54 protein-coding genes and 1 tRNA gene (1 of these 55 running past the window's edge) are annotated in these 54959 nt (G+C 68.8%); 29 read left to right on the top strand and 26 right to left on the bottom strand.

The window, feature by feature from the left end; translation table 11 throughout:
- The 4 genes from BMW67_RS05270 to BMW67_RS05285 all read right to left on the bottom strand — a co-directional run.
- On the bottom strand, positions 1-699 hold a 699-nt coding region (locus tag BMW67_RS05270; RefSeq protein WP_125827070.1), incomplete at its 3' end, for a phage portal protein.
- The gene (locus tag BMW67_RS05275; RefSeq protein ID WP_072748509.1) at positions 700-912 is read right to left on the bottom strand and encodes a phage head-tail joining protein; all 213 of its coding nucleotides are present in this window, start codon (positions 910-912) and stop codon (positions 700-702) included.
- A 3-nt stretch (positions 913-915) separates the two neighbouring features.
- Positions 916-2913, bottom strand: a complete 1998-nt coding sequence (locus BMW67_RS05280) for a phage terminase large subunit family protein (protein ID WP_091764155.1) — start codon at positions 2911-2913, stop codon at positions 916-918.
- The gene (locus BMW67_RS05285; protein WP_072748556.1) at positions 2864-3415 is read right to left on the bottom strand and encodes a hypothetical protein; all 552 of its coding nucleotides are present in this window, start codon (positions 3413-3415) and stop codon (positions 2864-2866) included. The genes BMW67_RS05280 and BMW67_RS05285 overlap by 50 nt, the downstream gene beginning before the upstream one ends.
- Positions 3416-3526: 111 nt before the next feature.
- On the opposite strand from BMW67_RS05285, the gene BMW67_RS05290 reads away from it, so the two are divergent.
- From BMW67_RS05290 to BMW67_RS05300, 3 genes are all read left to right on the top strand, one after another.
- The gene (locus tag BMW67_RS05290) at positions 3527-3709 is read left to right on the top strand and encodes a hypothetical protein (protein WP_072748555.1); all 183 of its coding nucleotides are present in this window, start codon (positions 3527-3529) and stop codon (positions 3707-3709) included.
- A gap of 11 nt (positions 3710-3720) precedes the next feature.
- On the top strand, positions 3721-3990 hold the full coding sequence (locus tag BMW67_RS05295; RefSeq protein ID WP_072748554.1) for a hypothetical protein: 270 nt from the start codon (positions 3721-3723) through the stop codon (positions 3988-3990).
- Positions 3991-4085: 95 nt separating this feature from the next.
- On the top strand, positions 4086-4604 hold the full coding sequence (locus BMW67_RS05300) for a DUF3489 domain-containing protein (protein WP_091764157.1): 519 nt from the start codon (positions 4086-4088) through the stop codon (positions 4602-4604).
- A 56-nt stretch (positions 4605-4660) separates the two neighbouring features.
- Here the strand turns inward: BMW67_RS05300 and BMW67_RS05305 are convergent, their stop codons facing one another.
- From BMW67_RS05305 to BMW67_RS05355, 11 genes are all read right to left on the bottom strand, one after another.
- Complete coding sequence (locus BMW67_RS05305; protein ID WP_072746539.1) at positions 4661-5290, bottom strand: class I SAM-dependent methyltransferase; 630 nt, start codon at positions 5288-5290, stop codon at positions 4661-4663.
- A 61-nt stretch (positions 5291-5351) separates the two neighbouring features.
- Positions 5352-5588: a DUF7220 family protein gene (locus tag BMW67_RS05310; RefSeq protein ID WP_072746538.1), complete on the bottom strand. Its 237-nt coding sequence runs from the start codon at positions 5586-5588 to the stop codon at positions 5352-5354.
- 9 nt (positions 5589-5597) lie between these two features.
- Complete coding sequence (locus BMW67_RS05315) at positions 5598-6584, bottom strand: DNA cytosine methyltransferase (RefSeq protein ID WP_072746537.1); 987 nt, start codon at positions 6582-6584, stop codon at positions 5598-5600.
- Between the two features lie 4 nt (positions 6585-6588).
- Positions 6589-7932 (bottom strand): site-specific DNA-methyltransferase, encoded by a 1344-nt coding sequence (locus BMW67_RS05320; protein ID WP_072746536.1) that lies wholly within the window; start codon positions 7930-7932, stop codon positions 6589-6591.
- A 346-nt stretch (positions 7933-8278) separates the two neighbouring features.
- Positions 8279-8719: a DUF6362 family protein gene (locus BMW67_RS05325; protein WP_072746535.1), complete on the bottom strand. Its 441-nt coding sequence runs from the start codon at positions 8717-8719 to the stop codon at positions 8279-8281.
- On the bottom strand, positions 8712-8921 hold the full coding sequence (locus BMW67_RS05330; RefSeq protein ID WP_425433823.1) for a hypothetical protein: 210 nt from the start codon (positions 8919-8921) through the stop codon (positions 8712-8714). Before BMW67_RS05330 ends, BMW67_RS05325 begins: the two co-directional genes overlap by 8 nt.
- Positions 8918-9175, bottom strand: coding sequence for a DUF6378 domain-containing protein (locus tag BMW67_RS05335; protein ID WP_072746534.1), 258 nt, complete (start codon positions 9173-9175; stop codon positions 8918-8920). The genes BMW67_RS05330 and BMW67_RS05335 overlap by 4 nt, the downstream gene beginning before the upstream one ends.
- Positions 9172-9690 (bottom strand): crossover junction endodeoxyribonuclease RuvC, encoded by a 519-nt coding sequence (locus tag BMW67_RS05340; RefSeq protein ID WP_072746533.1) that lies wholly within the window; start codon positions 9688-9690, stop codon positions 9172-9174. Before BMW67_RS05340 ends, BMW67_RS05335 begins: the two co-directional genes overlap by 4 nt.
- A gap of 349 nt (positions 9691-10039) precedes the next feature.
- Positions 10040-12397 (bottom strand): phage/plasmid primase, P4 family, encoded by a 2358-nt coding sequence (locus BMW67_RS05345; RefSeq protein WP_218139755.1) that lies wholly within the window; start codon positions 12395-12397, stop codon positions 10040-10042.
- A gap of 11 nt (positions 12398-12408) precedes the next feature.
- Positions 12409-13155, bottom strand: coding sequence for a PD-(D/E)XK nuclease family protein (locus BMW67_RS05350; protein ID WP_072746531.1), 747 nt, complete (start codon positions 13153-13155; stop codon positions 12409-12411).
- Positions 13155-13361: a DUF6511 domain-containing protein gene (locus BMW67_RS05355; RefSeq protein ID WP_072746530.1), complete on the bottom strand. Its 207-nt coding sequence runs from the start codon at positions 13359-13361 to the stop codon at positions 13155-13157. The genes BMW67_RS05350 and BMW67_RS05355 overlap by 1 nt, the downstream gene beginning before the upstream one ends.
- 234 nt (positions 13362-13595) lie before the next feature.
- On the opposite strand from BMW67_RS05355, the gene BMW67_RS05360 reads away from it, so the two are divergent.
- The 16 genes from BMW67_RS05360 (at position 13596) to BMW67_RS05445 (ending at position 31185) form a co-directional block, all read left to right on the top strand.
- Positions 13596-14795, top strand: a complete 1200-nt coding sequence (locus BMW67_RS05360; protein WP_072746529.1) for a hypothetical protein — start codon at positions 13596-13598, stop codon at positions 14793-14795.
- Positions 14764-15867, top strand: a complete 1104-nt coding sequence (locus BMW67_RS05365; RefSeq protein WP_072746528.1) for a hypothetical protein — start codon at positions 14764-14766, stop codon at positions 15865-15867. Before BMW67_RS05360 ends, BMW67_RS05365 begins: the two co-directional genes overlap by 32 nt.
- Before the next feature lie 161 nt (positions 15868-16028).
- Positions 16029-16634, top strand: a complete 606-nt coding sequence (locus BMW67_RS05370) for a helix-turn-helix domain-containing protein (RefSeq protein WP_072746527.1) — start codon at positions 16029-16031, stop codon at positions 16632-16634.
- Between the two features lie 153 nt (positions 16635-16787).
- Positions 16788-17078 carry a hypothetical protein gene (locus BMW67_RS05375; protein WP_072746526.1) on the top strand — a complete coding sequence of 97 codons (291 nt, stop codon included), beginning with the start codon at positions 16788-16790 and terminating at the stop codon, positions 17076-17078.
- The gene (locus tag BMW67_RS05380) at positions 17075-17971 is read left to right on the top strand and encodes an ATP-binding protein (protein WP_072746525.1); all 897 of its coding nucleotides are present in this window, start codon (positions 17075-17077) and stop codon (positions 17969-17971) included. The genes BMW67_RS05375 and BMW67_RS05380 overlap by 4 nt, the downstream gene beginning before the upstream one ends.
- A 3-nt stretch (positions 17972-17974) precedes the next feature.
- Positions 17975-18571, top strand: a complete 597-nt coding sequence (locus BMW67_RS05385; RefSeq protein WP_072746524.1) for a hypothetical protein — start codon at positions 17975-17977, stop codon at positions 18569-18571.
- Positions 18572-18582: 11 nt separating this feature from the next.
- Positions 18583-20265, top strand: coding sequence for a DEAD/DEAH box helicase (locus BMW67_RS05390; protein ID WP_072746523.1), 1683 nt, complete (start codon positions 18583-18585; stop codon positions 20263-20265).
- Between the two features lie 196 nt (positions 20266-20461).
- The gene (locus tag BMW67_RS05400) at positions 20462-20911 is read left to right on the top strand and encodes a DUF2924 domain-containing protein (RefSeq protein ID WP_072746521.1); all 450 of its coding nucleotides are present in this window, start codon (positions 20462-20464) and stop codon (positions 20909-20911) included.
- A complete protein-coding gene (locus tag BMW67_RS05405) occupies positions 20908-22215 on the top strand; it encodes a recombinase family protein (protein WP_072746520.1) in 1308 nt (435 codons plus the stop codon). Before BMW67_RS05400 ends, BMW67_RS05405 begins: the two co-directional genes overlap by 4 nt.
- Positions 22212-22598, top strand: coding sequence for a hypothetical protein (locus BMW67_RS05410; RefSeq protein WP_072746519.1), 387 nt, complete (start codon positions 22212-22214; stop codon positions 22596-22598). The genes BMW67_RS05405 and BMW67_RS05410 overlap by 4 nt, the downstream gene beginning before the upstream one ends.
- Positions 22599-22748: 150 nt before the next feature.
- Positions 22749-22931, top strand: coding sequence for a type II toxin-antitoxin system Phd/YefM family antitoxin (locus BMW67_RS05415; RefSeq protein ID WP_072746518.1), 183 nt, complete (start codon positions 22749-22751; stop codon positions 22929-22931).
- Positions 22931-24466, top strand: coding sequence for a class I SAM-dependent DNA methyltransferase (locus tag BMW67_RS05420; protein WP_072746517.1), 1536 nt, complete (start codon positions 22931-22933; stop codon positions 24464-24466). Before BMW67_RS05415 ends, BMW67_RS05420 begins: the two co-directional genes overlap by 1 nt.
- Complete coding sequence (locus BMW67_RS05425) at positions 24463-25725, top strand: restriction endonuclease subunit S (protein ID WP_072746516.1); 1263 nt, start codon at positions 24463-24465, stop codon at positions 25723-25725. Before BMW67_RS05420 ends, BMW67_RS05425 begins: the two co-directional genes overlap by 4 nt.
- Positions 25722-26552, top strand: a complete 831-nt coding sequence (locus tag BMW67_RS05430) for a hypothetical protein (protein WP_072746515.1) — start codon at positions 25722-25724, stop codon at positions 26550-26552. Before BMW67_RS05425 ends, BMW67_RS05430 begins: the two co-directional genes overlap by 4 nt.
- Entirely contained in the window at positions 26549-27265 is a 717-nt protein-coding gene (locus BMW67_RS05435) for a DUF3800 domain-containing protein (RefSeq protein WP_072746514.1), read from the top strand. The genes BMW67_RS05430 and BMW67_RS05435 overlap by 4 nt, the downstream gene beginning before the upstream one ends.
- Before the next feature lie 800 nt (positions 27266-28065).
- The gene (locus BMW67_RS05445; RefSeq protein ID WP_072746512.1) at positions 28066-31185 is read left to right on the top strand and encodes a type I restriction endonuclease subunit R; all 3120 of its coding nucleotides are present in this window, start codon (positions 28066-28068) and stop codon (positions 31183-31185) included.
- A gap of 356 nt (positions 31186-31541) precedes the next feature.
- Here the strand turns inward: BMW67_RS05445 and BMW67_RS05450 are convergent.
- Positions 31542-31631 (bottom strand) — tRNA-Ser (locus BMW67_RS05450).
- A 105-nt stretch (positions 31632-31736) separates the two neighbouring features.
- Between BMW67_RS05450 and BMW67_RS05455 the strand changes: the two genes are divergently transcribed.
- The 5 genes from BMW67_RS05455 (at position 31737) to mtnA (ending at position 38854) form a co-directional block, all read left to right on the top strand.
- Complete coding sequence (locus BMW67_RS05455; RefSeq protein ID WP_072746511.1) at positions 31737-32333, top strand: TetR/AcrR family transcriptional regulator; 597 nt, start codon at positions 31737-31739, stop codon at positions 32331-32333.
- Positions 32323-33447, top strand: a complete 1125-nt coding sequence (locus BMW67_RS05460) for an efflux RND transporter periplasmic adaptor subunit (protein WP_083581165.1) — start codon at positions 32323-32325, stop codon at positions 33445-33447. The genes BMW67_RS05455 and BMW67_RS05460 overlap by 11 nt, the downstream gene beginning before the upstream one ends.
- Positions 33444-34595, top strand: coding sequence for an efflux RND transporter periplasmic adaptor subunit (locus BMW67_RS05465; RefSeq protein ID WP_072746510.1), 1152 nt, complete (start codon positions 33444-33446; stop codon positions 34593-34595). The genes BMW67_RS05460 and BMW67_RS05465 overlap by 4 nt, the downstream gene beginning before the upstream one ends.
- A complete protein-coding gene (locus BMW67_RS05470) occupies positions 34592-37642 on the top strand; it encodes an efflux RND transporter permease subunit (RefSeq protein WP_072746509.1) in 3051 nt (1016 codons plus the stop codon). Before BMW67_RS05465 ends, BMW67_RS05470 begins: the two co-directional genes overlap by 4 nt.
- Before the next feature lie 117 nt (positions 37643-37759).
- Positions 37760-38854, top strand: a complete 1095-nt coding sequence (gene mtnA / locus BMW67_RS05475) for an S-methyl-5-thioribose-1-phosphate isomerase (RefSeq protein WP_072746508.1) — start codon at positions 37760-37762, stop codon at positions 38852-38854.
- A gap of 567 nt (positions 38855-39421) precedes the next feature.
- Here the strand turns inward: mtnA and BMW67_RS05480 are convergent.
- Both BMW67_RS05480 and BMW67_RS05485 read right to left on the bottom strand, forming a co-directional pair.
- Positions 39422-40327: a ribose-phosphate diphosphokinase gene (locus tag BMW67_RS05480; protein WP_072746507.1), complete on the bottom strand. Its 906-nt coding sequence runs from the start codon at positions 40325-40327 to the stop codon at positions 39422-39424.
- The gene (locus BMW67_RS05485; RefSeq protein WP_072746506.1) at positions 40324-41847 is read right to left on the bottom strand and encodes a thymidine phosphorylase family protein; all 1524 of its coding nucleotides are present in this window, start codon (positions 41845-41847) and stop codon (positions 40324-40326) included. Before BMW67_RS05485 ends, BMW67_RS05480 begins: the two co-directional genes overlap by 4 nt.
- Before the next feature lie 150 nt (positions 41848-41997).
- Between BMW67_RS05485 and BMW67_RS05490 the strand changes: the two genes are divergently transcribed.
- Positions 41998-42438, top strand: coding sequence for a MerR family transcriptional regulator (locus BMW67_RS05490; RefSeq protein ID WP_072746505.1), 441 nt, complete (start codon positions 41998-42000; stop codon positions 42436-42438).
- 17 nt (positions 42439-42455) lie between these two features.
- On the opposite strand, the gene BMW67_RS05495 is transcribed toward BMW67_RS05490, so the two are convergent.
- Positions 42456-43679 carry an NAD(P)/FAD-dependent oxidoreductase gene (locus BMW67_RS05495; protein ID WP_072746504.1) on the bottom strand — a complete coding sequence of 408 codons (1224 nt, stop codon included), beginning with the start codon at positions 43677-43679 and terminating at the stop codon, positions 42456-42458.
- Positions 43680-43995: 316 nt separating this feature from the next.
- On the opposite strand from BMW67_RS05495, the gene BMW67_RS05500 reads away from it, so the two are divergent.
- Genes BMW67_RS05500 through modC form a run of 4 tightly spaced genes read left to right on the top strand, consistent with a single transcriptional unit; the run spans position 43996 to position 47007 of the window.
- Entirely contained in the window at positions 43996-44394 is a 399-nt protein-coding gene (locus BMW67_RS05500; protein ID WP_072746503.1) for a winged helix-turn-helix domain-containing protein, read from the top strand.
- A 53-nt stretch (positions 44395-44447) separates the two neighbouring features.
- Complete coding sequence (gene modA, locus BMW67_RS05505) at positions 44448-45245, top strand: molybdate ABC transporter substrate-binding protein (RefSeq protein ID WP_072746502.1); 798 nt, start codon at positions 44448-44450, stop codon at positions 45243-45245.
- A 2-nt stretch (positions 45246-45247) separates the two neighbouring features.
- Positions 45248-45916 carry a molybdate ABC transporter permease subunit gene (modB, locus tag BMW67_RS05510; RefSeq protein WP_072746501.1) on the top strand — a complete coding sequence of 223 codons (669 nt, stop codon included), beginning with the start codon at positions 45248-45250 and terminating at the stop codon, positions 45914-45916.
- Entirely contained in the window at positions 45913-47007 is a 1095-nt protein-coding gene (gene modC / locus BMW67_RS05515) for a molybdenum ABC transporter ATP-binding protein (protein WP_072746500.1), read from the top strand. The genes modB and modC overlap by 4 nt, the downstream gene beginning before the upstream one ends.
- Before the next feature lie 352 nt (positions 47008-47359).
- Here modC and BMW67_RS05520 read toward each other — a convergent pair whose 3' ends face one another.
- The 7 genes from BMW67_RS05520 to BMW67_RS05550 all read right to left on the bottom strand — a co-directional run.
- Positions 47360-48310: a cation diffusion facilitator family transporter gene (locus BMW67_RS05520; RefSeq protein WP_072746499.1), complete on the bottom strand. Its 951-nt coding sequence runs from the start codon at positions 48308-48310 to the stop codon at positions 47360-47362.
- 104 nt (positions 48311-48414) lie between these two features.
- Positions 48415-49383 carry a dipeptide ABC transporter ATP-binding protein gene (locus BMW67_RS05525; RefSeq protein WP_072746498.1) on the bottom strand — a complete coding sequence of 323 codons (969 nt, stop codon included), beginning with the start codon at positions 49381-49383 and terminating at the stop codon, positions 48415-48417.
- Complete coding sequence (locus BMW67_RS05530; RefSeq protein WP_072746497.1) at positions 49380-50381, bottom strand: ABC transporter ATP-binding protein; 1002 nt, start codon at positions 50379-50381, stop codon at positions 49380-49382. Before BMW67_RS05530 ends, BMW67_RS05525 begins: the two co-directional genes overlap by 4 nt.
- A gap of 3 nt (positions 50382-50384) precedes the next feature.
- Entirely contained in the window at positions 50385-51287 is a 903-nt protein-coding gene (locus BMW67_RS05535; RefSeq protein WP_072746496.1) for an ABC transporter permease subunit, read from the bottom strand.
- Positions 51287-52294, bottom strand: a complete 1008-nt coding sequence (locus tag BMW67_RS05540; RefSeq protein ID WP_072746495.1) for an ABC transporter permease subunit — start codon at positions 52292-52294, stop codon at positions 51287-51289. Before BMW67_RS05540 ends, BMW67_RS05535 begins: the two co-directional genes overlap by 1 nt.
- Positions 52294-53424, bottom strand: a complete 1131-nt coding sequence (locus BMW67_RS05545; protein ID WP_072746494.1) for a M24 family metallopeptidase — start codon at positions 53422-53424, stop codon at positions 52294-52296. Before BMW67_RS05545 ends, BMW67_RS05540 begins: the two co-directional genes overlap by 1 nt.
- 367 nt (positions 53425-53791) lie before the next feature.
- Positions 53792-54959 carry the 3' portion of an ABC transporter substrate-binding protein gene (locus tag BMW67_RS05550; protein ID WP_072746493.1) on the bottom strand. The gene runs 428 nt beyond the window's last position, so 1168 of the gene's 1596 nt are visible here — the last part of the coding sequence; its start codon lies beyond the right edge, outside the window — the gene reads right to left on this strand; its stop codon occupies positions 53792-53794.

The raw sequence follows: 54959 nt of genomic DNA on the forward strand, positions 1-54959 counted from the left end.
CGGGGCGAAGCGCGACACGCCTCTCAGCTGCCCGGCATCGACCGGATCGACTACGTGGACAATCTCCGAGGCCGGGATGCGCACGGTCTCGCCGGCCAGCCCCGGATCGGTCACATCGCCCGGATGGCGGCGCAGGAAGTGGTAGGCCACGCGGTGGCCGATGGCATCGAACTCGATCCCCTGGCGGATCGCCCCGCCGCCGGGCAAGGGCTCGTTTCGGGTGAGCGGCAGCATCTCCGAGGGGATCATCTGCAATTGCAGCGGCACCGGCAGCCCGTCCTCGGGGCGGCGCGGGCGGAAGCGGAAGAACACCTCGCCCGCGATGAACACCTCGCGTGCGGCACGCCGCTGCAGCCCGTAGAAGTCGGTGAAGCCCTCGGCATCCGCCTCGTCGGTCCAGTCGAGCCAGAGCCTTTGCACCCGTGCCTTCAGATCGGCATCGGCGATGAGCGAGGAGGGCTTGATCCCGGCGCCCACGACGTTGCCGGCCCAGCTTTCCACGGCATTCACCGCATAGCCGTTGTTGCGCGAGAGCCAGCGCGCGCGGGCGGTGATGTCGGCCCCGGCGGCCGCGATCAGCGTGTTGAGATGGGCGCGCGAGGGCTGGAAGTGCCTCAGCCGCCGACCGCCCTGGCCGGCATCGAAGCCGCCGACGAGGGCGCCGATCCGCCGGCGCAGCTGGCCTAGCGCGCGCCGCATTCAGAGCCCCTTGCTGGCGGTGGCCCGCACGATGCGCCGCCGCCTGCCAGCGCTGGCATCGGCGATGCGCCGTTCGATATCGGCCAAGGCCGCGGCCATCTCGGCGTCCGAGGCATAGGTGATGCGCCGTCCCTCCACCTCGACGGTGCGCACGCCGCGATAGCGCGCCTCGAGAAGCGCCTCGCGCCGGGCGATCAGGTCATCGACAAGCATGGCTCACCCCATGTAGCTCGAGCGGAAGACGCGCCGCGCGCGCCGCCCCGGTTTGCGATGGATCCGGCCCGCGGGCGCCTGCCCCTCGGACCGCTCCGGTTCCGTGCCCCTGACGCCCACCTGTTCCTCCAGGTCGGCCCAAGTCGCCTCGCCCCACCGATCGGCGCCGGCGATCCAGGCGGCAGCGCGGGCGTAGACGCGGGCATCGAGCGCCTCGTTGCGTTCCCGCAGCTTCTGCCATTCGAGCCTCGCGAAGCCGCGGCGGTTGCGCACCGTCACCAGCTGCTCGGCGACCAGCTGCTTGAGCCACTCGCTGTCGACCCAGCCGGGCAGATGCACCGTGCCGGGCGGGAACGCAGCACCTTCCTCCAGTTCTTCCACCGTCGGGCGCGCCAGCCGCAGGAAGCGATAGGTCTCGGCCTTGAAGGTCGACACCGCCACGGTCCAGAGCCGCGCGCCCCGGCGCAGGCGCTTGCCCGAGACGGTCGCGTCGACATAGGTCGGCCCCGAGACGGGGCTCGCCCGGTTGAAGCCCTCGACGCCCTTCACCGGCGCCACCTGCGCGAAGCCGACCGAGCGCGCCCAACCATAGACCGCTGCCGTCTCGTAGCCCGTGTCGATGGCGAGCCGCGCGAGGCCGAGTTCGGCGCCACCCACATGCCGCCAGCTGCGGCCGAGCAGCTCCGTCAGCGCGTCCCAGCATTCCGGGTTCGCCGGGCCGCCCTCGATGACGACATGATCGACGAGCCAGCTCTCCAGCCCACGGCCCCAGGCCCAGACATCGACCTCGATCCGGTCCTTCTGCACATCCGCGCCGGCGGTGAGGAACAGGCCCCGCTCCGGCACCGTGCCCGCCGGCCAGTCCTCGCGCCGCTCGGCGATCCGCTGCCAGTCGGGCGCGTCGCCGGTCTCGATCCATGTCTCGCCGAGCACCGTGTTGCGAAACACCCGCTCGGCCTCGTCCGAGCCCGCCGCCGCCTCCTTGTCGCGCGCGATGTCGGCCCAGCTCTTCCACCCCGGCGGCGAATAGAGCGCCGAGAGATGGAACCCCACCGTCCGCGCATCGCGCGCCTCGGCAGTCGGGCGCCATTCGCCAAGCGAGAGCATCGCCGGCTTGTGCTGCTCCTGGATCGGCTCGTCGCAGGCATCGCAATGATACGCCGTCGTCTCCGGTTTGCCTTTCTCCCAGCGCAGCCGTTCGAACCGCAGCCACTGCATCGCGCCGCAATGCGGGCATGGCACGAAGAAGCGCCGCTGGTCGCTCGCCTCGTATTCGCGCTCGATCCGGCTGACGCCACGGATCGTGGGCGTCGAGACCAGGAACACCTTGCGCCGGTGCGCGAAGGTGAGCGAGCGTGCCTCGGCAAGCCCGACCGGGTCGCCTTCCTCGTCAGCCGAGGCCGGATAGGCGTCGACCTCGTCGAGGAAGACGTAACGCGCCGGCATCGAGCGCAGGCCCACAGCGGAGTTGGCGCCGGTCATCACCAGCACGCCGCCGGGGAAATCCTTCGACAGCTGCGTGTTGCCGCTGTCCCGCGCCCGCGCGGGGCGGACGCGCTCCTTCAGCGCCGGGCTTTCCTCGATCAGCGGGTCGATCCGCTGGCGCGAGTTCCGCTTGGCCAGCTCCACCGTCGGCTGGACCGCCAGCATCGGCCCCGGCGCATGGTGGATCACGAAGCCGATCCAGTTGTTGCCGGCTTCCGTCGCCCCGACCTGCGCGGCTTTCTGGAACACCACCCGCTGCGCCGGATGGCCGGGCGATAGCGCGTCCATGATGGCCCGCATGTAGGGCGTGCGGTCCGTCCGGTAGCGACCCGGTTCCGCGCTCGCGCGCGAGCTCAGCCAGCGATGCCTGTCGGCCCATTCCGAGACCGTGAGCCACGGATCGGGCGTGAGCCCGCGCCCCCAGGCCCGCAGCAGCGCCTCCGCCCCGTCGAACTGCGCGACCTCGTCAGAGGGCGATCCGGGGCTGGGCGAGTTCCTCGAGATGGGCGCGGACATGGGCCTCCAGAACCTTCTGCATGGCCGCCGTATCCGCTCCCAGTTCCGCCGCCATCAGCGCGGCCACCCGCGCCGGCCAGTTCACCCATGCGTCGCGTTCCTCGCGCGCGAGCCGGAACACGAGCGTTTCCGCTCGGGCGCGGTCGACGAGCTCGCCCTTGAGCTTCTGCAGCCGGATGCGCCGCTCCTGCGCCTTCAGCACCTCATGCGCCGTCTTCGCCTGCAGGAAGGTGGTTCCACCCCCGGGCGCGGGGGCGGTAAGGCCCTGTTCCCGCAGCGTGTCGCCGACGGCGGAGACGGCCGCCTCGGACACGGGCTTCAGCTTCTGCGCCTTCCTGGTCTTCGACGGGTCGGTTGCCTCTGCCCTGAGCCTGTCGGACGCCTCCGCGTCGATGCTGCCGTCCTCGTGCAGCACCAGCCGGCCAGTGGCCTTCGCCTTCTGGATCGCGCCGCGTGACAGCCCCACACGGGCGGCATACTGGCGCTCGCTCATGCCCTGCATGACGGGCTCCGATTATCATTCAAAGTCAGGCGCTTATCGAGTTGATAAGCCGGGCGCGCGGAGCGAAGGTTCATCACACGACGACGATGCAACTCAGCCACGGAGCCCACCATGACCCTCACCGAACGCTACAACGCCGAAGCCCGCCGCCTTCTGCCGCACATGGCGGATGACCTGGTTGTCGACCCGAAGATCGACCGCGTCACCGAGATCGACGAGATCGTCTTCCGCCGCAGCGAGTATCTGGGCGGCATGGCCTGCGCCATCCTCGCCATGATCGCGCGGAAGAAGTGAGGAGAACACGCATGACCCGCCCGAACCCGCAAACCACCCCCCACCACGAACTCCGCGCCGAGAAGGCACGAAAGAACCAGGAGGCGGCGCTCACCGCCTTCGTCGCCCGCAAGGCCGAGATCGACGAGATTCTCGCCCGCCTGCAGGCGCTCAGCGACGATCACTTCAACGTCGGCCCGGACGAGGTGAACTGGAGCCATGTCGGCAGCCTCGGCCACATCGCCGAGCGGCTCGCCGAGATCACGGCCTTCGCCTTCGGTGAGGACGCGCCCGACGAATGATCCCCGGCGTTGCCGGAACTCCCGCCGCGCCGAGGCGCGGCTCGGGGTCGTGGAAGGGTCGCGACGGTCGCGGCCCCGATCAAGGAGACGACCCCATGACCCAGATCCAGCTTTCCGACGCCCAAGCCGTCATCCTGTCCACCGCCTGCGCGCGCGAGGACGGAGCCATCTTCCCCGTCACTGCCAGCCTCAAGGGCGGCGCCGTCGGCAATGTCTGCAAGAGCCTGCTGAAGCGCGGGCTGATCGAGGAGGTCCCGGCGACCGATCTCGAGACCGTCTGGCGGCACGACGAGGAGCGCGGCCCGATCACGCTGCGCGCCACCCCGCTCGCCTACCGCGCCCTCGGGATCACGGATGCGCCGGACGAGATCCCGCCGACCGAAGCGCCGGTCGCCCCAGTCCAGCGCCGGAAAGGCACAAAGCAGGTGACGCTGATCGAGATGCTCCGCGCCGAAGGCGGCGCGACCATCGACGAGATTGTCGAAGCCACCGGATGGCAGCCGCACACAGTGAGAGGCGCCATGTCCGGCGCGCTCAAGAAGAATCTTGGCTTGAAGATCACCTCCGAGAAGGTCGAGGGGCGCGGGAGGGTTTACCGCATCGCCAGCGATTGACACCCGGTCCGCCAGATTCCTGTAGCCGCCGCCCTAAACGGGCGGCGGTGCTCGTTTCAGCTTTGTTTTGACCTGAATACGGAGAACTGGAAGCTCTGCCGGTTGCCCTTTGGCGTGACATGCAGGTGCCGCTTCGCAAGGATCGGACCGAACCGTCCCGGCGCCAGCCTCTCGATCTCCGTGGCAAGTTCTTCCGGCGCATAGCGGACCACCGGCAATCCCGAGCACCGCTCCGGCCCGTCCTCGGCGAAGGTCGCGATGATCGCGATGCCGCCGGGCCGCAGTGCCTTGGACATTGCGCGCACATAGCCGGCACGATCCTCTTCGTCGGTCAGGAAATGGAAGACTGCGCGATCGTGCCAGAGCGCGTAGTCGCGGTCAGGCTCCCACCTGGTGATATCGGCCTTGATCCAGGTGACTTGGTCAGCCATCGCGCCGAGGCGTTGCCTGCTCACGGCCAATGCGGCGCCCGACAGGTCCAGCACCGCGAGAGGTCCGAAACCTTCTGCGAGAAGAGCGTCGACAAGGCGCGAGGCACCCCCGCCGATATCGATGAACGGCTCGCCCCGGTGCAGATGCGCGCGAACCAGCTCGAGCGATGCCGAGGGCGTTGCCTCGAACCAGGTCAGTTCGTCTTCCGAGCGCAAGCCATAGACCGTGTCCCAGTGCTCCTGTCCGTCCGTCATTGATCCTGGACCCTCCCCGGCAAAAGCCTACCCGATCCTCGCAACGGGTCACAAGCCGATGTCAGTCATGACGCGAACGGAAATTTCGTACGCGAGCCGCCTCAAACAGCCGCCGCAGCAGGTAGCCTCGCAACAGCGAGACGCCGACGAAAGCGAGACCGATGGTCAGATGATCAGCCAGCCCAGTCTCGATCCCGAACCACGGGAACACGACGATCTGCGTGGCGATGGCCAGAACGTAGCCGACGATGACGTTCGCGACCGCCTCGACCATCGACATGGTGCGACTCTGTTTCATACCACGTCCTCATCCGTCGGCCAGCAATTCAGCCGCCAAAGTTCGAAGCGCATGCGCCGCAACCAAGGGGACCACGCCGTTGCCACAGAGCCGAAGCCGGTCCACCCGGTGGGCCAGCCCATCAGCGCCTCGACGAATGCTGGGTTCAAGGTCCGGGGCGTGTCGCAGAAACGCCCGCCAGCCTTCGGCGTCACCAGGACCTGGCGGCCAAGAAGGCCATTCACCGGCGTGTTCGCCAGTGTCGTCGCCCCGTCCTTGTGATCCCGCGCTGTCGGCGTCATCCACATCCGGCTCACACCGGTCAGGTCGGCCGCCTTGCGCTTGCCCGCGCTCGGCTTGTTTCCGTCGCTCGCCATCGGGGTCGGCCAGCGGGCGAGCATCTCGGTCCGGTTCCCACCGCTCGAGCGGGTCCCGGAGCAAGCGCGCGGGGTCGGCCAGTTCGTCTCCCTCGCGGTGGGCGAGGATGAAGAGCCGTTCGCGCTTGTGCGGCGCACCGACTTCCGCCGCCGTGAAGAGGCCCGCCGCAGTTCTGTAGCCCATGCCGACCAGTCCTGTGGCGACTTCGGGGAAACCGAGGCGGAGATGATGGGCGACGTTCTCGAGGAAGACGAAGGGCGGCACGACCTCGCCGATGATGCGGGCGACATGCGGCCAGAGGTGGCGCGGGTCGTCCGAGCCCCGGCGCTTGCCCGCCACGCTGAACGGCTGGCACGGATAGCCCGCAGTGACGATGTCCACAGCATTGCGCCACGGGCGGCCGTCGAAGCTGGCAACGTCGTCCCAGACAACAGCCTGATCCAGGGACGCGTCTTCCATCCGCGCCACGAGAGTGGCTGCGGCGTAGGTTTCCCGCTCGACGTAACCCACAGCGCGATATCCGGGGAGCGCGAGATGCAGCCCGAGCTCGAGCCCGCCGGCGCCGGAGCAGAGCGAGAGGCCGAACAGGTCTCCGGCCCCGGCAGACAGGCCGGGGGAAGGTAGAGCCAGGTCATGCATAGCCTCAGGCTGCGGGCTTGGTCTCGGAATGGGCGGCATCCGCCGTGTCGCCCAGCCGCTCGGCCTTCACCTCTGCGAAGGTCCGGCCGTCACCATCGAGGATTGCGTCGCGGCCGGTCTCGGCCTGCCAGCGCTCCACGGCCACATCGACGTAGGCCGGGCTGATCTCCATGGCATAGACGCGGCGGCCGTTGGCTTCGCCGGCCATGATCTGCGAGCCGGAGCCGGAGAACGGCTCGTAGCAGAGCCCGCCGCGGGACACATGCTGGCGCATCGGAATGCCGAACGCGTCGAGCGGTTTCGGCGTCGGGTGGTCGGGCCGCTCGTCCTTGGCGAAGGACGGCATCTCCCAGGTCGAGGGCAGCGTCTCATCGGAGACCTTCGGCGGGCGGTTCGGGCGGCGCCAGCCCATGAAGCAGGGCTCGTGCTTCCAGAGGTAATGCGACCGGGTCAGAACCCCGCGGTCCTTCACCCAGATGATCTGCTGGTGGACGAAGGCGCCCGCCTTCTCCCAGCAGGCTTCGAGCATGGCCTGCCGTCGCGAGGCGTGCCAGCAGTACCAGGCCGCATCCTCGGTGATGGCTTCCGCCACGGCGGCGGCGATGAAGCCGTCGTAGAGCTCGGCCCCCTGCGAACTGTCGTCCCATGTCGTGCCGTAGGACGCCGACCAATCCTTGTTCCGGGTCGGGTGGTTCGAGCCGTCATAGTCAACGAGATACGGCGGGTCGGTCGCGAACAGGATCGCGCGCTCGCCGTTCATCAGGCGGCGGACGTCGTCGTGGCTGGTGCTGTCCCCGCAGAGCAGCCGGTGATCGCCGAGGATCCACAGATCGCCGGTGCGCGACACCGGGTTGCGCGGCGGCTCCGGGATGGTCACCGGAGGCACGGAGCCTCCAGCGCCACCTTCTTCTTCACCGCCCCCGTCCGGATCAAAGGCCAGCAGCTTGTCGAGTTCGCCATCCGAGAAACCGACCAGCGACAGGTCGTAGTCGTCCGCCAGCAGGTCCTGCAGTTCGGCCGAGAGCAGCGCCTCATCCCAGCTTCCGAGTTCCGTCAGCCTGTTGTCCGCGATGCGGTAAGCGCGCCGCTGCGCCTCGGTCAGGTGGCCGAGGACGATCACCGGCGCTTCGGTCAGCCCGAGCTGCGTTGCGGCCAGAACGCGGCCGTGTCCGGCGATAAGCTCGCCGTCATCGCCGACGAGGCACGGGACGGTCCAACCGAACTCGGCCATGCTGGCGGCGATCTTCGCCACCTGATCGGCCCCGTGGACCTTGGCGTTCTTCGCGTAGGGCTGAAGCCTTGACAGCGGCCAGGTTTCGATCCGCTCGGGGGCGAAGCTCAGCGTCATGGGTGGTGTTCCGTGAGTGGTGGTGGATTCCGGCGAGGCGGAGTCCACCGGCTTGCGGACTGGACTCCGGCATCCACGGGGCATCCACCCCGCGTGTCCGGTCATGTATTTGATGTTACGACGATTTTTCGGCGCCGGAGGTGGATCCGGATTCCGGGTGGCTTCCCAAAAATCCGGCCCTGTCGCTGGCGAAATCCCGCGCCAAGCCCGCCAGCATACGTATTCGGCCCAGAAGGAACCGTGGCCTTGTTTGGGTGGTCTTCCGATACACCGATCGAACTTACCCCTCACATACCGGCAGGATCGCGAAAGTGTCTGGAAAAAATTTCGCTCGGCTTCAGAATGCTCACAGCGCCGGGTCGTCGGCGCGTGCGAGGTCGATGACCTGCTGCATGGAAAGCCGTGGATTGAGGCGGCGGTTGTTCAGCCGGTGCGCGATCAGACACATGGCATAGACCCAATGATGATGGGCGGAGGCGCGCTGAAGTCCGACCGCGCGGCAGACCTCGCGCCAGCGATAGCCGTAAGCGCGAAGCCAGACGATCTTTCCGTCGACGGGGTCGAGACCGACCGTCCACGAAAGCGTCTCCTCCATCCGGCTGATCGCCTGCGGCGAGGGCAGCACGCGCATCCGTTTCGGCTCCTGGCCCACCTTGTCGGCGAAGGAGTGGATGATCTCGGGCCAAGTGCTGAAATACCCCCGAAGTCGTGGCTCGGGGAGCCGCTTTAGCACGAAGGCCGCCTCGGAAAGGCGGGCCTCGACGAGGGAAGGCGTCCATCTATCCATGGCGCTCACCCGCATTGGAGGAACGCGGACCATAAAGTTTCTCGCCGAGTTGCCGCACAAGCTCTCGCTCCGGCCAGGTCAGCCGTTCATCGTCCACGGAGACCGCCAGCAGGCCCTGTTCGCGCCAGCCGTCGCGCTTGACCTGTTCGGGATCGCGGCGGCGCCCGCCATAGCCCGGAGGCGTAAAGCGCATGGTCTTCATCGTCTCGCCTCCGACATCAGCGCCGCGTAGCCAATCACGTTCATGAGACTGTCGCGATGCGCGGGATCGTGCGCGAGCCGCGCCAGCTTGAGGTCGATCATGCAGAGCGCCACCTGTGCGGGGCTGACGGGCACGCCCAGCGTGAGGGACCAGCGCGCCGCGATGGCGCGCAGGGCGTCTGTCGCCGGCCCGTAGATCTCGGCACGGGCTTCGAGCACATGGGCGGCTTCCTCGAGAATTGCCGGGCGCGTCATGCCAGCCCTCCCTTCGTCTCGATGGCCCAGAGCAGCAGCGCGATGGCATCGGCCTCGTTGTCGTCCACGGGGTCGAAGCCTCTGGCCCGAGCCGCCTCGATCATCGCATGCTTGGGGGCGTTTCCCTTGCCGGTCGCATGGCGCTTGATGGTGCCGACGGGCACGCCCTCGCAAGGCACGCCGCGCAGCTCGGCCCATGCGGTCAGCGTGGCCATGAGGCCGCCGTAGACATGGGCCGCGTCGGTGCCCGCATGGCGCCGAACTTCCTCGAACCAGATGGCGGAGATGGGCCCCGACATCCGGTCGATCTCGGTCAGCCAGTTGGTGAAGCGCAGATAGCGCATGCCGCCACCATCGAAGCGCCGAGGTCTGAAGCAGACCGTGCCGCTGGTGATCAGACCGTCATGCCCGCGCAGCGCCCAGCCGGTCGTGGTGCCGAGATCGAGCGCGAGGATGCAGGGCGCTCGATTGACCGGGCCGCTGTCACCCGTTTCAGCGATTACGGCCGAGGACATCGAGCCACCGATTTGCGTACCAATCGTAATCCCGAGGTAGCCTCTCTGCCGCCCAGTGTTGAACTTCTCAAACCCAAGACCCGCGACGCCAAGAGAAAACCGCTTCACGGATCCTGACCGAATGTCGCGCGCTCGTGCCCAGGCCCGCCAGTCACGAAACAGCGTCATGGTCGGCGTGAAGGCTTCAGGGTCACGGATGCATCGATCCGAAAGCCAACGGCGGAGATCATCCGAAAACGCAGTCGTGGCGGATGTGGCGGGACATCCGGATAACACCGTTCGCCTGCGCGCGTGCGCGCGCGTGACGCCTATAAGGGGGATACCCGCCACATCCGCCATTTCCCTTGTTTTACTGGTCATTGTAGTCCCCCTCGAACAGGTCGGTCTTGTTGTCCTTCACGGCGATCCCGCGAAATCCGCGCACCGTGCTGGTCTTGAATTTTTCGAAGCCGCGGGCACTCAGGGTCTCGGAGAACCGCTTCATCGAGCCGGCGTATTCTCCGTTCGCCTCGGCCCAGCTCTTCCAGCTGTTGAAAAGCTCGGTCGATCCGGACTCGTAGGAACGGCTGCCGACATCGCAGCACTCCTCCATCCAGCGACCGAGCGCGTCCTCGGCCTCGAAGTAGTCCTCGGTCGCGGCCATCACGGCCTCGGGCGGGCGCAGTCCGGTCTCCTGCCACTCGAGGCAGCCCCGGAGCGCCCAGGCGAGGATGCCGTCACGCTCGGCCAGAAGCCGGTCGGACAGGCGGCGGTCGCGTCTGGCGGGCGGGATGGTGACCGTGAAGGGCACCATGTGCAGGCGCCGCCGCATCGCCTCGTCCACGTTGCGGATCGACGGCTTGTGGTTGCCGACGATCAGCAGCTTGAACTGCGGTATGAACTCGAAGAAATCCTGCCGCATGAAACGGGCGGTGATCTTGTCGCCGCCGGTAAGCGCCTTGAGCTTGCTCTCGGCCCAACGGCTTCCCTGTTCGGTCTCGATCGAGGTGACGATCCGCGCACCGCGAAGGCCCGCCATGTCGGTCGGATGGCGGTCGCCATGGGTGGCCATGAACATGTCCATGGCCGCGACGGTGGCGTAGTCGCCCATGATCGCGGTCAGCGTGTTGGCAAAGACCGATTTGCCGTTGGCGCCGGTGCCGTAAAGGAAAAAGAGCGCATGCTCGGTGGTCACGCCGGTCAGGCAGTAGCCGGCCATCCGGCGCAGATAGGCCTGAAGTTCTGCGTCACCGCCCGTGACCGTATGAAGGAACGCCTCCCATGTCGGACAGGCGCCCTTCGAGGCCGCACCCGCGATCTTGGTCATGAAGAGCTGTGGATCGTGGGCGGATAGCGCGCCGGTGCGAAGGTCGATCACGCCATCGCCGGTGTTCAGAAGCCAGGGGTCGCGGTCCCAGATCTCGGTCGTGCTGGCGTGCCTGCGATCGCTGCGGGCGAGCCGCTCGACGGCGGCCACCGTCGCCGCCGATGACAGCTTGGTGCGAATGCGCGCAGAGGGCGCGCGCACCGCCGCCTCGCGGCAGACCTGGCGCGCAAGGTCGAAGGCCTGCATCGTGTCCTCGCGCCGCCAGACGGCCCCGGTCCAGGTGAGCCACTGCCCCCATCCGGCCACGTAGCGCCAGCGATCGGCGTGCCGCTCGGCAAAGCGCGCCGCGAGCGCGTCCTCGCTGAAACGCACGGGCGTCGGGCCGTTATTGTCGCCGCCACCGCCATCCGCGCCTTCAGCCAGATCGTCGTCGAAGGCCCCGTTGCGTTCGAGATCGCGCTGCCAGAGCCGCTCGGCTTCCCTTTTCAGCCTGTCCTCCGGCCAGGGCGGATCGATGCGGGCGAGGTTGTAGGCCTTGATCTCGTCCCAGGCCTCGGCGGGCGTGACATGCCCCTCGCGGCACCGACGGATCCAGTAGCCGATGACGCGCGAAAGCGCGTCGAAGCGGGTCGTGCCATCGACCCCGCCTTCGCGAACGGGACGCCCGAACAGTTCCGGAACGGAGCTGCCTCCGCGGCCTGCACCGTTGAAATCGAGTGTGTCATCACCGCCCCCCTCCATCGGCGGCATCGCCAGGATGGCCTCGGTGAGTTCGCCAAGGTCATGGTCGATCTCGGCGTGATCGACGATCTCGACGAGCCGTCGGCTGCCGCCCTTGGCGTGGATGCTGCCCGCGACCCGGATCGGCTGATGGGCGGATTTGAAGGCCGGATCGCCGCCGACCTTGGTGGCGATCGTCTGCCGAAGGCGGCAAACGCGGGCGATGTCCTCGCCTTCCGCTGGCTCGGTCAGGCGCCAGTAGAGGTGCAGCTTGCGCTGCCCTTCACCCGTCACACCGCCCGAGGCGACGACCAGCGTGGGCCGCCCCACATGGCGTTCCAGATGGGTGCGTTTTGCCGCGATGTCGCCATGGTCGAGATCGACCAGCACGACCTGCGTCTGCAGGATGTGCTCGGCGCGGGCATCGCCGGGATTCTCGACCGTGCCCGGCACGACGAAAAGCGCCATGCCCGCGCCCGCCGCCCAGTCCGCCTGGCGCGCGAGCATCTCGGCGAGCGTGTCGTCGGCGGGCAGGAACGGTGTGTGCGGGGGTGCGTCCGCCGCGCCCTTTTCTGCCAGCGCCCGCACCGGCACCAGATGCTCGCAATAGCCGAACACCGCCTGGACGTAGGTCGCGATCATGTCGCGATCGGGAACGGGCGCAGTATCGGCGGTGCTCATTGGCGCGTCCGTCATGCCCAGCACCTCTCTTTCCAGGCGCAGAAGCGGCATTCGAAATGCTCGGGATCCTCCGTGTGCCGGGGCAGCAATTCGCCCGCGTCGCAGGCGCGCAGGATCCGCACCGCCTTGTCGCTCGCGGCCTGCGCGCGTTCGGCGTCGAACGGGACCAGCTCGTGCCAGATCTCGCAGCTGTCCTTGTTGATCGCGGTAAAGAGCGCGGGCGCTTCGGTGAGCCCGAGATAGGCCTGATAGAGCGCGATCTGCGCCGCATAGATCGGCTTCGCCTTGACCACGCCGCGCCTGGCGATGTCGCGCCAGTTCTTCGCGTTGGCCGACTTGCACTCCCAGAGCGCCGGAACCGCCAGTGAGTTCGGCGCCGCCACGATGACGCCATCGGCGTGCCCCTGCAGGCGGCCGCCAGCGGCGGAGAAGCCGAACTGTTCGCCATGGCGGTTGCGGGTTCTGAGATCGAAACCGGCCTTGCGCAGCCAGTCGATGGCGAGATCCTCGAGGACATGACCAAGCGCGAAGATGCGCAAGGAGCGCCCGGTAAAGTCCGCGCCGTCGTCCTTCGGCACCTTGAGGTATTCGTATTGAAGCCGCCGCTGGCAGGCATCGCCCAGCCGGCTGCCCCCGAGATAGTCGCGCGCAGGTCGGCCCGCATTCTCGGCTGTCAGGGCGGCGTCGATGAGGGCATTCACCGTATCCGCGAAATCGGGTTTCTTGTCCCGATGGTTGAAGTCCAGAAGCGCCTCCATCAGAAGGGAATCTCCATGTCGGTCTTCGGCGCCGAGGCGGCCATGGCCTCCTGAAAGCCATCGATGGCGGCTTCGGCGAGCGCACGGGCCTGCTCGGCCGAAAGTTCGTTGAAACGGGTCGCCCAGCCGATCTCGGCCATCAGCTCGCCCATGAATTTCATGGCGGTTTGAAGCGCTTGCCGCTCGCGTGCGTCCGGATCGATCATGAAACGCCTCCCGCGATGCGCGCGATGCGGGTGAGAAATGAGGGGACGGGACCGCGCCGGGCGCGATCGAAAACTGCGATCATGGGGAAAAGCTCCAGCTGCCTTTCCTCACATACCGGCGCGGCTCTCGGCCTGTCGGATCAGGAAGATGGAACTTTTCGCGAACACAATCTTGTGGCGAGCCCCGCGCGTGCCTAGTCTCGCCTCACGAGCAGCCTGGACGGAGCGATTCTGATGCCTTCATTCAATCCAAGAATTTTCACCAACCCCGATCGCCTGAAGCAGATTTCGCCAGAGCGTCTGAAGACGTTCCTTTCCAGGTGGAACACATATTTCAAAGGCCGGGGGCTTGATCTTGCCGCCGCGCCTGTCGACGAGCTGCCGCTCGAGGACATCGCCGCCATCCTCATGAACCCGGACGAAAACGTCCCCGACGAGATGGTCGATGCGCTCTATTACGTGCACGAGACGGCAAGCCACGAGAGCATGGAGGAATTGCTCGAACAGGCCGAGGCGGCAGGGATCGCGATCGATGCCGAGCACGAACCGACCGCAGCCGATGTTTCCGTCCAGATCTGGCTCGCGAACCCGATGCTCCTGCAGCGCCAGCACGCCGAAACAGTGGCCTTCAAGCGCTCGAACTTCATGTATTTCGCGGGCTCGCGCCCGGCGAAGGCAAAGAAGGCCTTGCCAGACATCCCGCCCGAGATGGCAACGGCGATCCAGAACCGGATGGATGACTGGTTCGAGAAGAAGCGCCGGGGTCGCAACAGCCGCATCTTCGTCTTTCCCCGCGACGAAAAGGTCTGGATCCTCGTCCGGCACGGCAGCCCCATGCGGCGTGAGGGCAAGCACGAGGACGAGGGCGAAGGCAGCCATGCCTTCTATCGCCCGCAGCAGCACGATGTGATGATCTACGACAGCGCCACCGACGAGATGGGCGTCAATGCCTCCACCAAGGGAGAGCGCGAACTTTACCTCAAGACCTTCGGTGAGCTCTTGTTCGGCAGCGACGCCTATTTCGACCTGGCAGAGCGCTATACGCTCGCGCCGCTTCTCGAACACGGCCCCGAAGCGCTCGTCCACGACGACATCGACGGCATCGCCGGCGTACGTCTGGTGGAATTCGGCCGCCGGTGGCCGGGCAAGGTCTCGGAACTGGAGATCCGGAAATCCGAGGATCTTTTCAAGGCGTTCGGCGACAACTGGCAAAAGCGCCTCAACGGCGGGCAGTATACGCACGCGACTTTCCGCTTCGCCTTCGAAGGTTCGAAGCGCGAGCGCTCCGTGACCATCCGCCCCGCCAACATCGCCCGCTACGAACGGCAGGAGGACGAACATCTCATCGAAGCCTGGCTGCGGGCGCGCGGCTTCTGGCGGGTTCCCAGCGAGGCGGACGAGGATGCGGATTTCGAGGTTCTGGAAGACGCTTGACGATTTCGCCGACGCCGCCGCCAGCCGATGGGAATGGCAGGCGACGCTCGGCACCGAACTCGCAAGTGCCGAACAACTGCTGAGCAAGGCAGGCCGGGTGCGGGAGCTGCCCTGTCCTTCGCCCGGCGGCGCGGGCTGTCCACGCCGCGTCGTCCGCCATGTCGACGGCACGATCCGCGCGGTCTGCGGCGACCGGCCGAAGGCCTGTGCCGACCTCGACCTCGATGCAGACGACATCGCCATTCTGCGCGTGGATCGCGCCAACTTGGCGAAGCGCATCGCCCGGGCGCTTGGGCTTTCGCCGCATCGGCCGGGTCACACGACGCCCGGCGCAGTCACCCGCATCGGAACCCATGATGTCTACGCCGGCCGCGGGTTTCCGGTGTTCCTCGCATTGCCGGGCCCTTCGGCCGACGCCGACCCTCGCCCTTTCGCCGAAGTGCTCGATACCCCCGGCCCACGGCTGCTTCTCACTCCCACGGTCGCATCGCTGCCCGATGCCTTGATCGCGGCCTTGGACCGGGCGGGAGTCGTGCGCATGGCGCTCGCCGATATCATGATCGTGGAAAATGGAACGCTCACGCTCGCCCGTCCTGCAGCCGACACCTTCGCGGCGTTGCGTGAAGCGGTCACGCGCGATGCGGGAGACTCGGCACAGGGGTTGGCCTGGCCGCTTCCGCCCGACGCACGCTGGGAGGAAATCACCATGCGTTTTGTCGCCGACGATGTTCTGAACGTCACCTTCCGGGGCGAGACACGGCGTTTCGAGCCCGATCAGCTCGGCATGAAGAATGCAAAGAACGGCAAGCCGACGGCAGCTTGGAAATACCTCAAGGCTTTTGCTCGGATGAATGGTCGCTTGCCGGTTCATCATCCCGAGGCGGAAAAGAAATCTGCGCACCAGAAACAGAAGCAGGCCCTGTCCAAGGTTCTGCGCGACAGCTTCGGGATTGCCGACGAGCCCATCCCGACCGACGACGGCGACTACGTCACCCGCTTCGTCGTCAGCGCGGATGATCTCGAACAGGGTCGCCAGGGTCAGCGCCAACGAAATTTCGCGGAACGCCGCTGAAAAAATCTCGAAAAAAATCTGCGCCGTGAAACCGCCGGTGAGCAAGGCTCTTCGGCGGTTTTTCGCTGCAAGAAAGCCGCTCCAATCGCCGTCCCAGCGAAATTTCGCCGGAGCCGGGTACTCGGGCCGCGTGCCCGTCCACCTGGACGAAGGCGAAAACCATGGAGCAGCTTCAACAGCTTGTCGATCCCACCACCCGCATTTCCCGCAACATCCGCATCCGCGCAGCGCGCCTGGCGCGCTCGGGCGCCGTGCCGGGGCTCGATGCCGAGGACATCGAGCAGGAACTGCGCCTCGACCTGATCAGGCGCGCAAAGAACTTCGATCCTGCGAAGTCCTCGTTCGACACCTTCGCGGATCGCGTCGTGGCCAATCGCGTGGCCACGCTTGCGAGCGCGACCGCCGCCATGCGCACCGAACGGGCCATGCTCCGCCTCGACGCGCCGCTCGGCGAAGACGAAGGGGGCCTGACCCTCTCCGACGTCCTGCCCGAAGCCGCGGCGCTCGATCCCGTCGATGAGTTTTCGCTCGCCCACGGTCCCGGCCTGCGCGGCGATGTCGGCAAACTCCTGGCGGCGCTCTGTCCGGCGACGCGGCAGGTCGCGATGGCCGTCAGCCAGCTCAGCATCTCGGAAGCAGCGCGAGTTCTCGGTGTGCATCGCAGCACCATCTACGAGCGGCTGGGCAGGATCCGCGAGATCGCCACGGAGATGGGTCTCGACGGGTATTTCGAGGCGGCCCCGACAGTTGCGGCCCCGCGCCGGTAAGTGAGGGCAAGCACTCAAGCCAATTCATGCCGGGCCTTCGGGGGAATGAAAGACCCTCAGGGAAACACCCCGACCGCGAGCTCCAGGGCGGCGTCGGGCCCGGCAGCAGACACCTTACGGACGATCCCTGGGCAAGACGAAAAGGAGCAGCAGATGTTCAAATCCCCCCTCGAAAAACTCCGCCAGACGACCTGGCTGGCAGCGCTTCCCGATACCATCGCCGTCCCGTCGCTGGCCGAACGCCCGGCGCGCACGCGCCCTCTGGACCGTGCAAGCGTCGACGACATCGCCTTTGCCCTGGTCGCGCTCGAGGAAGAACGCCGCAGCCTCGGCCAGACCATCATGGCGCTGGAGGATGTGCTGCGCATGGCACGGCGTCAGGGCGCGAAGGGCGGCGACAACGCCGTCGCGGCGGCTGTCCGCGACCTGGAGGCGCGCAAATGAGCGCGCCCTTCCAACCCGCCCCGCTGAAGATCATCACCGCCGACAAACGCCTCAAGGAGGTGCGCGGCATCAAGGGTGTGCTGACCGGCATCTCCGGCATCGGCAAGACCAGCCAGCTCTGGACGCTCGATGCCGAGCGCACCCTGTTCGTCAATCTCGAGGCCGGCGAACTCGCCGTGCAGGGCTGGCCCGGCGACGAAATCCGGGTCCGCGACTGGGAGCGCGCCCGCGATCTCGCCTGCTGGATCGGCGGTCCCAACCCGGCGATGCGCGAGGATCAGCCCTACAGCCAGCGCGACTACGACCGCGTCTGCGCCGCCTTCGGCGATCCGTCCCTGCTCGACAAATACGACACGATCTTCGTCGACTCGATCTCTGTCGCTTCGCGCATCTGCATGCAGTGGTGCAAGGGGCAGCCGCAGGCGCAGTCGGACCGCAGCGGCAAGCTCGACCTGCGGGGCGCCTATGGGCTGCTTGGCCAGGAAATGATCGGCTGGCTCACGCATCTGCAGCACACGCCGCGCAAGAACATCTGGCTCGTGGGCCTGCTCGACCGGAAGATCGACGATTTCGGCAAGCCGTATTTCGCGATGCAGATCGAAGGCTCGAAAACCGGCCTGGAGTTGCCCGGCATCGTCGACGAGGTCATCACCCTCGCCGAAATCCGCCCCCAGGAAGGCGAGCCGTTCCGCGCCTTCGTCTGCACCACGATCAACGATTTCGGCTTTCCGGCGAAAGATCGCAGCGGCCGGCTCTCGATGATCGAGCAGGCCCATCTCGGCCGGCTGATGGCGAAGATCCGCGCGGGCTCCGGCGCGCAGGCGAGCGCCGATCTCGACTTCGATCTGCCGCAGGCGCCGGCCCGGCCGAACCCCATGACGAAAGGAGCTTGACCCATGGCGGACAACATGGATTTCAACGGCGCCGAGGCCCAGGACGCCGCATTCGACCTGATCCCGGCAAACACCCTCGTCAAGGTGACGCTGACCATTCGCCCCGGCGGCGCCGGCCCCGAGGGCTGGCTCACCCAGAGCCGCACCAGCAGCGCGCTCTACCTCAACACCGAAACCGTGGTGCTGGAAGGCCCCCATGCACGGCGGCGCATCTACACGCGCATCGGTTTCAAGGGGAAAAGCGTCAACGAGCGCGGCGAGGACACCTATGCCAACCGTGGCCGGGCCCTGATCCGCGGCATTCTGGAATCGGCGCGCGGCATCAAGGCCAGCGATCAGTCCGAAGCGGCACGCGCGGCGCGGATGATCCGCAGCCTCGGCGATCTGAACGGGCTCGATTTCGTGGCCAAGGTCGGCGTCGAGAAAGACCGCAACAACCCCGACGATGCCGGGCGCAACGTGATCAAGGCGGCGATCGGCCCCGAGCACGCGCAATATGCCAGCGTGATGGGGGCGGTGTCGCCCGCGCCGCAGACGCCCCCGGCGCCGTCCGCTCCCGCAGCGCCCTCCGCCAGCGGCGCACCCTTCTGGGCGCGCTGAGGGAGGACGCCATGATCCCACGCGATTATCAGCGGGCGGCGGTCGACGCCGCCCATGACCGCACGGCCGAGCACGGCAATACCATGCTCGTGCTGCCGACCGGAGCCGGCAAGACGGCCATCGCCGGCTTCTATGTCGGCGAACAGGCCGAGCGGGACCGCGAAGCCAGGGTGCTCGTGCTCCAGCACACCGATGAGCTCATCGATCAGAACCGGTCGGCGATCGGCCAGATCTCGGGCCTCGGCACATCGGTGGTGAAGGCAGAGCGGGATTGCTGGGACGGCCAGGTGATCTTCGGCAGCGTGCAGACGCTCGCCCGGGAACACCGCCGCGTCTCCATGCCGAAGCTGAGCCATCTGGTGATCGACGAATGCCACCGCGCGGCCGCCGCGAGCTATCAGGCCATCCTCGCCCATGCGCGCGAGGCCAACCCGGGCCTGAAGCTGCTCGGCCTCTCCGCCACGCCCGGCCGCGGCGATGGCCGCAGCTTGCGCAAGACCTTCAGCAATGTCGGCTATCACCTGCGCATCGGCACGCTCATCGCGCGTGGCCTGCTGGTCCCGCCCCGGACCTTCACCATCGACCTCGGGATCGAGGATGAACTCTCCGGTATCGACAGCACCGCCGGCGATTTCGACATGCGCCAGGCCGGCAAGGTGCTCAATCGCGCCGTGCTCAACGAGGCCGTGGTCGAACACTGGGCCGACAAGGCCGCCGACCGGCGCACGATCTTCTTCTGCGCGACCGTGGACCATGCCCAAGCGGTGGCCGAAGCGTTTCGGGCCGCCGGCGTTTCGGCCGAGGCGATCACGGGAGACATGCCGGCGCGGGCGCGCGCGGACCTCATCGCCCGCTTCGACCGGGGCGAGGTTCAGGTGCTCACCAACTGCATGGTGCTGACGGAAGGCTTCGACAGCCAGCCCGTGGGCTGCATCGGCATCCTGCGCCCCATGCTGCACAAGGGCACCTTCATTCAGGCGGTCGGACGCGGGCTGCGCCGGGTCGATCCCGAACGCTTCCCCGGTATCGTGAAGACCGACTGCATCGTGCTGGATTTCGCGGGCGCGGCGCTTCGCCATGGCACGCTCGAACAGGAGATCGACCTCGACGAGGACGAGACACCGCCCGGCGAGCGCCCGTGGAAGACCTGCCCGTCCTGCGAGGCCGAACTGCCGCTTGGCGCCTCCATCTGCGATCTCTGCGGCCACATCTTCACCCGAGAGATCGGCGAGAAGCGCCTGCTGACCGCTTTCGAGATGACCGAGATCGACCTTCTGGATCGGTCTCCCTTCTTCTGGTGCGATCTGCATGGCGACGGCCAGGCGCTGATGGCCAGCGGCTTCCAGGGCTGGGCCGGCGTGTTCCACGACGGAACATTGTGGCATGCGCTCGGCCGGCCCAGGGGCCAGGCGATCCGCCCCCTTGCGGTCGGCACACGGGTGCAGGCGCTGGCGGCGGCCGACGATTTCCTGCGCATGACCGAGACCTCCAGCGCGGCCGCCAAGAGCAAACGCTGGCTCAACGATCCCGCCAGCATGCGGCAGATCGAACTGCTGCAGCGCGCCGGTTACGAGACCAGCGGCATGGATTTCGGACTGTCGAAATACGCCGCCAACTGCCATCTGAACTTCTGCTGGAACCGAGCCGCGATCCGCGCGGCGGTGCTGCGCGACATGGACCGCGCCGCCGCATGAAACGCCCCAATCCCCTGCCACCCGACCTGCTGTTCCCGGCCGAGCGCCGCGCGGAACTCTGCCGCCTGTTGGCGGCCGGGCTGGTCCGCCTGCGGATGCGGGAGAACGGGCAACATATCGAGAGAGAAGGAGAACTTCCGCTACACAACTCGCTCGACCAGAGCGGTAGTGCGGGTCCAACCGAACGGAGGACCGCATGAACCCGCACGATCCCATCCCCGCGCGGCTGGCCGCGCTCAAGACCATGAAGACGTCGGAATTGAAGGCCAAGTGGCGCGAGCTGTTCGACAGCGAGCCGCCGCCTTTCAACCGCCGCTACCTGGAAAGCCGGCTGGCCTACCGCATCCAGGAGCTCGCCTATGGCGGGTTGAAGCCGGAGACCGTCCGGCGGCTGGAAAAGCTCGGAGAAGACCTCGACGGCGGTGACCGCAAGAAAAGCCGCGTCCGGGCCGATCTCACGCCCATCGCCGGCACGCGGCTGATCCGCGAATGGCAGGGCGTCGAGCATGTCGTCACCGTCACCGCCGACGGCTTCGAGTGGCAGGGCCGGCCCTACAAGTCGCTCTCGGCAATCGCCCGAGCCATCACCGGCACACGCTGGAACGGCTGGGTGTTCTTCGGACTCAAGAACCGGAGGCGCGCATGACGGACATGAAGATCAAGCGCCGCTGCGCCGTCTATACCCGCAAGTCCTCGGAAGAAGGGCTCGAGCAGGAGTTCAACAGCCTCGACGCCCAGCGGGAGGCCTGCGAGGCTTACATCGCCAGCCAGCGCTCCGAGGGATGGGTGCTGGTGCGCGACCGCTATGACGATGGCGGCATCTCCGGCGGCACGCTGGAGCGGCCCGGATTGAAGCGGCTGATCGCCGATATCGAGCAAGGGCTGGTCGATGTGGTGGTGGTCTACAAGATCGACCGCCTCAGCCGCTCGCTCGCCGACTTCGCCAAGCTGGTGGAGGTGTTCGACCGCAACGGCGTGACCTTCGTCTCGGTCACGCAGTCCTTCAACACAACCACGTCGATGGGCCGGCTGACGCTCAACATCCTGCTCTCCTTCGCCCAGTTCGAGCGCGAGGTGACGGCCGAGCGCATCCGCGACAAGGTCGCCGCCTCGCGCAAGAAGGGCATGTGGATGGGCGGGGTGCCGCCATACGGCTACCGCGTCGAAAACCGCAAGCTGGTCATCGACGATGAGCGCGCGGAACATGTGCGCTGGATCTTTGCCCGCTTCCTCGAGATCGGATCGGGCACGGAACTGGCGCGCGAGGTCTCGAAGCGCGGCATTCGCACGCCGCGCGGCAACCGGATCGACAAGAAGTACCTCTACCGGATGCTCAACAACCGCGCCTATATCGGCGAGGCGGTCCACAAGGGGCAGAGCTACCCGGGCGAGCACGACGCCATCATCGACCGCGAGACGTGGGACCGCGTCCACGCCATCCTGCAGGAGAGCCCTCGGAAGCGCGCCGCCCGCACCCGCGCCGAGACGCCGGCGTTCCTGAAGGGGCTGCTCTTCGGGCCGGATGGCGCGGCGTTCTCGCCCACCCATACCCGCAAGGGCGGGCGCCTCTACCGGTACTATGTCAGCCAGACAGTTCTGAAGCACGGTGCCGGATCCTGTCCGATCGGCCGCGTACCCGCCGGTGAAATCGAAGCCGCTGTCATCGACCGGCTCCGTGCCGTGTTCCGCCAGCCCGAGATCGTGGCGGGGACGTGGAAGGCCGCAACGGCGCAGGACGCCAACATCACCGAGGCCGACGCCCGCACCGCCCTGCAGCAACTCGACCCGCTGTGGGACGAGCTCTTCCCCGCCGAGCAGGCGCGCATCGTGGCGCTGCTCGTGGAGCGCATCGACATCGGCACCGAGGGGCTGGATATCCGACTGCGGGTCGACGGCCTGCACGGCCTCGCGCGCGAGATGTTGGCCGGCAGCGGGAAGAAAGCCGCATGACCAGAGCCACGCCCGACACCATAACCCTGCACGTCCCGTTCCGCGTGGTCAAACGCGGCGGGCGCAAGGAGGTGCAGCTTCCCGATGGCGCACCGGTGCAGCGCCGTATCGACAACACCCTGATCAAGGCGCTCGCCCGCGCCTTCCGCTGGAAGCGCATGCTGGAATCAGGCGAATTCAATACCATCGCCGAACTGGCCGAGCGCGAAGGGATCGCCCCCTCCTACATGACCCGCGTCCTGCGCCTCACGCTGCTTGCGCCGGAAATCGTCGAGGCGATCCTGGATGGGAAGCAGGGGCCGGAGATGACGCTGGGGCGACTGTTGGAGGGGTTTCCGGTGGAGTGGGAGGGGCAGCAACCATCTTTTCACAAGGTCGAATAGCAGGCCTTTTGCAAACAGCTTCGCACGCGCCCATCCATAAACTCCATCCTGCTTGCCCGCTCTGCTGGACGTCCGCCAGCGCGGCTACTTTCAATTTCCGATTGATTCCAATGGCCATTTCGGCCACTTCTCGTCATGGGAGGACCACCCATGACCGCACTTTCCGCCCGCGACGCCAAGTACAACTTCGGCCGTCTCATCGACCTCGCCCGCGCCGAGCCGGTGGTGGTCGAGAAACACGGGCGCCCGGTCGTCGTGGTCCTGTCCGTCGAAGAATACGAAAGGCTGACCGGCAACAAGGTCGCCCCATCCAGACTGGAAGGCGAGGAGTGATGGCAACGAACAACAACGCCCCCCTGGGCATCGAGGCAGAGCTGTTCAAGGCCGCCGACAAGCTGCGCGGCAACATGGAGCCGTCGGATTACAAGCACGTCGTCCTCGGCCTGATCTTCCTCAAGCACATCTCCGACAGTTTCGAGACCAAGCACGCCGAGCTGATGGCCGAATACCCCGAAGGCGCCGAGGACCGCGACGAATACCTCGCCGACAACATCTTCTGGGTGCCGAAGGAGGCCCGCTGGTCCCACCTGCAGGCCAACGCCAGACAGCCCACCATCGGCAAGATCATCGACGACGCCATGCTGGCGATCGAGAAGGACAACCCCTCGCTCAAGGGCGTGCTGCCCAAGGACTATGCCCGCCCCGCGCTCTCGGCGATCATGCTGGGCGAGCTGATCGACCTTATCGCCAACATCTCCACCCGCACGGAAAAGGGGCAGGAGCGCGACCTCTTCGGCCGCGTCTACGAATACTTCCTCAAGGAGTTCGCCGGCAGCGAAGGCAAGCGCGGAGGCGAGTTCTACACCCCCCGCTCGGTCGTCAAAACGATGGTCGAGATGCTCCAGCCCTGGAAAGGCCGCGTCTATGACCCCTGCTGCGGCTCGGGCGGCATGTTCGTGCAATCCGAAAGCTTTGTCGAGGCGCATGGCGGCCGCATCGGCGACATCGCCATCTATGGGCAGGAGAGCAACCACACCACCTGGCGGCTGTGCCGGATGAACCTTGCCGTGCGCGGGATCGACGCCGACATCCGCTGGAATTCCGAAGGCTCCTTCCACAAGGACGAATTCCCCAGCCTCAAGGCCGACTTCATCCTCGCCAACCCGCCCTTCAACGTCTCTGACTGGGGCGGCGAGCGCCTGCGCGACGACCCGCGCTGGAAGTATGGCATCCCGCCCAAGGGCAACGCCAACTTCGCCTGGCTTCAGCACATCCTGCACCACCTTTCGCCCACCGGCACGGCGGGGGTGGTGCTGGCCAACGGCTCGATGTCGTCCACGCAATCGGGCGAGGGTGAGATCCGCAAGGCGATGATCGAGGGCGAGGTCATCGACTGCATGATCGCCCTGCCGGGGCAGCTGTTCTATTCAACCCAGATCCCGGTCTGCCTGTGGTTCCTCGCCCGCGACAAGTCGAACGGCATCGCGCGGGACAGGAAACTGCGCGACCGGCGGGGCGAGATCCTGTTCATCGACGCCCGCAAGCTTGGCCACATGGTGGACCGCACGCGGCGCGAGTTCTCGGATGAGGACATCGAGAAGATTGCCGACACCTACCACCGCTGGCGCGAGGGCGAAGGCTACGAGGACATCCCCGGCTTCTGCAAATCGGCGAGCCTCGAAGAGGTGCGGGCCCATGGCCACGTCCTGACCCCGGGCCGCTATGTCGGCGTCGAGGCCGCCGAAGACGACGACACGCCCTTCCCCGAACGCTTCGCCGAATTGCAGGCGGAACTGGAGGAGCAGTTCGCCGAGGCGGAGCGGCTGACCGGTGTCATTCGTGAGAGGCTGGCAGGGGTGACGCTTTGAAGCTCTCGGAAATTGTCGAATTCAACCCGACTACCCCTTTGCGCCGGGGCACTATGGCGCCGTTCGTGGATATGGCATCTCTGCCCACCACGGAGCGTTACTTCCAAGTAACCGAGACCCGCGAATTCAAAGGCTCGGGCTCGAAGTTCCGAGACGGCGACACGTTGTTGGCTCGGATCACCCCGTGCCTTGAGAACGGTAAAGGCGGGTTTGTTCGCGGCCTTGGCCGTGGCGTTGCCGCGCACGGCTCGACGGAATTCATAGTTCTGCGACCGAAAAAGACCTGCGACACCGATTTCGTCTACTATGTCACACGTCATCCTGATTTCCGTTCCTTTGCAATCAAGCAAATGTCCGGCACCTCGGGTCGTCAGCGCGTCGCTTGGCAATCCCTGACGGATTACGACCTTGTTGATCTTACCCCTTCCGAACGAGCCGCGATTGGATCGCTCCTCTCCGCCCTCGACGACAAGATAGCGCTGAACCGGCGGATGAATGCGACGCTGGAGGCCATGGCGCGGGCGATCTTTCGCGACTGGTTCGTGGATTTCGGCCCCACCCGAGCGAAAATGGAAGGCCGCGAGCCCTACCTCGCCCCCGACCTCTGGCCCCTCTTCCCCGCCCGCCTCGACGACCAGGGCAAGCCCGAGGGGTGGGAGATGGGCACGCTGGGGGATTTGATCGAGTTCAACCCCTCCGAGCCTCTGAAGAAGGGAACACCCGCGCCCTACTTGAACATGGCGGCATTACCGACGCAGGGCTCGGTTGCTGACGACTGGCTCGAACGCGACTTCACGTCGGGTATGCGGTTCCGAAATGGCGACGCCTTGCTTGCCAGGATCACGCCTTGCCTGGAGAACGGGAAAGCGGCCTTCATCCAAAGCTTGCCCGAGGGCAGCGTGGGTTGGGGCTCCACTGAGTTCATCGTCATGCGAGCGCGACCGCCCGTTCCGAAACCATTTTCTTATCTCGTTGTTCGCCATCCCGAATTTCGACGCCACGCGATCAAGAGCATGTCCGGCACCTCCGGACGCCAGCGCACCAACAAGGAAGCGGTAGAGGCATTTCCTGTCGTGATCCCCAGCGAGGAAATCTGGGAGGCATTCGGCCGCATTGTTGATCCGGCCTTCGATAAGATCAGGGCAAACGGCGAAGAATCCCGCACCCTCGCCCAGACCCGCGACCTGCTGCTGCCCAGGCTCATGTCCGGCGAGATCCGCGTGGCCGAGGCCGAGAAGATCGTGGAGGGCGGAGGATGAGCAGGCTTTCGGATATCGACAAACGGTATCTGGAAAGCCTGCTCGGCATGGGCGGCGGCTATGTGCTCGATTACACCGACGCCACCTTCGCCGAGTTCTTCCGCCGCCACGGCGTCGATATCCATTCCCGCAAGTATCAGACCTACGGCACCTCGAAGGCCAAGAAGCTGCGTGCCTTCTGGGAGCGGGAGCCCGACGCGTTGGTGGGCAAGGTTCTGGAGGAGCTGCTCGAGGCCTACGTCGCCAGCAGGGAACTGCGAGGCGAAACGCCGGATGAGGCCTTGCTCGATCGCTGCAGGAGCATCGTGGCGCGCCTGACCGGCAAGAAGGCCGCGCGCGCTCCCGACGCCGAGGCGGGATTTCTCGACCGCGAGTTCCAGATCCCGAACATCAAGCGGCTTCCGGTGGATTCGGGGGTTGCACAGATCCTTGAGGCCCGGATCGCCGAGGCAAGAAAAGCTCTGAAGGCCGGCGCGCATCTTTCGGTGATCTTCCTCTGTGGCAGCGTCCTTGAAGGGGCGCTCCTCGGCGCCGCGAAAGCCGATCCGGCCATGTTCAACCGAGCCACTTGTGCGCCGAAGGACAAGACGGGAAAGGTCCGACCCTTCCAGGACTGGACCCTCGCGGCCTTCATTGACGCAGCTTGCGAGGCTGGCCTGCTTAGCCCGGACGTGCGGAAATTTGGCCACGGTTTGCGCGACTTCCGCAATTACATTCACCCACGTCAACAGCTGGTTTCAGGCTTTGCCCCGGATGAGCACACGGCAAGAGTCTGCTTCCAGGTACTGAAAGCGGCGCTCGCTGATCTCGCGGGAGAGAGAGGATGACCTCACTGATCTACAACATCTACTGCGACGAAAGCTGTCACCTGGAGAATGACAATATCCCGGTCATGGTTCTTGGGGGCGTGTACTGCCGCGCCCAAGAGGTGCGGCGCATTTCACGGGCGATTGGTGACCTCAAGCGGCACCACGGCCTGGCTCCTGATTTTGAGGTCAAGTGGACGAAAGTCTCACAAGGGAAAGTCGACTTCTACCAAGACCTGATTGCCATGTTCTTGCGAGATGACGCTCTGCATTTCCGGGGCGTTCTTATTCCGGACAAAGGAGCACTGGATCACGAACGTTTCGGGCAGAACCACGACGAGTGGTACTACAAGATGTACTACACCATGCTGCGGTACGTCTTCGCGGCCCCGAACCGCTATCGCGTCTACCTTGACCTCAAGGATACACGCGGCGGACGCAAGGCGCGCCATTTGCATGAGGTGCTTTGCAACAGCCTGTACGACTTTGGCCACGAGACGGTCGAACGCGTTCAGCAGGTGCGTTCCCATGAGAGTGCGCTCCTGCAACTTACTGATCTTCTGATTGGTGCCATCGCTTACGAGAATCGCGGATTAGCGGGAAGTACGGCCAAAACGGCGCTGATCGCCGATCTGAAGGCAGCACTTGGGCCGGGTGCCCTTTCGCAGACTTCGGCCTTTCAAAACCGGAAATTCAACCTGCTGCGCTGGCGCGCGAACGAGGTGCGCCAATGACGCCGCCTCGACTAATCACGTTGAATGATTTCGGCGGCCTTTGGGAGGCATACGAGGCCGCTCTTTATGAGGTCTTCGAACGCGACATTATTCGGCATGATCTCAGGTTTCGTGGCGTGCCCGTGAGCGCCCGCCGTGTTCCAGAACACAATCGGAAATGGGCCTGCTTCTGGCATCTGATTTCAGAAGGCCGCGTTGAGGATGACCGCATGCCTGACTTGAGGCGGTGCGAAAGACTTCCGCTGATACGCTGGGTCATCGAGAACGCTGATGCAGTTGCGGCTATTGACGTATGGGAACAGAAGCGTGCGCGAGAGCTCAATTGGATCTTGTGGTACCAAGAGGAGTATCTCGTCGTCCTGGCACAACGTGGGGGCTACCTGCTTCTGAAGACGGCTTTCTGTACGGACCGCACCCACCGAGTCCGCAAGTTCAGGAAGGAGAGGGATTCGTACCATGCTGGCCGGCGTTGAAAAAGCTAAGGCCGCGCCGATTTCTCGGAGCGACCTCGAAAACTCCTTCTACACATGGCAGATGAGCTGCCAGAAATATGTGCGCGAAAGGTGCGAATGTCAAGTTAACGAAGCGTCCGCGGCGCTGCCTAGGTGTCGCACCTGCCCTGCGCGCGGGCTGTGTGCCACGACCCTCACATGCCCGCGGGCAAGGAAATCTCAGAAGACCTTGGCTTTCGTCGCGTCCCGGCCCGCTCTAACGGGCACGTATGATCTGCAAGCAATTTCAATGGCGCATGCGATAGTAAGCGCAATCCACAAGCAACCCAATGTTGAACAGAGTTTGTTATGACCTTCCTCAGCGAAGACGACATCGAGAAGGCCCTGATCGCCAGGTTCGGCGAGCTTGGGTATGCGAACGCGCCCGATGCCGTCATCGGCCCGGACGGCACGGCGCCCGAGCGGTCGGCCTATGATGACGTCATCTTGCGCGGGCGGCTGGAAGCGGCGCTCGAACGGCTGAACCCCCACATTCCCGCCGAGGCGCGCGAGGAGGCGATCAAGCAGGTTCTGGGGTCGGAAAGCGCGTCGCTTGTCGAGGAAAACCGCAGGCTTCACCGGCTGATTGTCGAGGGCGTGGATGTGGAGTTCCACGCCGAGGACGGCACCATTCGCGGCGACAAGGTGCGCTTGATTGATTTCGATTACCCAGACGCCAACGACTGGGTGGTCGTCGATCAGATGGTCGTGATCGAGAGCGGCCGCAACCGCCGCCCCGACGTGGTGGTCTTCGTGAATGGCCTGCCGCTGGCGGTGATCGAGCTCAAGAACCCGGGCGCGGAGACGGCAACGCTCACCACCGCCTACAATCAGTTGCAGACCTACAAGGCCGAAATTCCTTCGCTGTTTCGTACCAACGCGGTGCTGGTGACTTCCGACGGCACCTTGGCGAGGGTTGGGTCGCTCACCGCCAACGAGGAGCGATTCATGCCCTGGCGCACCACAGATGGGCGCGAGGTGGCGCCAAAGGGCAGCCCCGAGATGGACGTGCTGATCGAGGGCGTATTCGAGAAGCGGCGTTTCCTGGAGCTCATCCGCGACTTCACGGTGTTCGGCGACACCGGCTCGGGCATCGTCAAGATCATCGCCGGCTACCACCAATTCCATGCAGTCAAGAAGGCGGTTCAAAGCACACTTCGCGCGACCGCCGTCGACGGCGATCGCAAGGCCGGGGTGATCTGGCACACCCAAGGTTCAGGCAAGAGCCTGCTCATGGCGTTCTTCGCGGGCCAGCTGGTGCGGCACCCGCAGATGGAGAACCCGACCATCGTCGTGCTCACTGACCGCAACGATCTCGACGATCAGCTGTTCCGGACCTTTTCCATGTGCCGCGACCTGATCCGCCAGACGCCCGAGCAGGCGGAGAGCCGCGAGCATCTGCAACAGGTCCTGAACCGCGTCTCAGGTGGGATCATCTTCACGACCCTGCAGAAGCTGTCGGAAGGGAAGATGACCGATCGGCGCAACGTGGTCGTGATTGCCGACGAGGCCCACCGGAGCCATTACGGATTCCGGGCAAAGATCGACCCCAAGACAGGCAAGCGTACCTATGGTTTCGCGAAACTCCTCCGCGATGCGCTGCCCAATGCGTCATTCATCGGCTTCACTGGAACGCCGATCGAAACGGACGACGTCAACACGCCCGCCGTCTTTGGCGACTACATCGACATCTACGACATCACCCGCGCGGTCGAGGATGGCGCGACGGTACCCATCTACTACGAAAGCCGTCTGGCCCGCATCGAGCTGCCCGAGGAGGAGAAGCCCCGGATTGATGCCGAGATCGAAGCACTGACAGAAGACGAGGCCCTGACCGAACAGGAAAAGCTGAAGCAGAAATGGTCCAACGTCGAGGCGCTGGTTGGCGCCGAGAAGCGCCTGAAGATGGTTGCGGCCGACATCGTCGAGCATTTCGAGCGGCGGCTCGCCGCGCTTGATGGCAAGGGCATGATCGTCTGCATGAGCCGGCGAATCTGCGTCGCGCTTTACAACGAGATCGTAGCGCTTCGTCCTGCGTGGCATTCCGACGATGACAATGCCGGCGTCATCAAGATCGTGATGACGGGGGTGGCATCAGACCCAGCGGATTGGCAACGACACATCGGCAACAAGGCACGCAGGGATCTGATCGCGAAGCGCGCCAAGGATCCAGACGACCCACTCAAACTCGTGATCGTTCGCGACATGTGGCTGACGGGTTTCGACGCCCCGTCGATGCACACCATGTACATCGACAAGCCGATGCAGGGGCACGGTTTGATGCAGGCCATCGCTCGGGTGAACCGCGTCTTCCGCGACAAGCCCGCCGGTCTCGTGGTGGATTACATCGGGATCGCCCAAAACCTGAAGAACGCGCTGGGCCAGTATTCCGAGAGCGACCGGCGCCAGGCCGGCATCGACGAGGCCGAGGCGGTAGCGGAAATGCTGAAGCGCTACGAGATCGTTCGGGATCACTTCCATGGGTTCGATTACAGCCAAGCCTTGAAGGGGGAACCGTCAGATCGCCTCCGGACGCTCGCGGCAGCAATGAACTGGATCCTGGAGCGCCAGCACGCGGCAGCCGCGAAGGAAGCGGACGAAGAAGCGAGAAAGAAAGCCCTTCGGCGGTACCAGGACGACGTCCTTGCGTTATCGAAAGCGTTTGCCTTGGCAGCGGCCAGCGAAGAGGCCCAGCGCATTCGCGATGATGTCGGTTTCTTCCAGGCCGTTCGGGCAGCGCTTGTAAAAGCCACGCAAGGGACAGGTGGCTCGGCGGCCGACAAGCGCCTTGCCGTTCAGCAGATCATCGACAGGTCCGTGGTTTCGACAGAAATCGTGGATATTCTCTCGGCCGCGGGGCTCAAGTCGCCGGACATCTCGATACTTTCGGATGATTTCCTGGCGGAAGTCCGGCAGATGGAACAGAAGAACCTCGCGCTTGAGGCGCTCAAGAAGTTGCTCAACGACGAGATCCGATCCCGTGCACGGTCAAACGTCGTCGAGAGCAAGAGGTTCTCTGAGCGACTAGAGCAGGCCGTTGCGCGGTACCACACGAACGCGATCAGCACTGTCGAAGTGCTCCAGGAGCTGATCGAACTCGCGCAGGACATTCGAGAGGCCATGAAGAGGGGCGAGGAAGAAGGTCTAACCGAGGAAGAGATCGCCTTCTACGACGCTCTCGCCACCAATGAGAGCGCGATCGAGGTCCTTGGGAACGATTCACTCAAGCTGATCGCGCACGAGCTTCTGGAGAGCCTCAAGTCGAACGTGACTGTGGACTGGTCCCATCGCGAGTCCGCAAGGGCACGCATGCGGGTTCTGGTGAAACGCATCTTGCGTAAGTACGGGTATCCTCCAGACCTGCAGGACGCTGCGATCAGGACCGTTCTGCAACAGGCGGAAGCGCTGTCTTCGCAATGGGCCAATTGAGTGCCGTTGGTTCGAGAAAACAATGTTGATTTGAACCCACCGCGAGGCGCGGCACCCCTAGCAGCGCGCTCTACACCTGTCGAGACGCTGGCGAACGTCCGATCTCGGTCGGTTCTCGCCGGTTGCCACCCGCAGCGAAGTGTTCAGGTTGCATTACTAATTTTTCGTTTTAAATCAGTATTTTGCGGAAAATTTACCAAATCCGCGCAGTCATCAGGTTCAGAGAATATCGGCACGGAGAGACCGATTTCAGCCGTCTCGCGCCTCCGGCGGTGAACAGCCCATCGGCGTAACCCTTGATAACAAGGGGAAAATTTCGGGCACGCTGAGGAAGAGAAAAATTCCGCAAGGGACAGTGGCGGAGACGAAGGGATTCGAACCCTCGAAACGGTTGCCCGTTTACTCCCTTAGCAGGGGAGCGCCTTCGACCACTCGGCCACGTCTCCGAGGCGGGAAATACCAACAAAACCGGGGCCGCCACAACCCCCAATTCGCCGCCGTTCAAGACTTCCGCGTTGACTGAACCATCTGGACGGTATATCGCGCCCGCCATGACGATTCCGCATCGCAACAAGCAGGCGGCTCAGGCCGGGGAGACGCGCGCGCGCATTCTGGACGCGGCCGCGCGCATCGCGCGCGAGCGCGGCGCGCGTCACGTCACCATCGACGCAGTCACCGCGGCGAGCGGCCTCAGCAAGGGCGGCGTGCTCTATCACTTCCCCTCGAAGGCCGCGCTGCTCGCGGCCCTGATCGCGCGCGAGGTCGAGGCCTTGCGCGCACGTTGCGACGCCCATCGCGAGGCGGCGCGCGGCGCGCCCAATCCCACCTTGCGCGGGTTCCTCTCGGCGCTCGAGCAGATGATGGATGAGGGCGACCGCCTGCCCATGGCCATTCTCGCCGCAAGCGCCGAGGATCCGGCGCTGCTCGACCCCGTGCGCGCCGAGTTCCGCGCGCGCTGGGCGCGGATCGCGGCGGAAACCGCCGCGCCCGACCGCGCCTTCGCCATCTGGAGCGCGATCGAGGGGCTGCGCCTGTTCGACATGTTCGCCGCCGCGCCCGAGGGCAGGGCGCAGATCCGCGCCGCCTTGCCCGAGCTGCGGCGGATGATCGAGGCCCTTCCGGGCAAGGAGCCGACCGATGACCAGTGATCGCCGCCGGCGCGCCGCGCCGGGGGCCGTTCTGGCCCTGATCGCCGCGTCATGCATTCTGGCCGCGCCGGCGCGCGGCGCCGAAGCCGCGTCCGAGCCGGCCGCGGGCCCCGCCGCCGAGGCGCCCATTCGCGTCGAAGTGGTGCGCGCCCAGCCGCGCCCGGTGCGCCGCGTTCTGGCCTTGACCGGCGAGATCGCCCCGCGCGACAGCCTCGACGTCGCCTTTCCCATGGGCGGCCGGGTGCTGTCGGTCAGCCGCGACAAGGGCGAGCGCGTGCGCGCCGGCGAAGAGCTGGCCCGCCTCGACGCCATCCAGCAGGAGCAGGCGCTGCGCGCCGCGCAGGCCGCGCTCGAGGCGGCCGAGGCCGACCATCGCCGCGCCCAGACCGAGTTCCGCCGGCAGGAGGCGCTGCTCGAGCGCGGCGCCTCGACGCGCGTGCGCCGCGACGAGGCCAGGCGCGCCTATTTCGTCGCCCGCGCCGGCCTCGAACGCGCCCGGGCCGAGCTGGACCGCGCGCGCAAGGCCCTGTCCGACGCCGTGTTGCGCGCGCCCGCCGACGGGCTGGTGATCGAGCGCCTCATCGAGCCGGGCGAGGTGGTGGGCGCCGCGCGGCCCGTCATGACGCTCGCGCTTGGCGACGCGATCGACGCGGTGTTCCAGGCGCCCGAAACCGCCCCCACCGGCGTGCCCGAGGCGCTGGAGGTGACGCTGCATCCGCTGTCCGATCCCTCGATCCGCCATGCGGGCAAGGTGCGGCGCATCTCGCCGCTGGTCGATCCGCGCACCGGCACGGTCGAGGTGAAGGTGGCGGTCGAGCCGCCGCATGAAGGGCTGGGCTTTGGCGATCCGGTGCGCGCCATCGTCTCGCAGACCCTGCCCGAGCGCATCTCCTTGCCCGCCTCGGCGCTGTCGGCCCTTGGGCGCTCGGCGGCGGTGTGGGTCGCGGATCCGGCAAGCGGCCGCGTCGCGATCCGGCCCGTGGCGCTGTCGGGCTTCGCCGATGGGCGCATCATCCTCGAATCGGGCGTCGAGCTGGGCGAGCTGGTCGTGGTCGCGGGCGCGCAGCTGCTTTATCCGGGCCGCAGGGTCGTGCTCTCGGAGGTGACGGAATGACCCCCCGCAAGGCGAATCCCCCGAAGACGCCCTCCAGCGACTCCCCCTTCGCCACGGCCGGTCCGCGCCTTCGCGGCGCCTGCGCGGCCGCGATGCTGGCGCTGGCGCTGAGCGGCGCCGGCGCGCGCGCCATGTCGCAAGGCCCCGCGCCCGAGCAAGCGCCGCCGCGTCCGGTGGTCAGCGTCATCGTCGGCGCCGAGGCGGCCGGGCGGCGCGACTTCGTCGGCGCGGTGGTCGCGCGCGTCGAGACGGACCTGGCCTTTCCGCTTTCGGGCGTCGTGGCGGCGCGGCCGGCCGATGTGGGCGACGAGGTGCGGACGGGGCAGGTTCTGGCGCGGCTCGATCCCGAGGCGCTCGAGGCCGACGTCTGGGCGGCCCGCGCCGGCGTGATCGCGGCCGAGCAGGAGCTGCTGTCGGCTCAGGACGCGCGCGATCGCGAGGCCGAGCTGGTCGCGCGCGGGGTCGAAAGCGCGGCGCGGCTCGAGGATGCCGAGCGTCAGCTGGCGGCGGCGCGCGCGCGTCTCGAGCAGGCCCGCGCGGCGCTGGCCCAGGCGCAGGACCGGCTCGACAAGGCGACGCTGCGCGCGCCCCATGACGGCGTGGTCACGCAGGTCTTCGTAGAACCGGGCGCGGCGGTCTCGGCGGGGGCGCCGCTGCTGCGCGTCGCCGCGGTCGAAGAGCGCGAGGTGGTGGCCGATCTGACCGAGGCGGACCTGACCCTGTTCGCCGGCGATGCGCCGGCAAGCGCGCGGCTCGCCGCGCTGCCCGAGGTTCGGACCGATCTGCGCCTGCGCCGGGTCGATCCGGTCGCCGATCCGCGCACCCGCACCCGGCGCGCGCGCTTCGCCATGACCGACGCCCCGCCCGAGTTCCGCATCGGCGCGCTGGCCTTCGTCGCGCCGCCCCCCGTCAAGGCCGGGCCGCCCAGCATTCCCGCCGAGGCGCTGACGCGCGGCCCCGAAGGGCCGGCGGTGTGGGTCGTCGCCCCGCCCGAGCGCCGCGCGCAGCTGCGCCCGGTGCGCGTGGGCGCGCGCATCGACGGGCGCGTCGTGATCCTGTCGGGGCTGAGCGCGGGCGAGGAGGTGGTCGTGAAGGGCGTGCGCTCGCTGACCGAAGGACAGAGGCTTGGGCCGAGGATGCCGCGATGAGCGAAGGTTTCAACCTGTCGGACTGGGCGCTGCGCCGCCGTTCCTTCGTCTGGTATCTGATGGCGGTCAGCATGATCGCCGGCGTGATGTCCTATCTGAACATCGGCCGGCAGGAAGACCCGGACTTCACCATCAAGACCATGGTCATCACCGCCGCGCTGCCCGGCGCCACGGTGCAGGAGACGCTGGACCAGGTCACCGACCGCATCGAGAAGAAGCTCGAGGAGCTGGACGAGCTGGACTTCACCCGCTCGGTCACCTGGCCCGGGCGCACCATCGTCTATGTGAACCTCGAGCCGACCATCCGCGGCCCGGCCATTCCGCGCGTCTGGCAGCAGGTGCGCAACATGATGAACGACATCCGGGCCGAGTTCCCGCCCGAATTCGCCGGCTTCGGATTCAACGACCGCTTCGGCGACGTGTTCGGCAACCTCTACGCCTTCATCGCCGACGGCTATTCCCCTCGCGAGCTCAAGGACATGGCCGAGGAGCTGCGCCGCGACATCCAGCGCCTGCCGGATGCGGGCAAGGTCATCATCTTCGGCGACCGCAAGGAGGTGGTGCATCTCGAGTTCGCCCCCGAGAAGATGGCCGCGCTGGGCGTCACGCTCGAGCAGGTGCGCGCCACGCTCGCCGCCCAGAATGCCATCGTGCCCTCGGGCGTGATCGAGGCCGGCGCGCAAAGCGTGCTGGTGCGCGTGGGCGGGCAGTTCCTGGACGCCGACGGCCTCGCCGGGGTGAACCTGCGCGTGGGCGACCGCTTCTTCCGCCTGACCGACGTCGCCACGATCCGCCGCGGCTACGAGGAGCCCCCCTCCGAGCTGTTCCGCTACAACGGCCAAGAGGCGCTGGGCCTGGGCGTGGGCATGCGCAAGGGCGCCGACATCCTCAAGTTCGGCAAGGCGCTGGACCAGGTGGTGGACGCGGCCCGCGCGCGCCTGCCGGTCGGGGTCGAGATCGTCAAGATCGCCGACCAGCCCGCCATCGTCGAAGAGGCCGTGGGCCATTTCACCCAGGCGCTGTTCGAGGCGGTGGCCATCGTCATGATCGTCAGCTTCATCTCGGTCGGGCTGCGGGCGGGCGTGGTGGTGGCGCTGGCCGTGCCCCTGGTGCTGGCGATCACCTTCGTGTTCATGGAGCATGCCGGCTTCACCCTGCAGCGCATCTCGCTGGGCGCGCTCATCATCGCGCTGGGGCTGCTGGTGGACGACGCCATGATCGCGGTCGAGACCATGATCACCCGCCTCGAGCTGGGCGAAAGCCGCCGGGCGGCCGCCTCCTACGCCTGGCGCACCATCGCCTTTCCCATGCTGACGGGCACGCTCATCACCGCGGCCGGCTTCATTCCCATCGGGCTCAACAGCTCGGCGGCGGGCGAGTTCACCTTCTCGCTCTTCGTCGTGATCGCCGTGTCGCTGCTGGTCTCGTGGGTGGTGGCGGTGCTGTTCACCCCGGTGCTGGGCGTGACGCTGCTGCCCGCGCGCTGGGCGCATGACGCGCACAAGCCCGGCCTGTCGCGGCGCATGTTCCGCGCCGTTCTGACGGGCGCCATGCGCATGCGCTGGCTGACCGTGGCGCTGACGGCGCTGGCCTTCGCGGCCTCGCTGTGGGGTATGCGCTTCGTCGAGCAGCAGTTCTTCCCCGATTCCGACCGGCGCGAGCTTCTGGTCAACGTCACGCTGCCGCAGAACGCCTCGATCGAGGCCACCTCGGCCGCGCTGGCGCGCATCGAGGCGCATCTGAAGGGCCGCGACGAGGCGCTGTTCTGGACCGCCTATGTCGGGCGCTCGGCCCCGCGCTTCCTGCTGCCCTCCGAGCCCAAGACCCCCTCGCCCAATTTCGGGCAGATCGTGATCCAGACCCCCGCCATCGAGGCGCGCGACCGCTTGCGCGCCGAGCTGACGCGCCTTGCCGCGCAAGAGCTGCCCGAGGCCGACGTGCTGGTCAAGCTGCTGGACATCGGCCCGCCCGTGGGGCGTCCGGTGCAGTATCGCCTGTCGGGGCCCGACATCGACAAGGTGCGCGATCTGGGGCGCGAGCTGGCCGCCGTCGTCGCCACCGATCCGCGCCTGACGGCGCTGGCGCTGGACTGGAACGCCCCCGCGCAGGTGGTGCGGCTCGAGCTTCTGCAGGACAAGGCGCGCCAGCTGGGGCTGACGGCGCCCGACGTGGCCTCGGCGCTGGCGACCATCTATGACGGCGCGCGCATGACCAGCCTGCGCGACGGAGAATATCTGATCGACGTCACCGCGCGCGGCCGTCCCGAGGCCAGCAGCTCGGTCGAGGCGCTCTACAACCTTCAGATCAGCCTGCCCGGCGGGGGCGCGGCGCCGCTTTCGGCCATCGCCGCCTTCCGCTTCGAGACCGAGCAGCCCATGGTCGTGCAGCGCAACCGCATGCCCACCGTAACCGTCGAGGCCGCCGTCGCCACCGACGACCAGCCCGCCACCATCGTCAAGGCGCTGGCGCCGAAGATCGCGCGCTTCGCGCAGGACCTGCCGGCGGGGTATGCGGTCGAGCTGGGCGGCTCGGTCGAGAAAAGCGCCGAGTCCCAGGCGCCCATCGCCGCCGTCGCGCCGCTGATGGTGCTGATCATCATCACCCTCGTGATGGTGCAGATGCAAAGCTTCCGCCTTGCGCTGATCGTGCTTTCGGTGGCGCCGCTGGGACTGACCGGCGTCGTCGCGGCGCTGCTTTCGGCCGGGGCGCCCATGGGCTTCGTCGCCATTCTGGGCGTGCTGGCGCTGGGCGGCATCCTGATCCGCAACTCGATCATCCTGGTGGACCGCATCGAGGCCCTGCGCGCCGAGGGGCTGGACCCCTGGTCGGCGGTGCGCGAGGCCACCGAGAGCCGCGCGCGTCCGATCGTGCTGACCGCCTCGGCGGCCAGCCTGGCGCTGATCCCGATCTCGCATCAGGTGTTCTGGGGGCCGATGGCCTATGCGCTGATGGGCGGCATCGTCGCGGGCACGGTGATCACGCTGCTGTTCGCGCCGGCCCTTTACCTGATCGTGTTCCGCGTCAAGGCGCCCGCGCGCGGCGCCTGACGCCCGCCCCGCCCCCGCCCGGTCATGCGGAATGGTCGGGCGGGGCAGGCGGCGCGCTCTGGCGCCCGCCCGCGCGCGCGTCTAGAAGGGGCGGGCGAAGCGACGCAGGAGGCGGCCATGAAGATCGACGGCGTTCACTATCGTTCCATCTGGCGCGACGCCGGCGGCGAGGTGCGGATCATCGACCAGCGCTGGCTGCCGCACGAGCTGCGCATCGTCGCGCTGCGCACGCTTCAGGACTTCGCCCGCGCCATTTCCGAGATGTGGGTGCGCGGCGCGCCGCTGATCGGCGCGACGGCCGCCTGGGGCGTGGCGCTGCGCATGCAGGAGGATCCCTCGGATCAGGCCCTTGCCGACGCGCGCGCCCGGCTGCTGGCGACGCGGCCCACGGCGATCAACCTGCGCTGGGCGCTCGACCGCATGCACGCCGCGCTGGCGCCGCTGCCCGCGGCGCGGCGCGCCGAGGCGGCGGCGGCCGAGGCGGCGGCCATCTGCGACGAGGATGTCGAGATCAACCGCCGCATCGGCGAGCACGGCCTGGCGCTGCTGCGCGAGGCGTCGGCGCGCAAGGGCGGCGGGCGGGTCAACGTGCTGACCCACTGCAACGCGGGCTGGATCGCGACGGTCGACTGGGGCACGGCGACCTCGCCGATCTACCAGGCGGTCGAGGCCGGCATGGACGTGCATGTCTTCGTCGACGAGACGCGCCCGCGCAATCAGGGCGCGCAGCTGACGGCGTGGGAGCTGGCGAGCCATGGCGTTTCGCACGAGCTTGTCGTGGACAATGCCGGCGGCCATCTGATGCAGCGCGGCGAGGTGGATCTGGTCATCGTCGGAACCGACCGCGTGACCGCCCGCGGCGATGTGTGCAACAAGATCGGCACCTATCTCAAGGCGCTGGCGGCCAGGGCCAACGGCGTGCCCTTCCATGTCGCGCTGCCCTCGCCGACCATCGACTGGACGGCGACCGACGGGCTGAGCGAAATCCCGATCGAAGAGCGCGACCCGCGCGAGGTCACCCATGTGCAGGGGCTGGACCCCGAGGGGCGCATCGTTCAGGTGCGCATCTGTCCCGAGGCCACGGGCGCGCGCAACCCCGCCTTCGACGTCACGCCCGCCGAGCTGGTCAGCGGGCTGATCACCGAGCGCGGCCTGTGCGCCGCAACGCCCGAGGCGATGCGCGCCCTGTTCCCCGATCTGGCGGGCGGCTGAGCGGCGCGCGACAGGCCCCCGCCGGTCGGCTTGGCGCCCGAGCCTGGCAAGGCGGCGCCCATGGCCGACGGGCGGGCGTGGCGACGCCCGACCCGCCGCCGCCCGGCCCGCGCCGGACGAGCGCCTCTTGCGCCCGGAACCCTTCCCCCTTGGCTGGCGCCGCGCAGGCCCAGCCTTCGCCGCCCCACCAACCCTTGGTCAGACCATGGCCCGAGCGGGCCATGGCGCCCCTCGGCCCGGTCCTGGCAAGGGGGGCCGCGCCAAGGGCCCCAGCGGGTCCGGCCCATGCGCCGCGCAGAGACGGACGCACCCTCGGCGCAGCGTTCATGGCAGCGCCGGCGGCCCCTGCGCGGCGGGCGATCGGGCGGATGGGCGCCGGGGCCCGGAAAACCCGGGCGGGGCGGGTGCGGGCGGGCGCATGCCGGGCGCAGCGTCTGCAGGCGCGCCGGCGGCCCCTGCGCGGCGGGCGATCGGCCGGATGCGTGCCGGGGCCCGGCAATTCCGTGCGAGGCCAGGGGGCGGCCGGCCGCGCCCGGCCCAGCCAGGCGCCGCCATGAGGCGCGGCGCTCAGCCTTCGGGCGCGGCGCCCCAGCCGAGGGCGCGCGTCTCGGCGGCCAGCTGCGGCGCGATTTCGATGGCGTTCGTCGGATGGGGCAGAGAGGTCGTGCTCACCACCCGCGCCGCGCCCGCGGCCATGATGACCTCGAGCGCATCGCCCGCGAAGATCGCGTGCGTCACCACGCAGACCGGAGCGCGCGCGCCGGCTTCGCGCAGCAGCGCCACGGCCCGCGCCATGGTGCGCCCGGACGAGGCGATGTCGTCCACCACCACCGGCGTGTGCGTGCGCGCCAGCCTTGCGCTGGGCGCGCTCAGCGTCACCTCGAAATCGCCCGAGCGGCGCTTGGTCAGCACCTCGAAGGGCAGACCCGCAAGGCGCGCCGCCTCGCGCACCCACTGGCCGCTTTCGCCGTCGGGGCCCAGCAGCGCCGCGTCGGGCACGTTCGCCGCCACCCAGCGCGCGATGGCGGGCGCCGCGACGGCGCGGCGCGCGGGGATCGAGAACAACGCATCGAGCGAGGGGATGCGGTGCAGGTGCGGGTCCAGCGTGGTCAGCCAGTCGACGCCTTCCTCGAGAAAACGGGCGAAGATCGGCGCGCTGACGGCCTGCCCGGGCGCAAAGCGCGCGTCCTGGCGCATGTAGGCCATGTAGGGCGCGATCAGCCCGACCCGACGCGCGCCCAGCTCGCGCGCCGTGACGGCGGCGAAGCGCAGCGCCAGCGCCTGCCGGTCGGGGTCGCGCAGCCCGACCAACAGCGCCGCGTCGCGCCCGTCCAGATCCGGGGGCAGGGCGACCAGCGTCTCGCCGTCGGGAAAGCGGTGCAGCGCGACCGGCGCGCGCTCGGCGTCCAGTTCGGCGGCCAGCGCGGCGGCCAGCCGCTCCATGCCCGGAAAGACCAGCAGCAGCGGCTTCATGCCTCGGCCTCGATGCGGAAGGGATGGGCGCGCGCGCCGGCATATTCGGCGGCCCACTCCAGCTCGCCCGGCGTCTCGGCGTGGATCTCGTAGAGCGGATCGCCCTTGTCCACCCTCTGGCCCAGGCTCGCGTGCAGCAGCACCCCGGCGTTCTTGCGCCCCGGCGCGCCGGCCAGCTTGGCGATGCGCGCGATGCGCCGGTTGTCGATCTGCGCCACCGCGCCGGCATGCGGCGCGCGCTCGACGCGCCGATGGGCCGCGCGGCCCGGTTCGGAAAATCCGCCCTGCGCGGCGCAGATGGCCATGAACTTCGCCTCGGCCGCGCCCGAGTCGAGCAGGGCCTGCGCCGTCTCGCGGCCCTGCGCGGCGGGGCCGCCCTCGGCCTCGGCGGCCATGTCCAGAAGCGCCCCCGCGATGTCCAGCGCGCGCTCGCGCAGATCCTGCGGCGCGTGGGGCGCGCGGCGCAGCACGGCCAGCACGTCATGGGCCTCGAGCGCGGGACCGATCCCGCGCCCCACCGGGCCCGACCCGTCGCTCAGGCGCACCCGCGCGTTCAGGCCCAGCGCCTCGGCCGTCGTCAGGAGCCGCGCCTCGAGCATGTGCGCCGCCGCGCTTGAGCGCACCTTCGCCGTCGGCCCCACGGGCATGTCGATGAGCACATGCGTCGAGCCGGCCGCCGCCTTCTTGGACAGGATCGAGGCCACCATCTGCCCCTCGGAATCGAAATCGAGCGGGCGCTCGACCCGGATCAGCAGATCGTCGGCCGGTGCCAGGTCCAGCCCGCCGCCCCAGACCACGCAGCCGCCCTCGGCCTCGACCACCTTGCGCATCGCCGCGGCCGCCAGCGCGACCGGCGCCATGGTTTCCATCGTGTCGGCCGTGCCGGCGGGCGAGGTGATGGCCCGGCTCGACGTCTTGGGAATGCGCCGCCCCGAGGCCGCCACGATGGCGACCACGATCGGCGTGGTCCGGTTGCCCGGCAGGCCGCCCACGCAGTGCTTGTCCAGCACCATGCCCTCGCCCCATTCCAGGCGCCGGCCGGTCTCGACCATGGCGCGGGTCAGGGCCACGGTTTCCTCGGCGTCCAGCCGGTCGCCCGCGCAGGCGGCGACGAAGGCCGCCAGCTCAAGCTCCGACAGCCGCCGCCCGACGATGTCGCGCACGATGTCGCGAAAGGCCGCCTGGTCCAGCCGCCGGCCATACACCTTGGCGCGGATGGCGTCGGCCGAGACGGGCGGCTCGGGGTGCGAGAAGCTGGCCATCGCGCCCGGCTCGGGCGAGAGCGCCTCCCACGCCGCTTCGCTCAGCGCCGCCGCGCCCGGCGGCAGCCATGCGCCCTCGGTCACCACGTTGAGCGTGGCCACGATGCTGCGCGCGCCCAGCGTGATCTCGACCCGCGCCAGCGACGAGAACCCCTCGGACCGGCACAGGTCGCAATCGGCGCGCATGTAGACGACGGGCTGGCGATAGGTGTCGATCCCTGCGCGGATCAGGGCGAGGCGTTTGCTTCGGTGCGGCATGCGGGCTCCGGTCGGTTGCGGGCGTTCGGGTCGCGGCATTGTGGCCGCCGCGGTCCGGGCGCGCCAGCGGATTATGTCCTCCGGCGCGGCCGGGGCTTGCCCGGTCCGGCAAGCCGCGCCACTCTGCCCCAAGATGCGAAGGAGCCGATCATGACCGCCTCATCCCGCGATCGGGCCGACGGCGCGCGCCCCGCGGCGCTGCGCCGCGGCGAGTTGGCGCGTCTTGCGGGCTGCAACGCCGAGACCGTGCGCCATTACGAGAAGGTCCGCCTGTTGCCCGCGCCCCCGCGCGACGCGGCCAACTGGCGCGTCTACGACCAGGGGCATGTGGCGCGGCTGCGCTTCATCCTGCGCGCGCGGGTTCTGGGCTTTGCGCTGGACGAGATCGCCGAGCTTCTCGCCCTGTCCGAAAGCGGCGGGCGCAGCTGCGCCGAGGCCGCGCGGCTGGCCTCGCGCCGCCTTGAGGACGTGCGCGCGCGCATCGCCGATCTGCGCCGCATGGAGGCCGCGCTGGCCGACACGCTGGCGCTTTGCGCCGAGGGCGAGGCGCGCGGATGCCCGATCATCGACGCGCTGCGCGGGCAGGACTGACGGGCCCGCCCCGCGCCTCAGATCACCGCGCGCTCGCGGATCGGGCGCCCGGCCTCGATGCGCTCATAGCCGAAGGGCGACAGGTCCAGGCTGCGATAGGCCCCGTGCACGATCATCTCGGCCAGGCCGCGCCCCATGGCGGGCGCCTGTTGCAGCCCATGGCCGGAAAAGCCGTTGATGAAGTGAAAGTTGCCCACCCGCGGATGCGGTCCGATCACCGCGTTGCGGTCGAGCAGGTTCATCGCATAGTGCCCCGCCCAGCAATGGGTCTGGCGTATGGCCTCGAAGCGCGGAATGCGCCGCGCCAGCGCCGGCCAGACGCGCTCTTCCCACATGGCGAGGTCCATCTCGAAATCGTCGGGATCGACGGCCTCGTCGGGCTCGGGCGCGGCGCCGCACATATACGTGCCGCCGCCGTTCTCGCGCACATGCACCCCCGAGGGGTCGATGGTCAGCGGCAGGTCGCGCTCGAGCGGACGCTCGGCCTTGAAGATCCAGGTGAAGCGCTTGCGCGGCTCGACCGGCAGGTCGATGCCCGTCATCGCCGCGACCCGCGCCGCCCGTGGGCCCGCCGCGTTCACGACGCAGCCGCAGGCGACCCGCGCGCCCGACGCAAGGCGCACCGCCTCGACCCGCGCGCCCGAGGGCGCAAGCTCGAGCGCCGCCGCTTCGTCGGCGACGAACTCGGCCCCCGCGGCGCGCGCGCCCCGCCGCAGCTGGTCGAACAGCGCCGCGCCGTCGAACCAGCCCTCGTCGCGCGTGTTGATCGAACCCAGCACCACGTCGTCCAGCGCATAGAACGGATAGCGGGCCGCGATCTCGTCGGGGCTCAGCAGCTCGGTCCCGGCGCCGGCGGCGCGCTGCACCCGCCAGTTGGCGCGCAGCGTTTCGGCGAAGGCCTGGTCGGCGGCCAGATACAGATAGCCGAAATTGCGGATCGACAGCCGCGGCACGTCCGGGTCGCCCCCCATGCGCTCGTGCAGGGTCTTCACGAACTCGGCCCCGAATTGCGAGATGCGCACGTTCAGCTCGGTCGAGAATTGCTGTCGCATGCAAGAGTTGGTGTGCGCGGTCGAGCAGCGCTCGTAGGCCGGGTCGCGCTCGACCACCAGCACCGAGCCGTCGAAGTCCGGGTCGCGGGTCAGGAACCACGCCGCGGCCGAGCCCATGATCGCGCCGCCGATGATCACCACGTCATAGGACGAGCGCGCGGGGGCCGAGGCGAAGCCGGGCGGAAGCATGGCGAACACTCCTGCGGACAAGCGATCGGGGCCACAGTGCGGCGGCCGGGCGCGCAAGTCCAGCCCGGACCCGCGCCGCGTCGGGCGGATGGCGCGGCGGCGCGCCCGCGGATGGCGAGGGCGCGCCCGGCCGCGCGCCATCGGCGCGCGGGGCGGCGGGCCGGGGCGCGCCGCGCTATCCTTGCGCCGCGGGGCGGGCGTCCGGGGCGGGGCGCCCATGCCCCCCCGGCGGGGGCGGCCTGCGCGCCGTCTCGCGCCGGGCGAGCGGGCGGCGGCGGCGCTTGCGCGAGGGGCGCGCGCGGGCAAGGATGCGCGCATGACCGCGAAACAGCCTTCTTCCGCCCCGATGCCGGCGCTGCGCATCCGGGTCGTCTTCGCCCAGGGCGCCATGATCGGGCCCGGCAAGGCCGAGCTGCTCGAGCGCGTGGACCAGACGGGTTCGATCGCCGCGGCGGGCCGCGCCATGGGCATGAGCTACAAGCGCGCCTGGCAGCTGATCGAGACGCTCAACCGCATGTTCGAACGTCCGCTGGTGACGCGCGCGCGCGGCGGCCGCGGCGGCGGCGGCGCGCAGCTGACCGAAACCGGGCGCGCCGCGCTCGAGGCCTACCGCGCCGTCGAGGCCGCCGCGCGCCAGGGCGCCGCCGCGCCGCTGGCGCGCCTTGCCGCCCTGGCGCCCGCCCCGCCGGCGGGCGCGGAGGAAGAGCAGGGTTGACGCGGCGCCGGGCGCCTCGGATATGGTCGAGCGGAAATAACGCTCGAGGTCACATGCTCCGCCGCCGCCTTCGCATCGCGCTCGTCGCCCTCCTGGCCGCAATGGCCGCCGCGTCCGCGCCCGGCGCGCGCGCCCGGCAGGCGGACCCCGAGGCGCTGGTGGCGGCCGCCTCGGACCTGCAATTCGCCTTTCCCGAGCTGGCCGCCGCCTTCGCCGCCGAGGGGCGCGGCCGGGTGCGGGCGGTGTTCGGCTCGACGGGCAATTTCGCGCGCCAGCTGCGCCAGGGCGCCCCTTACGAGCTGTTCATGGCCGCGGATGAAAGCTTCGTGCGCGCGCTGGCGCGCGATGGCGTCCTGCCCGACGAAGGCGCGCCCTATGCCGAGGGCCGCCTGGCCCTGCTCGTGCGGCGCGGCGGGCCCCTGGCGGCGGATGGCGCGCTAGAGGAGCTGGCCGCGGCATTGCGCGAAGGGCGGGTGCGCCGCTTCGCCATCGCCAATCCCGAACATGCGCCCTACGGCATGCGCGCGCGCGACGCCCTGCGCGCGGCGGGTCTGTGGGAGGCGCTCCAACCCGTGCTCGTGATGGGCGAGAACGTCGCCCAGGCCGCGCAGTTCGTGGCCTCGGGCGCGGCGCAGGGCGGCGTGGCGGCGCTTTCGCTGGCCATGTCGCCGCGCATCGCCCGGCAGGTCGATCATGCGCCGATCCCGCCCCACATGCACCCGCCGCTGATCCAGCGCATGGCGCTGACGCGCCGCGCGGGCCCCGCGGCGCGCGCGTTCTTCGCCTTCGTGCGATCCGAGCGGGGGCGGCGCATCCTGGCCGCGCACGGCTTCGCGCCGCCGGCGGACTGACCATGGATTGGGAGGCGCTGGCCCTTTCGCTGAAGCTGGCGGCCGCGACGACGGCGGCGCTCTTGCCCGTTTCGGTGCTGGGCGGGCGGGCGCTGGCGCGCGGCGAGCTTCGCGGCAAGCGGCTGATCGAGGCGGCGCTGATGCTGCCGCTGGTGCTGCCGCCCACGGTTCTGGGCTATTACCTGCTGGTGGCGATGGGCGCCGGCTCGCCGCTGGGCGAGGCGTGGGAAAGCCTGTTCGGCCGCCCGCTGGCCTTCACCTTCGAGGGCATCCTCGTGGCCTCGATCCTGTTCAACCTGCCCTTCGCGATCCAGCCGGCACAGCGCGGCTTCGAGGCCGTCGCGCCCGAGCTGCGCGAGGCCGCCGCATGTTGCGGCATGTCGCCCGCGGCCGCGCTCTGGCGCGTCGAGCTGCCGCTGGCCTGGCCGGGCGTGACCACCGCCATGGCGCTGACCTTCGCCCACACGATCGGCGAGTTCGGCATCGTGCTGATGGTCGGCGGCGCCATTCCGGGCGAGACCCGCACCGTCGCCATCGCCATCTACGACCGCGTGCAGGCCTTCGATCTCGAGGCCGCCGGGGCCATGTCGGCGACGCTGGTCGCGGTCAGCCTGGCGGCGCTTTATCTCACGCATCGGCTGGGCGCGCGCGCGCCTGCGGGGGCGCGATGACGCTCGAGGTCGAGGCGCGCCTTGACGGGCCCGCGGCGCTGGACGCGGCCTTCGCGGCGGCGCCGGGGTCGCTGCTGGCGCTGGTCGGCCCGTCGGGGGCGGGCAAGACGACGCTGCTGCGCGCCATCGCCGGGCTGACGCGGCCCGCCGCGGGGCGCATCGCGGCGGGCGGCGAGACCTGGTTCGATTCGCGCGCCGGGGTGGATGTGCCTGCCCATCGGCGCCGCGTGGGGATGGTGTTTCAAAGCTACGCGCTCTTCCCGCACATGAGCGCGGCGCGAAACGTGGCCGCGGCGCTTGATCTGCGCCCGCGCGCGGCGGCGATGGCCGAGGCGCGCCGCCTGCTGGCGCAGCTCGGGCTGGGCGAGCTGGCCGAGCGCCGCCCCGACCGCATGTCGGGCGGCCAGCGCCAGCGCGTGGCGCTGGCCCGCGCGCTGGCGCGGCGGCCGCGCGCGCTGCTGCTGGACGAGCCCTTCTCGGCCGTCGATCGGGCGGCGCGCGCGCAGCTTCACGCGCGCGTCGCGGCGCTGCGCGACGAGCTGGGCGCGCCGATCGTGCTGGTCACCCACGATCTGAACGAGGCGCAGCTGCTGGCCGACCGGATGGCCGTGCTGGCCGAGGGGCGGATCGTGGCGCAGGGGCCGACCGACATCGTCATGGCCGACCCCGCGGCCATGCGCGCGCTGGGCCTGCGCGAGGCGGCGGCGCTGCTGCCCGCGCGGGTCGCCCGGCACGAGGCCGACGGGCTCACGCGGCTCGAGGCGGCGGCGGGGCCGCTCTGGCTGCCGCGCATCGACGCGCCCGAGGGAGCGCGGGTGCGCGTGCGCATCATGGCTCATGACGTGATCGTCTCGCGCGCCCGCCCCGAGGGGCTTTCGGCGGCGAACATCCTGCCGGCCACGGTGCTCGAGATCCGTCCGGGCGAGGGGCCGGGCGCGCTTGTGACGCTGGACCTGGCGGGCGACCGCATCCTTGCGCGTCTCACGCGCCGCGCGGTCGCAGCGCTGGCGCTGGCGCCGGGAACGCATGCGCATGCGGTGCTCAAGGCGATGTCCGTGGCGCGCGATCACGTCGCGCTTGCGCGCGATTGAGCCGCGGCTGGCGCCATGACGGCCGACGCATGGCCGAGGCTATCGACGGCCGCCGCGGCGCGGTGCGCCAGGCGGCCGGAAGCGCAGCCGGCGGGCATCGGCTCGGACGATGCGCGCCATGAAGACCGCCGCGCCGCCGCGCGGCGGGGCGCGCGATCGCCGCGCCGCGCGCTTGCCCTGCCCGCAGGCGCGCGCCGCAAGTTCGCCGCTCGGCGGCGCGATCCGGGCCCGACGCCGTGTCGCGGGCGCCGTTCGGCGGGCGCAGGTCGGCGCGCGTCGTGCGCGCGGGGCGCCGGCGTCGTTCCGACTGGTCCTGCGCCCGGTCCCGCATCCGGCCCGCCTTGCGGCGCGTTCAGGCGCAGCGGGCGCTCGCGCAGGGCTCGTTCTCGTCCTCGATCTGGATGGTCACGTGGTCGATGCCATGGCGGCGGCGCAGCTCTTCGGCGATGCGGGTCAGGAAACCGGGCGCGGGCGGGCGGGCCATGACCAGATGCGCCGTCAACGCCGTGCGCGTCGCGCTCAGCGCCCATATGTGCAGATCGTGCAGCCCGCGCACTCCTGGCTGCGCGGCCAGCCATGCGCGCACCTCCTGCGCGTCCACCCCCTCGGGCACGCCGTCGAGCGACAGCCGCAGCGACGCGCGCAGCAGGTCGAAGGCCGAGAAGGCGATGACCGCGCCGACCCCCAGCGCGGCCGCCGGATCGAGCCAGCGCCACCCGGTCGCCATCATCCCCAGCGCCGCCAGCGTCACCGCCAGCGAGACCGCGCCGTCGGCCAGCATGTGCAGATAGGCGCCGCGCGCGTTCAGGTCCGAGCGGCTGTCGCGCCGGAACAGCAGCGCCGTGCCGAAATTCACCCCAATGCCGAGAAGCGCGACGATCGCGATGGCGGCGGGGGGCGTGTTGATCGGGTCGCCAAGGCGGCGGACCGCCTCCCACGAGACGGCGCCGACGCCGACCATGATCGCGATGGCGTTGAGCAGCGCCGCCAGCACCGTCGCGCGCCCAAGCCCGTAGGTGTAGCGGGCGGTGGGCGCGCGCCGCGCAAGCTCGGCCGCCGCCCAGGCCGCCAGCAGGCCGGCCACGTCGGTCAGGTTGTGCGCCGCGTCGGCCAGCAGCGCCAGGCTGCCGATCAGCAGGCCGGCCGCGGCCTCGATCAGCACATAGGCGGCGTTCAGCCCCACCGCCCAGCGGAAGGCGGGGGTGAGGTCGCGCGCGCTCAGCTCGACCGGGCCGTGGGCGTGGCCGAAGCCATGGCCATGGCCTGATGCATGAGCGGAACCGGCGTCGTGGTCGTGGGGCATCGTCGCCTCGGCAGCCTTCGCGTCGGACTCGCCCGCGCCCGGCCGGCGGCGCGAGGCGGGCGCGCTCAGGCTAGCCCCGGGCCCGCCGCGCGGCAAGGGCGGGGCTACTCGACCGCGCCCTCTTCGGGATGGTGGCAGGCGAAGGCGCGGCCCTCGCCCTTGAGCGGCGGGCGCGTCGCGCGGCACTCGTCATCGGCGCGCCAGCAGCGCGGCGCGAAGGGGCAGCCGGGGATGACGTCGAGCGGCGAGGGCAGCTCGCCCGTCAGCTTGATGCGCTTGCGCCCCGAGTTGGGCTGCGCGCGCGGCGTGGCCGAGATCAGCGCCTTGGTGTAGGGGTGGCGCGGGGCGGCGAACACCTCGCGCGCGGGGCCCGTCTCGACCGCGCGGCCCAGATACATCACCATCACGTCGTCGGCGAAATGGCGCACCACCGACAGATCGTGCGAGATGAACAGATAGGCCAGGCCCAGCCGCTCCTGCAGGTCGATGAGCAGGTTCAGGATCTGGCTCTGGATCGACACGTCCAGCGCCGAGATCGGCTCGTCCAGCACCAGCACCGCCGGGTCCAGCATCAGCGCCCGCGCGATCGAGATGCGCTGGCGCTGCCCGCCCGAGAACATGTGCGGGAAGCGGTCGTAATGCTCGGGGCGCAGGCCGACCAGCGCCAGCTTCTCGCGCGCCATCGCCTCGCGCTCGGCCGCGCTCATCCGCGGGCGGTTGATCTTGAGCGGCTCCTGCAGGATCGTGCCCACGCGCTGGCGCGGGTTGAGCGAGCCGTAGGGGTCCTGGAACACGATCTGCACGCTGTCGCGCAGCGCGCGCCAGCGGTCGGGCGTCGCCGCCTGGCCGCGGATGCGCAGCTCGCCGGCGCTGGGGGGCTCGATCATCGTCACCAGGCGCGCCAGCGTGGACTTGCCGCAGCCCGACTCGCCCACCACGGCCAGCGTGCGGCCGGGGCTGAGCGCGAAGCTGACGCCCGACAGCGCGCGCAGCTCGGCCGGCGGGCGCAGCAGGCCCTGGCGGATTTCGTAGCGGCGTTCCAGGTCGCGCGCGACCACGATCGGTTCGCTCATGTCGTCACCATCCGTTGAGGCTGCATGACGCCGTTTCCATCCGCGGTCAGCGGCGTGTGGCAGCGCCCGCGGCCCATCTCGGGGCCCAGCGGCTCGGGGCGTCGGGCGCGGCAGATGTCGCTGGCGTGGCGGCAGCGCGGGGCGAACAGGCAGCCCGCCGGCCGGTCGAACTGGCCGGGCACGACGCCGGGAATGGTCGGCAGCCGGCGCGAGGTCGCGCGCTCGGGCAGGGCGGCCAGAAGCGCGCCGGTATAGGGGTGGAAGGGACGGGCGAACAGCCCCTCGACGGGCTGCTCCTCGACCTTCTGGCCGGCATAGTGCACGGACACGCGCTCGGCCGTCTCGGCGACCACGCCCATGTCGTGGGTGATCAGCGCCAGCGCCATGCCGTTGCGCCGGCGCAGGTCCAGCAGCAGGTCCAGGATCTGGGCCTGGATGGTGACGTCGAGCGCGGTGGTCGGCTCGTCGGCGATCAGCAGCTTGGGATTGCAGGCGATCGCCATGGCGATCATCACGCGCTGGTTCATCCCGCCCGACATCTGGTGCGGATAGGCCTTGAGCCGCCGCTCGGGCGCGGGAATGCCGACCTGCTCGAACAGCTCGACGGCGCGGGCGTGGCGCGCCTTGCGGTCAAGGTCGGTGTGCTGGCGCAGCGCCTCCTTGATCTGGAAGCCGACGGTGAAGCACGGGTTGAGCGAGGACATCGGCTCCTGGAAGATCATCGCCATGTCCTTGCCGATGATCTTGCGCCGCTGCGCGGGCGAGAGCTCGCGCAGGTCGCGCCCCTCGAAGGCCATGCGGTCGGCGGTGACCGTCGCCGTCCAGGGCAGCAGGCCCATGATCGCCAGCATCGAGACCGACTTGCCCGAGCCGCTTTCGCCGACGATGGCCAGAACCTCGCCCTTCTCGAGCGTCAGGTCCACGCCCTCGACCGCGCGGAAGGGGCCGGCGGCGGTGGCGAACTCGACGGTCAGGTTGCGGATGTCGAGAAGACTCATCGCTCAGCTCCGCTTCAGCTTCGGGTCCAGCGCGTCGCGCAGGCCGTCGCCCATCAGGTTGATGGACAGAACCGTGATCAGGATCGCCAGGCCCGGGAAGGTGACCACCCACCACGCGCGCAGGATGAACTCGCGCGCCTCGGCCAGCATCGTGCCCCATTCGGGGGTCGGCGGCTGCGCGCCCATGCCCAGAAAGCCCAGCGCCGCCGCGTCGAGGATCGCGGTCGAGAAGGACAGCGCCGCCTGCACGATGATCGGCGCCAGGCAGTTGGGCAGCACGGTGACGAACATCAGCCGCGGCAGCCGCGCGCCGACCACCCGCGCGGCGGTGACGTAATCCTTCTGCAGCTCGCCCAGCGCCGAGGCGCGCGTCAGGCGCACGTAATGCGGCTGCGCCACCAGGGCGATGGCGATCATCGCGTTGGTCAGCGACGGCCCCAGGATGGCCACCAGCACCAGCGCCAGCAGCAGCGAGGGAAAGGCCAGGATGATGTCCATCACGCGCATGATCGCCGCGTCCAGCCATTTGGGCGAGAAGGCCGAGATCAGCCCGATCAGCACGCCCCCCGCAGCCGAGACGGTGACCACCACCACGCCGACGAAGAAGGAATAGCGCGCGCCGTGCAGAAGGCGGCTGAGCATGTCGCGCCCCAGCGGATCGGTGCCCAGCGGGAAGGCCCAGCTGCCGCCCTCGACCCAGGCGGGGGGCGTCAGCGCATGGTCGCGGAACTGCTCGGCCGGGCCGTAGGGCGCGATCCAGGGCGCGAAGGCGGCGACGAAGACGAAGCCGGCGAAGATCCACATGCCGAACACCGCGCCGCGGTTCTCGGCGAAATAGTGGAAGAACTCGCGCAGTGCGCTGGGCCGCGCGGGGGCCGCGAGCGGGGCGGGGGCGGTCTCGGTCATCAGCGCCTCCGGATCTTGGGGTTGATGAAGCCGTAGAGCACGTCCACGGTCAGGTTCACGATCATCACCATGGTCGCGATCAGCAGAAGGCCGCCCTGCACCACGGGGTAATCGCGCCGGAAGATGGAATCGACCATCCACTTGCCGATGCCCGGCCAGCTGAAGATCGTCTCGGTCAGGATGGCGCCGGCCAGCAGCGTGCCGACCATCAGCCCGATCACCGTCACCACCGGGATCAGCGCGTTGCGCAGCGCGTGCACGCCGTTGACGCGGGCGGGCGACAGGCCCTTGGCGCGGGCGGTGCGGATGTAGTCCTCGCCCAGCACCTCGAGCATGGCCGAGCGCGTCTGGCGCGCGATCACCGCCAGCGGGATGGTGCCCAGCACCACCGTCGGCAGCGCCAGGTGCGACGCGGCCGAGGCGAAGGCGCCCTTCTGCCCCGACAGCAGGCTGTCGATCAGCATGAAGCCCGTCACCGGCTCGAAATAGTAAAGCAGGCTGATGCGCCCCGACACCGGCGTCCAGCCCAGCATGCCCGAGAACAGGATGATCAGCAGAAGCGCCCACCAGAAGATCGGCATCGAATAGCCCACCAGCGCCGCCGACATCAGCGCCCGGTCGGGCAGCTTGCCGCGGTTGACCGCGGCGATCACGCCCGCCGGCAGGCCCAGCGCCACGGCGAAGATCATCGCGCAGATCGACAGTTCGAGCGTGGCGGGAAACAGCGAGAAGAACTCGTCCCACACCGGGCGCTTGGTCACGAAGGACTGGCCCAGATCGCCGTGCAGCACGCCCCACAGATAGTCCAGATATTGCTGGAACACGGGCTTGTCGAAGCCGTATTGGCGCACCAGCTCCTGATAGCGTTCGTCGGTCAGGCCGCGCTCGCCCGCCATGACGATGATCGGATCGCCCGGCAGCGCGCGGATGAAGCTGAACGAGATCAGCGTCACCCCCAGAAAGGTCGGGATGAAGGTCAGCAGGCGGGACAGGACGAATCCGAGCATCAGCGGCCCACGATCATGAGTTCCTTGGGAAAGCGCGTCAGCGCCCTGGCGCCGTCCGCTTCGATCAGCACGTCGTCCTCGATGCGGACGCCGAACGCGCCGGGTGCATACAGCCCCGGCTCGACCGTGTAAACTGTGCCCGGCGCCATCGGCTCGTGCACGCCGCGCATGATCCACGGGGCCTCGTGCACCTCGCGCCCCAGGCCGTGGCCGGTCTTGTGGCGGATGCGCTCGGCGAAGGGCGAGGCTTCGAGCACCGCGGTCGCCGCGTCGTCGACCTGGTGGGGCGTGGCGCCGGGGCCGCCGGCGGCGATGCCGCGGCGGTTGGCTTCGAGCACGGTCTCATACACCGCCCGCGCCTCGTCCGAGGCGTGGCCGACGAAGACGGTGCGGGTGATGTCGGCGCACATGCCGTCCTTCGTCGCGCCGAAGTCGAACAGCAGCGCGTCGCCGGCGCGCAGCGCGTAGTCGGGCCGGGCCTTGGCGTGGGGGCGGGCGGAATTGTCGGCCGCGGCGACGATGGGCGCGAAGGCCAGCCCGTCGGCGCCTTCGTCGAACAGGGCGCGGACCAGGGCGCGCTCGACCTCGGCCTCGGTCATGCCCGCGCGCACGGTCTCGAGCGTGCGGGCCAGCGCGCGCTCCGAGACGTCGATGGCGGCCTGCAGGGCGGCCAGCTCGTCGGCGGTCTTGACGATGCGCAGGGCCGAGATCTCGCGCTCGGCGTCGATGATCTCGAGCGCGGGCGCCGCCGCCTTCAGGGCGTGATGCACGAAGACCCGCATCACCTGGCCCTCGACCGCCAGGCGGCGCATGGGCAGGCGTTCGGCCAGGGCGCGGAAGGCGTCCATGTAGCCCTGCTGGTCGGTCCAGGCGAAGACGTCGCCGGCAAAGCCCGTCAGCTCCCAGCTTTGCAGCTCCAGCGCGGGCACGATCGCCGCCGGGCGTCCCTTGGCGGGGATGACGGCGAGGAAGGGGCGCTCGTGGCTCATGAAGGCGTGGCCGAAGGCGCGGGTGAAGTTCGGCCCGGGCACGAGCGCGACCGCGTCGGCGTCGAGCGCGCGCGCGACGTCGGCATGGCGCGCAAGGCGCTCGGCAAGGGCGGCTTCGGAGCTGCGGGCGGGGGCGTTCATGGCGGCTTTTCCTGGCGTTTCGCGTCGTCTTGCGCTGCGGGCGCCGTCGCGCGGCCTGCGGCGCGGTCTTCGGTTTGCGCCGTCTGCGGCGCGGGCTTGGTTTGCGCCGTCTGCGGCGCGGGAATCGGTTGGCGCCGTTTGCGGCGCGGGCGTCGCTTGCGTCGCTTGCGGCCCGGGATCGGCTTGTGCCGTTTGCGACGCGGGTTCGGTTCGCGTCGTCTGCGACGCGGGGCTCGGCCTGCGCCGTTTGGCGCGGGAGTTGTCCGCGCGGGCTGCGGCGCGGGTTCGGTTTGCGCCGTCTGCGGCGCTGGGCGCGTCGCGGGCGCGAAGCGGCGGGGCCGCCCGGTGGGCGGCCCCGCTTGGTCGTTCAGTTCTCGAGGCTCACGCCGTAGAAGATGTGGCTGCCCAGCGGGTGGACCTTGTAGCCCTTCACCTCGGGGCGGATGGGCATGTAGACCACCGAGTGGGCGATGGTCGCCCAGGGCGCCTGCTCCTTGAAGATGACCTGGGCCTCCTTGTAGAGGCGCGTGCGCTCGGCCTTGTCGGTCAGGGTGCGGGCCTTCTTGATCAGGTCGTCGAAGGGCTTGTGGCACCACTGCGCGCGGTTCGAGGCGCCGACGCCGTCGCAGCCCAGCAGCACGCCCAGGAAGTTGTCCGGGTCGCCGTTGTCGCCGGTCCAGCCCAGCAGCACCGCGCCGTCGCGGTCCAGATCCTTCGAGCGCGACAGATACTCGCCCCACTCATACGAGACGATCTCGACCTTGACGCCGATCTTGGCCAGGTCGGCCTGGATCAGCTCGGCCATGCGGCGCGCATTCGGGTTGTAGGGGCGCTGCACGGGCATGGCCCAGACCTTCATGCTCAGATCCTTGACGCCCGCTTCCTCGAGCATCTTGCGCGCGGCCTCGGGATCGTAGGGATCGTCCTGCACCTCGTCGTTGTAGGACCACATGGTCGGCGGGATCGGGTTCTTGGCGATCTGGCCCGAGCCCTGGAAGACGACGTCGATGATGGCCTGCTTGTCGATGGCCATGTTCAGCGCCTTGCGCACCTTCGGGTTGTCGAAGGGCTTCTGAAGGGTGTTGTAGGCCAGGTAGCCGACGTTCAGACCCTCCTGCTCAAGCACGACCACGTCGGGGTCGGCCTTCATCGCGGCCACGTCCGCCGGGTTCGGATAGGGCATGACGTGGCACTCGCCGGCCTTGAGCTTCTGATAGCGCACCGAGGCGTCGGGGGTGATGGCGAAGATCAGGTTGTCGATGTCGGCCTTGCCGCGCCAGTAGTCCGGGTTGGCCTTGTAGCGGATGACCGCGTCCTTCTGGTAGGCGACGAACTGGAACGGGCCGGTGCCGATGGGCTTGGTGTTCAGCTTTTCCGGCGTGCCGGCGGCCAGCATGGCGTCGGCGTATTCCTTGGACATGATCGAGGCGAAGTCCATCGCCAGGTTGGCGACGAAGGGCGCCTCGGGGCGGTTGAGCACGAACTTGACCGTGTGATCGTCGACGCGGACGATGTCCTTGATCAGGTCGGCCATG

This window comes from Oceanicella actignis, from assembly GCF_900111545.1.
GTDB lineage: Bacteria > Pseudomonadota > Alphaproteobacteria > Rhodobacterales > Rhodobacteraceae > Oceanicella > Oceanicella actignis.

Excerpts from the sequence above, each read along its gene's own strand:
- modC (WP_072746500.1), top strand. The coding sequence starts at position 45,913 with ATGACGCTCGAGGTCGAGGCGCGCCTTGACGGGCCCGCGGCGCTGGAC.
- BMW67_RS05365 (WP_072746528.1), top strand. The coding sequence starts at position 14,764 with ATGCGGATTTCGAGGTTCTGGAAGACGCTTGACGATTTCGCCGACGCC.
- BMW67_RS05310 (WP_072746538.1), bottom strand. The coding sequence starts at position 5,588 with ATGAAACAGAGTCGCACCATGTCGATGGTCGAGGCGGTCGCGAACGTC.
- BMW67_RS05275 (WP_072748509.1), bottom strand. The coding sequence starts at position 912 with ATGCTTGTCGATGACCTGATCGCCCGGCGCGAGGCGCTTCTCGAGGCG.
- BMW67_RS05465 (WP_072746510.1), top strand. The coding sequence starts at position 33,444 with ATGACCCCCCGCAAGGCGAATCCCCCGAAGACGCCCTCCAGCGACTCC.
- BMW67_RS05330 (WP_425433823.1), bottom strand. The coding sequence starts at position 8,921 with ATGAAGACCATGCGCTTTACGCCTCCGGGCTATGGCGGGCGCCGCCGC.
- BMW67_RS05385 (WP_072746524.1), top strand. The coding sequence starts at position 17,975 with ATGGCGGACAACATGGATTTCAACGGCGCCGAGGCCCAGGACGCCGCA.
- BMW67_RS05315 (WP_072746537.1), bottom strand. The coding sequence starts at position 6,584 with ATGCATGACCTGGCTCTACCTTCCCCCGGCCTGTCTGCCGGGGCCGGA.
- BMW67_RS05545 (WP_072746494.1), bottom strand. The coding sequence starts at position 53,424 with ATGAACGCCCCCGCCCGCAGCTCCGAAGCCGCCCTTGCCGAGCGCCTT.
- BMW67_RS05455 (WP_072746511.1), top strand. The coding sequence starts at position 31,737 with ATGACGATTCCGCATCGCAACAAGCAGGCGGCTCAGGCCGGGGAGACG.
- BMW67_RS05295 (WP_072748554.1), top strand. The coding sequence starts at position 3,721 with ATGACCCGCCCGAACCCGCAAACCACCCCCCACCACGAACTCCGCGCC.
- BMW67_RS05500 (WP_072746503.1), top strand. The coding sequence starts at position 43,996 with ATGACCGCGAAACAGCCTTCTTCCGCCCCGATGCCGGCGCTGCGCATC.
- BMW67_RS05345 (WP_218139755.1), bottom strand. The coding sequence starts at position 12,397 with ATGAGCACCGCCGATACTGCGCCCGTTCCCGATCGCGACATGATCGCG.
- BMW67_RS05435 (WP_072746514.1), top strand. The coding sequence starts at position 26,549 with ATGACCTCACTGATCTACAACATCTACTGCGACGAAAGCTGTCACCTG.
- BMW67_RS05300 (WP_091764157.1), top strand. The coding sequence starts at position 4,086 with ATGACCCAGATCCAGCTTTCCGACGCCCAAGCCGTCATCCTGTCCACC.
- BMW67_RS05410 (WP_072746519.1), top strand. The coding sequence starts at position 22,212 with ATGACCAGAGCCACGCCCGACACCATAACCCTGCACGTCCCGTTCCGC.
- BMW67_RS05390 (WP_072746523.1), top strand. The coding sequence starts at position 18,583 with ATGATCCCACGCGATTATCAGCGGGCGGCGGTCGACGCCGCCCATGAC.
- modA (WP_072746502.1), top strand. The coding sequence starts at position 44,448 with ATGCTCCGCCGCCGCCTTCGCATCGCGCTCGTCGCCCTCCTGGCCGCA.
- BMW67_RS05495 (WP_072746504.1), bottom strand. The coding sequence starts at position 43,679 with ATGCTTCCGCCCGGCTTCGCCTCGGCCCCCGCGCGCTCGTCCTATGAC.
- BMW67_RS05460 (WP_083581165.1), top strand. The coding sequence starts at position 32,323 with ATGACCAGTGATCGCCGCCGGCGCGCCGCGCCGGGGGCCGTTCTGGCC.
- BMW67_RS05445 (WP_072746512.1), top strand. The coding sequence starts at position 28,066 with ATGACCTTCCTCAGCGAAGACGACATCGAGAAGGCCCTGATCGCCAGG.
- BMW67_RS05380 (WP_072746525.1), top strand. The coding sequence starts at position 17,075 with ATGAGCGCGCCCTTCCAACCCGCCCCGCTGAAGATCATCACCGCCGAC.
- BMW67_RS05525 (WP_072746498.1), bottom strand. The coding sequence starts at position 49,383 with ATGAGCGAACCGATCGTGGTCGCGCGCGACCTGGAACGCCGCTACGAA.
- BMW67_RS05430 (WP_072746515.1), top strand. The coding sequence starts at position 25,722 with ATGAGCAGGCTTTCGGATATCGACAAACGGTATCTGGAAAGCCTGCTC.
- BMW67_RS05535 (WP_072746496.1), bottom strand. The coding sequence starts at position 51,287 with ATGACCGAGACCGCCCCCGCCCCGCTCGCGGCCCCCGCGCGGCCCAGC.
- BMW67_RS05405 (WP_072746520.1), top strand. The coding sequence starts at position 20,908 with ATGACGGACATGAAGATCAAGCGCCGCTGCGCCGTCTATACCCGCAAG.
- BMW67_RS05480 (WP_072746507.1), bottom strand. The coding sequence starts at position 40,327 with ATGAAGCCGCTGCTGCTGGTCTTTCCGGGCATGGAGCGGCTGGCCGCC.
- BMW67_RS05415 (WP_072746518.1), top strand. The coding sequence starts at position 22,749 with ATGACCGCACTTTCCGCCCGCGACGCCAAGTACAACTTCGGCCGTCTC.
- BMW67_RS05530 (WP_072746497.1), bottom strand. The coding sequence starts at position 50,381 with ATGAGTCTTCTCGACATCCGCAACCTGACCGTCGAGTTCGCCACCGCC.
- modB (WP_072746501.1), top strand. The coding sequence starts at position 45,248 with ATGGATTGGGAGGCGCTGGCCCTTTCGCTGAAGCTGGCGGCCGCGACG.
- BMW67_RS05305 (WP_072746539.1), bottom strand. The coding sequence starts at position 5,290 with ATGACGGACGGACAGGAGCACTGGGACACGGTCTATGGCTTGCGCTCG.
- BMW67_RS05355 (WP_072746530.1), bottom strand. The coding sequence starts at position 13,361 with ATGATCGATCCGGACGCACGCGAGCGGCAAGCGCTTCAAACCGCCATG.
- BMW67_RS05370 (WP_072746527.1), top strand. The coding sequence starts at position 16,029 with ATGGAGCAGCTTCAACAGCTTGTCGATCCCACCACCCGCATTTCCCGC.
- BMW67_RS05325 (WP_072746535.1), bottom strand. The coding sequence starts at position 8,719 with ATGGATAGATGGACGCCTTCCCTCGTCGAGGCCCGCCTTTCCGAGGCG.
- BMW67_RS05375 (WP_072746526.1), top strand. The coding sequence starts at position 16,788 with ATGTTCAAATCCCCCCTCGAAAAACTCCGCCAGACGACCTGGCTGGCA.
- BMW67_RS05280 (WP_091764155.1), bottom strand. The coding sequence starts at position 2,913 with ATGTCCGCGCCCATCTCGAGGAACTCGCCCAGCCCCGGATCGCCCTCT.
- BMW67_RS05335 (WP_072746534.1), bottom strand. The coding sequence starts at position 9,175 with ATGACGCGCCCGGCAATTCTCGAGGAAGCCGCCCATGTGCTCGAAGCC.
- BMW67_RS05540 (WP_072746495.1), bottom strand. The coding sequence starts at position 52,294 with ATGCTCGGATTCGTCCTGTCCCGCCTGCTGACCTTCATCCCGACCTTT.
- BMW67_RS05360 (WP_072746529.1), top strand. The coding sequence starts at position 13,596 with ATGCCTTCATTCAATCCAAGAATTTTCACCAACCCCGATCGCCTGAAG.
- BMW67_RS05420 (WP_072746517.1), top strand. The coding sequence starts at position 22,931 with ATGGCAACGAACAACAACGCCCCCCTGGGCATCGAGGCAGAGCTGTTC.
- BMW67_RS05470 (WP_072746509.1), top strand. The coding sequence starts at position 34,592 with ATGAGCGAAGGTTTCAACCTGTCGGACTGGGCGCTGCGCCGCCGTTCC.
- BMW67_RS05340 (WP_072746533.1), bottom strand. The coding sequence starts at position 9,690 with ATGTCCTCGGCCGTAATCGCTGAAACGGGTGACAGCGGCCCGGTCAAT.
- BMW67_RS05485 (WP_072746506.1), bottom strand. The coding sequence starts at position 41,847 with ATGCCGCACCGAAGCAAACGCCTCGCCCTGATCCGCGCAGGGATCGAC.
- BMW67_RS05290 (WP_072748555.1), top strand. The coding sequence starts at position 3,527 with ATGACCCTCACCGAACGCTACAACGCCGAAGCCCGCCGCCTTCTGCCG.
- BMW67_RS05520 (WP_072746499.1), bottom strand. The coding sequence starts at position 48,310 with ATGCCCCACGACCACGACGCCGGTTCCGCTCATGCATCAGGCCATGGC.
- BMW67_RS05320 (WP_072746536.1), bottom strand. The coding sequence starts at position 7,932 with ATGACGCTGAGCTTCGCCCCCGAGCGGATCGAAACCTGGCCGCTGTCA.
- BMW67_RS05285 (WP_072748556.1), bottom strand. The coding sequence starts at position 3,415 with ATGCAGGGCATGAGCGAGCGCCAGTATGCCGCCCGTGTGGGGCTGTCA.
- mtnA (WP_072746508.1), top strand. The coding sequence starts at position 37,760 with ATGAAGATCGACGGCGTTCACTATCGTTCCATCTGGCGCGACGCCGGC.
- BMW67_RS05490 (WP_072746505.1), top strand. The coding sequence starts at position 41,998 with ATGACCGCCTCATCCCGCGATCGGGCCGACGGCGCGCGCCCCGCGGCG.
- BMW67_RS05400 (WP_072746521.1), top strand. The coding sequence starts at position 20,462 with ATGAACCCGCACGATCCCATCCCCGCGCGGCTGGCCGCGCTCAAGACC.
- BMW67_RS05350 (WP_072746531.1), bottom strand. The coding sequence starts at position 13,155 with ATGGAGGCGCTTCTGGACTTCAACCATCGGGACAAGAAACCCGATTTC.